At 68.6% G+C, this 57,275-nt stretch carries 52 protein-coding genes and 1 tRNA gene (2 of these 53 cut by a window edge); 36 read left to right on the forward strand and 17 right to left on the reverse strand.

Going from position 1 to position 57,275, the window contains the following annotated elements; translation table 11 throughout:
• The 8 genes from ACJEIK_RS08765 to ACJEIK_RS08800 form a co-directional block, all read left to right on the forward strand.
• Positions 1-10, forward strand: the end of a protein-coding gene (locus tag ACJEIK_RS08765) for a thioesterase II family protein (protein WP_409431344.1). Its footprint begins 749 nt before the window's first position; 10 of the gene's 759 nt are visible here — the last part of the coding sequence; the start codon falls outside the window, past its left edge; its stop codon occupies positions 8-10.
• 4 nt (positions 11-14) lie between these two features.
• The gene (locus tag ACJEIK_RS08770; protein WP_061006551.1) at positions 15-1,319 is read left to right on the forward strand and encodes a polyketide synthase; all 1,305 of its coding nucleotides are present in this window, start codon (positions 15-17) and stop codon (positions 1,317-1,319) included.
• On the forward strand, positions 1,319-4,255 hold the full coding sequence (gene mbtD, locus ACJEIK_RS08775) for a mycobactin polyketide synthase MbtD (protein ID WP_409431345.1): 2,937 nt from the start codon (positions 1,319-1,321) through the stop codon (positions 4,253-4,255). The genes ACJEIK_RS08770 and mbtD overlap by 1 nt, the downstream gene beginning before the upstream one ends.
• A 1-nt stretch (position 4,256) precedes the next feature.
• Positions 4,257-9,338 (forward strand): amino acid adenylation domain-containing protein, encoded by a 5,082-nt coding sequence (locus ACJEIK_RS08780; RefSeq protein WP_409431346.1) that lies wholly within the window; start codon positions 4,257-4,259, stop codon positions 9,336-9,338.
• Complete coding sequence (locus ACJEIK_RS08785; protein WP_409431347.1) at positions 9,335-13,693, forward strand: amino acid adenylation domain-containing protein; 4,359 nt, start codon at positions 9,335-9,337, stop codon at positions 13,691-13,693. Before ACJEIK_RS08780 ends, ACJEIK_RS08785 begins: the two co-directional genes overlap by 4 nt.
• A 31-nt stretch (positions 13,694-13,724) precedes the next feature.
• Positions 13,725-15,017, forward strand: coding sequence for an NADPH-dependent L-lysine N(6)-monooxygenase MbtG (gene mbtG, locus ACJEIK_RS08790; RefSeq protein ID WP_409431348.1), 1,293 nt, complete (start codon positions 13,725-13,727; stop codon positions 15,015-15,017).
• A complete protein-coding gene (locus ACJEIK_RS08795; RefSeq protein ID WP_061009702.1) occupies positions 14,995-15,207 on the forward strand; it encodes an MbtH family protein in 213 nt (70 codons plus the stop codon). The genes mbtG and ACJEIK_RS08795 overlap by 23 nt, the downstream gene beginning before the upstream one ends.
• A gap of 138 nt (positions 15,208-15,345) precedes the next feature.
• Entirely contained in the window at positions 15,346-15,681 is a 336-nt protein-coding gene (locus ACJEIK_RS08800) for a hypothetical protein (RefSeq protein ID WP_133427267.1), read from the forward strand.
• A 7-nt stretch (positions 15,682-15,688) separates the two neighbouring features.
• Here ACJEIK_RS08800 and ACJEIK_RS08805 read toward each other — a convergent pair whose 3' ends face one another.
• Positions 15,689-16,018 (reverse strand): type II toxin-antitoxin system VapB family antitoxin, encoded by a 330-nt coding sequence (locus tag ACJEIK_RS08805; RefSeq protein WP_064860908.1) that lies wholly within the window; start codon positions 16,016-16,018, stop codon positions 15,689-15,691.
• Between the two features lie 190 nt (positions 16,019-16,208).
• Between ACJEIK_RS08805 and hrcA the strand changes: the two genes are divergently transcribed.
• The 3 genes from hrcA to ACJEIK_RS08820 are packed head-to-tail and all read left to right on the forward strand — an operon-like array spanning position 16,209 to position 19,186.
• Positions 16,209-17,240, forward strand: a complete 1,032-nt coding sequence (hrcA, locus tag ACJEIK_RS08810) for a heat-inducible transcriptional repressor HrcA (protein WP_061009708.1) — start codon at positions 16,209-16,211, stop codon at positions 17,238-17,240.
• Positions 17,241-17,281: 41 nt separating this feature from the next.
• Positions 17,282-18,433, forward strand: a complete 1,152-nt coding sequence (dnaJ, locus tag ACJEIK_RS08815; RefSeq protein ID WP_138248453.1) for a molecular chaperone DnaJ — start codon at positions 17,282-17,284, stop codon at positions 18,431-18,433.
• A 15-nt stretch (positions 18,434-18,448) separates the two neighbouring features.
• A complete protein-coding gene (locus ACJEIK_RS08820; protein WP_409431349.1) occupies positions 18,449-19,186 on the forward strand; it encodes a 16S rRNA (uracil(1498)-N(3))-methyltransferase in 738 nt (245 codons plus the stop codon).
• 58 nt (positions 19,187-19,244) lie between these two features.
• Here ACJEIK_RS08820 and ACJEIK_RS08825 read toward each other — a convergent pair whose 3' ends face one another.
• From ACJEIK_RS08825 to ACJEIK_RS08835, 3 genes are read right to left on the reverse strand one after another with little or no spacing between them, the layout of a single operon-like run.
• A complete protein-coding gene (locus ACJEIK_RS08825; protein ID WP_409431350.1) occupies positions 19,245-19,826 on the reverse strand; it encodes a hypothetical protein in 582 nt (193 codons plus the stop codon).
• Between the two features lie 3 nt (positions 19,827-19,829).
• Positions 19,830-20,144, reverse strand: a complete 315-nt coding sequence (locus tag ACJEIK_RS08830; protein ID WP_409431351.1) for an ESX-1 secretion-associated protein — start codon at positions 20,142-20,144, stop codon at positions 19,830-19,832.
• 21 nt (positions 20,145-20,165) lie between these two features.
• The gene (locus tag ACJEIK_RS08835; RefSeq protein ID WP_409431352.1) at positions 20,166-21,827 is read right to left on the reverse strand and encodes an EspA/EspE family type VII secretion system effector; all 1,662 of its coding nucleotides are present in this window, start codon (positions 21,825-21,827) and stop codon (positions 20,166-20,168) included.
• Positions 21,828-22,102: 275 nt separating this feature from the next.
• On the opposite strand from ACJEIK_RS08835, the gene ACJEIK_RS08840 reads away from it, so the two are divergent.
• The 5 genes from ACJEIK_RS08840 (at position 22,103) to era (ending at position 26,324) form a co-directional block, all read left to right on the forward strand.
• Positions 22,103-22,318, forward strand: coding sequence for a hypothetical protein (locus tag ACJEIK_RS08840; protein ID WP_061009718.1), 216 nt, complete (start codon positions 22,103-22,105; stop codon positions 22,316-22,318).
• A gap of 150 nt (positions 22,319-22,468) precedes the next feature.
• Positions 22,469-23,530 carry a PhoH family protein gene (locus ACJEIK_RS08845; protein WP_409431353.1) on the forward strand — a complete coding sequence of 354 codons (1,062 nt, stop codon included), beginning with the start codon at positions 22,469-22,471 and terminating at the stop codon, positions 23,528-23,530.
• A 4-nt stretch (positions 23,531-23,534) separates the two neighbouring features.
• Positions 23,535-24,071, forward strand: coding sequence for an rRNA maturation RNase YbeY (ybeY, locus tag ACJEIK_RS08850; RefSeq protein ID WP_061009722.1), 537 nt, complete (start codon positions 23,535-23,537; stop codon positions 24,069-24,071).
• Positions 24,068-25,417, forward strand: a complete 1,350-nt coding sequence (locus tag ACJEIK_RS08855) for a hemolysin family protein (protein ID WP_409431354.1) — start codon at positions 24,068-24,070, stop codon at positions 25,415-25,417. Before ybeY ends, ACJEIK_RS08855 begins: the two co-directional genes overlap by 4 nt.
• Entirely contained in the window at positions 25,410-26,324 is a 915-nt protein-coding gene (era, locus tag ACJEIK_RS08860) for a GTPase Era (protein WP_061009726.1), read from the forward strand. The genes ACJEIK_RS08855 and era overlap by 8 nt, the downstream gene beginning before the upstream one ends.
• Positions 26,325-26,474: 150 nt before the next feature.
• On the opposite strand, the gene ACJEIK_RS08865 is transcribed toward era, so the two are convergent.
• Positions 26,475-27,911, reverse strand: a complete 1,437-nt coding sequence (locus tag ACJEIK_RS08865) for an amidase (RefSeq protein ID WP_409431355.1) — start codon at positions 27,909-27,911, stop codon at positions 26,475-26,477.
• Between the two features lie 80 nt (positions 27,912-27,991).
• Between ACJEIK_RS08865 and recO the strand changes: the two genes are divergently transcribed.
• The 4 genes from recO to ACJEIK_RS08885 are packed head-to-tail and all read left to right on the forward strand — an operon-like array spanning position 27,992 to position 30,502.
• On the forward strand, positions 27,992-28,837 hold the full coding sequence (gene recO, locus ACJEIK_RS08870; protein ID WP_064860166.1) for a DNA repair protein RecO: 846 nt from the start codon (positions 27,992-27,994) through the stop codon (positions 28,835-28,837).
• Positions 28,782-29,666 (forward strand): decaprenyl diphosphate synthase, encoded by an 885-nt coding sequence (locus tag ACJEIK_RS08875; protein ID WP_409431356.1) that lies wholly within the window; start codon positions 28,782-28,784, stop codon positions 29,664-29,666. The genes recO and ACJEIK_RS08875 overlap by 56 nt, the downstream gene beginning before the upstream one ends.
• A 25-nt stretch (positions 29,667-29,691) precedes the next feature.
• Complete coding sequence (locus ACJEIK_RS08880; RefSeq protein ID WP_061006771.1) at positions 29,692-30,105, forward strand: hypothetical protein; 414 nt, start codon at positions 29,692-29,694, stop codon at positions 30,103-30,105.
• 7 nt (positions 30,106-30,112) lie between these two features.
• The gene (locus ACJEIK_RS08885; protein WP_061006770.1) at positions 30,113-30,502 is read left to right on the forward strand and encodes an NUDIX hydrolase; all 390 of its coding nucleotides are present in this window, start codon (positions 30,113-30,115) and stop codon (positions 30,500-30,502) included.
• On the opposite strand, the gene ACJEIK_RS08890 is transcribed toward ACJEIK_RS08885, so the two are convergent.
• Positions 30,495-30,902: a Fur family transcriptional regulator gene (locus tag ACJEIK_RS08890; protein WP_061006769.1), complete on the reverse strand. Its 408-nt coding sequence runs from the start codon at positions 30,900-30,902 to the stop codon at positions 30,495-30,497. The two genes, ACJEIK_RS08885 and ACJEIK_RS08890, sit on opposite strands and share 8 nt — an antisense overlap.
• On the reverse strand, positions 30,899-31,255 hold the full coding sequence (locus ACJEIK_RS08895; RefSeq protein ID WP_061006768.1) for a metalloregulator ArsR/SmtB family transcription factor: 357 nt from the start codon (positions 31,253-31,255) through the stop codon (positions 30,899-30,901). Before ACJEIK_RS08895 ends, ACJEIK_RS08890 begins: the two co-directional genes overlap by 4 nt.
• A 150-nt stretch (positions 31,256-31,405) precedes the next feature.
• Between ACJEIK_RS08895 and ACJEIK_RS08900 the strand changes: the two genes are divergently transcribed.
• The 4 genes from ACJEIK_RS08900 (at position 31,406) to ACJEIK_RS08915 (ending at position 35,458) form a co-directional block, all read left to right on the forward strand.
• Positions 31,406-32,791, forward strand: a complete 1,386-nt coding sequence (locus tag ACJEIK_RS08900) for a glycine--tRNA ligase (protein ID WP_409431357.1) — start codon at positions 31,406-31,408, stop codon at positions 32,789-32,791.
• A 113-nt stretch (positions 32,792-32,904) separates the two neighbouring features.
• Complete coding sequence (locus tag ACJEIK_RS08905) at positions 32,905-34,116, forward strand: EspA/EspE family type VII secretion system effector (RefSeq protein WP_409431358.1); 1,212 nt, start codon at positions 32,905-32,907, stop codon at positions 34,114-34,116.
• Positions 34,117-34,199: 83 nt separating this feature from the next.
• A complete protein-coding gene (locus ACJEIK_RS08910; protein ID WP_409431359.1) occupies positions 34,200-34,550 on the forward strand; it encodes a hypothetical protein in 351 nt (116 codons plus the stop codon).
• A 68-nt stretch (positions 34,551-34,618) separates the two neighbouring features.
• On the forward strand, positions 34,619-35,458 hold the full coding sequence (locus tag ACJEIK_RS08915) for an SDR family oxidoreductase (protein ID WP_409431360.1): 840 nt from the start codon (positions 34,619-34,621) through the stop codon (positions 35,456-35,458).
• Positions 35,459-35,465: 7 nt separating this feature from the next.
• Here ACJEIK_RS08915 and ACJEIK_RS08920 read toward each other — a convergent pair whose 3' ends face one another.
• On the reverse strand, positions 35,466-37,427 hold the full coding sequence (locus tag ACJEIK_RS08920; RefSeq protein ID WP_409431361.1) for a TPM domain-containing protein: 1,962 nt from the start codon (positions 37,425-37,427) through the stop codon (positions 35,466-35,468).
• 77 nt (positions 37,428-37,504) lie between these two features.
• Here ACJEIK_RS08920 and ACJEIK_RS08925 point away from each other — a divergent pair, with 77 nt between their 5' ends.
• The 3 genes from ACJEIK_RS08925 (at position 37,505) to ACJEIK_RS08935 (ending at position 41,053) form a co-directional block, all read left to right on the forward strand.
• Positions 37,505-38,773: a deoxyguanosinetriphosphate triphosphohydrolase gene (locus ACJEIK_RS08925; RefSeq protein ID WP_135355802.1), complete on the forward strand. Its 1,269-nt coding sequence runs from the start codon at positions 37,505-37,507 to the stop codon at positions 38,771-38,773.
• A 25-nt stretch (positions 38,774-38,798) separates the two neighbouring features.
• A complete protein-coding gene (gene dnaG / locus ACJEIK_RS08930) occupies positions 38,799-40,694 on the forward strand; it encodes a DNA primase (RefSeq protein WP_409431362.1) in 1,896 nt (631 codons plus the stop codon).
• A 77-nt stretch (positions 40,695-40,771) separates the two neighbouring features.
• Entirely contained in the window at positions 40,772-41,053 is a 282-nt protein-coding gene (locus ACJEIK_RS08935) for a hypothetical protein (RefSeq protein ID WP_133427280.1), read from the forward strand.
• A gap of 27 nt (positions 41,054-41,080) precedes the next feature.
• On the opposite strand, the gene ACJEIK_RS08940 is transcribed toward ACJEIK_RS08935, so the two are convergent.
• On the reverse strand, positions 41,081-41,323 hold the full coding sequence (locus tag ACJEIK_RS08940) for a hypothetical protein (protein ID WP_020102071.1): 243 nt from the start codon (positions 41,321-41,323) through the stop codon (positions 41,081-41,083).
• A gap of 158 nt (positions 41,324-41,481) precedes the next feature.
• Between ACJEIK_RS08940 and ACJEIK_RS08945 the strand changes: the two genes are divergently transcribed.
• The 3 genes from ACJEIK_RS08945 (at position 41,482) to ACJEIK_RS08955 (ending at position 42,978) form a co-directional block, all read left to right on the forward strand.
• Positions 41,482-41,554, forward strand: a tRNA-Asn gene (locus ACJEIK_RS08945).
• Between the two features lie 184 nt (positions 41,555-41,738).
• Entirely contained in the window at positions 41,739-41,969 is a 231-nt protein-coding gene (locus tag ACJEIK_RS08950) for a hypothetical protein (protein WP_133427281.1), read from the forward strand.
• A 166-nt stretch (positions 41,970-42,135) separates the two neighbouring features.
• On the forward strand, positions 42,136-42,978 hold the full coding sequence (locus ACJEIK_RS08955) for a PRC and DUF2382 domain-containing protein (RefSeq protein WP_409431363.1): 843 nt from the start codon (positions 42,136-42,138) through the stop codon (positions 42,976-42,978).
• Between the two features lie 6 nt (positions 42,979-42,984).
• On the opposite strand, the gene ACJEIK_RS08960 is transcribed toward ACJEIK_RS08955, so the two are convergent.
• From ACJEIK_RS08960 to ACJEIK_RS08970, 3 genes are all read right to left on the reverse strand, one after another.
• A complete protein-coding gene (locus ACJEIK_RS08960; protein WP_409431364.1) occupies positions 42,985-43,461 on the reverse strand; it encodes a GNAT family N-acetyltransferase in 477 nt (158 codons plus the stop codon).
• A 24-nt stretch (positions 43,462-43,485) separates the two neighbouring features.
• Complete coding sequence (locus ACJEIK_RS08965) at positions 43,486-43,884, reverse strand: hypothetical protein (protein ID WP_138248471.1); 399 nt, start codon at positions 43,882-43,884, stop codon at positions 43,486-43,488.
• Between the two features lie 87 nt (positions 43,885-43,971).
• The gene (locus ACJEIK_RS08970; protein ID WP_237162927.1) at positions 43,972-45,585 is read right to left on the reverse strand and encodes a cellulase family glycosylhydrolase; all 1,614 of its coding nucleotides are present in this window, start codon (positions 45,583-45,585) and stop codon (positions 43,972-43,974) included.
• 257 nt (positions 45,586-45,842) lie between these two features.
• On the opposite strand from ACJEIK_RS08970, the gene ACJEIK_RS08975 reads away from it, so the two are divergent.
• A complete protein-coding gene (locus ACJEIK_RS08975) occupies positions 45,843-46,343 on the forward strand; it encodes an LppP/LprE family lipoprotein (protein ID WP_133427285.1) in 501 nt (166 codons plus the stop codon).
• 3 nt (positions 46,344-46,346) lie between these two features.
• Here ACJEIK_RS08975 and ACJEIK_RS08980 read toward each other — a convergent pair whose 3' ends face one another.
• A complete protein-coding gene (locus ACJEIK_RS08980; RefSeq protein ID WP_133427286.1) occupies positions 46,347-46,790 on the reverse strand; it encodes a MarR family winged helix-turn-helix transcriptional regulator in 444 nt (147 codons plus the stop codon).
• A 100-nt stretch (positions 46,791-46,890) separates the two neighbouring features.
• Between ACJEIK_RS08980 and ACJEIK_RS08985 the strand changes: the two genes are divergently transcribed.
• A complete protein-coding gene (locus tag ACJEIK_RS08985) occupies positions 46,891-48,918 on the forward strand; it encodes an ATP-binding cassette domain-containing protein (RefSeq protein WP_133427287.1) in 2,028 nt (675 codons plus the stop codon).
• Complete coding sequence (locus tag ACJEIK_RS08990) at positions 48,915-49,751, forward strand: energy-coupling factor transporter transmembrane component T family protein (RefSeq protein ID WP_135355793.1); 837 nt, start codon at positions 48,915-48,917, stop codon at positions 49,749-49,751. Before ACJEIK_RS08985 ends, ACJEIK_RS08990 begins: the two co-directional genes overlap by 4 nt.
• Here the strand turns inward: ACJEIK_RS08990 and ACJEIK_RS08995 are convergent.
• From ACJEIK_RS08995 to ACJEIK_RS09005, 3 genes are read right to left on the reverse strand one after another with little or no spacing between them, the layout of a single operon-like run.
• Positions 49,748-51,070 (reverse strand): sugar ABC transporter substrate-binding protein, encoded by a 1,323-nt coding sequence (locus ACJEIK_RS08995; RefSeq protein ID WP_135355792.1) that lies wholly within the window; start codon positions 51,068-51,070, stop codon positions 49,748-49,750. The genes ACJEIK_RS08990 and ACJEIK_RS08995 overlap by 4 nt on opposite strands.
• Positions 51,067-51,879 (reverse strand): carbohydrate ABC transporter permease, encoded by an 813-nt coding sequence (locus ACJEIK_RS09000; protein WP_409431365.1) that lies wholly within the window; start codon positions 51,877-51,879, stop codon positions 51,067-51,069. The genes ACJEIK_RS08995 and ACJEIK_RS09000 overlap by 4 nt, the downstream gene beginning before the upstream one ends.
• Positions 51,866-52,738 (reverse strand): carbohydrate ABC transporter permease, encoded by an 873-nt coding sequence (locus tag ACJEIK_RS09005; protein ID WP_409431366.1) that lies wholly within the window; start codon positions 52,736-52,738, stop codon positions 51,866-51,868. The genes ACJEIK_RS09000 and ACJEIK_RS09005 overlap by 14 nt, the downstream gene beginning before the upstream one ends.
• A gap of 38 nt (positions 52,739-52,776) precedes the next feature.
• On the opposite strand from ACJEIK_RS09005, the gene ACJEIK_RS09010 reads away from it, so the two are divergent.
• Positions 52,777-54,294: a TldD/PmbA family protein gene (locus ACJEIK_RS09010; protein WP_409431367.1), complete on the forward strand. Its 1,518-nt coding sequence runs from the start codon at positions 52,777-52,779 to the stop codon at positions 54,292-54,294.
• The gene (locus tag ACJEIK_RS09015) at positions 54,294-55,694 is read left to right on the forward strand and encodes a metallopeptidase TldD-related protein (protein ID WP_409431368.1); all 1,401 of its coding nucleotides are present in this window, start codon (positions 54,294-54,296) and stop codon (positions 55,692-55,694) included. Before ACJEIK_RS09010 ends, ACJEIK_RS09015 begins: the two co-directional genes overlap by 1 nt.
• On the opposite strand, the gene ACJEIK_RS09020 is transcribed toward ACJEIK_RS09015, so the two are convergent.
• A complete protein-coding gene (locus tag ACJEIK_RS09020; protein ID WP_409431369.1) occupies positions 55,678-56,703 on the reverse strand; it encodes a threonine aldolase family protein in 1,026 nt (341 codons plus the stop codon). The two genes, ACJEIK_RS09015 and ACJEIK_RS09020, sit on opposite strands and share 17 nt — an antisense overlap.
• Positions 56,704-56,717: 14 nt before the next feature.
• Between ACJEIK_RS09020 and ACJEIK_RS09025 the strand changes: the two genes are divergently transcribed.
• Positions 56,718-57,275, forward strand: the 5' portion of a protein-coding gene (locus ACJEIK_RS09025) for a carboxymuconolactone decarboxylase family protein (protein ID WP_409431673.1). Its footprint extends 285 nt past the window's final position; 558 of the gene's 843 nt are visible here — the first part of the coding sequence; its start codon is at positions 56,718-56,720; its stop codon lies off the right edge, out of view.

Consider the following 57,275-nt stretch of genomic DNA (forward strand, 5'->3'; position numbering starts at 1 on the left):
TGCGGGCTGACTCGATGAATGCGGACGATCCGGTGGTCATCGTCGGGATGGCGGTGGAAGCCCCGGGCGATGTGGACAGCGCTGAAAGTTATTGGCAGTTGCTGTCTTCCGGACGTGAGGCGCTGAGCACCTTCCCGGAGGACCGCGGCTGGGCGGTGCGCGACCTGCTCGCGGGCTCGCGCCGCGACGGGTTCAAGCGCATCCACAACCGCGGCGGATTCCTCACCGGCGCCGCCCTTTTCGACCCCTCGTTCTTCGGTATCTCGCCGCGCGAGGCGGTGGCGATGGACCCGCAGCAGCGGGTCGCGCTGCGCGTGACGTGGCGGGCCCTGGAGAACGCCGGCATCAACCCCGATGACCTGGCCGGGCATGACGTCGGCTGCTACATCGGCGCCTCGGGCACCGGGTACGGCCCCGACCTCGCCGAATACTCCGACCTGAGCGGCCATCTCATCACCGGGACGTCGCTGGGGGTGATCTCCGGACGGGTCGGCTACCTGCTGGGCCTCGATGGCCCGGCGCTGACGATCGACACGTCGTGCTCATCGGCGCTGACCGCGTTCCACACCGCCGTACAAGCCCTGCGCACGGGCGACTGCAGCATGGCGCTGGCCGGCGGGGTGTGCGTCATGGGGTCGCCGGGATACTTCGTCGAATTCGCCAAACAGCACGCGCTCTCGGACGACGGGCACTGCCGGCCCTACAGCGCGCAGGCCAGCGGCACCGTGTGGGCCGAGGGCGCCGGCATGTTCGTGCTGGAACGAAAGTCGGTGGCGCAGCGGGGCGGTCACCGCGTGCTCGCGGAAGTCCGGGCCAGCTGCCTCAACCAGGACGGGCACAGCACCGGCCTGACCGCGCCGAGCGGACCGGCGCAGGCGCGGCTGTTCGGCCGCGCGCTCGATCTCGCCGGTGCCCGGCCCGACCAGATCGGCATGATCGAAGGGCACGGCACCGGAACCAAGCTCGGGGACCGGACCGAATTGACCTCGCTGGCCCAGACCTACGGCGCCACCGCACCCGGTCGGGGCGCGGTCCTCGGTTCGGTGAAATCCAACGTCGGGCACAGCCAGGCCGCCGCCGGTGCGCTGGGACTGGCCAAGGTCCTGGTGTCGGCCGAGCATGCCACCATCCCGGCGAGCCTGCACACCGCGCAGGCCAGCGCCGAAATCGAATGGAACGCACAGGGACTGCGGCTCGCCACCGACCACACTCCGTGGCCCGCCGTCGACGGCGAGCGCCTCGCCGCGGTGTCGGCTTTCGGCATGAGCGGCACCAACGCGCACGTCGTCGTCGCGATGCCGGAGGGATTGGTGGCGTGATGAGCCTTTCGCATTTTCCCGACGGCCGCGTGCCCGTCCTGCTCAGCGCACACACCGAAGAGCTCCTGGCTGCCGAGGCGACGGGCATCGCCGATTACCTGGACACGTGTGGTGCCGTGGGCATCGGCTCGGTGGCCGCGATGTTGTTGCGGCTGCGTCGCCGTCGGCGGTTCCGGGCTGTGGTCCGGGCGCATGACGCGGCCGAGTTGGCTGCCGCATTGCGGGCGTTGGCGGCGGGGGAGGAGCACCCCCTGGTCGCGGTCTCCGCACGGACGGCAGCGCCCCGGACGGCCTTCGTCTTCCCTGGCAACGGCGGCCAATGGCCGTCGATGGGCGCCGATGCCTACCGGCAGCTGCCGGTGTACCGCGCCGCGGCCGACCGCTGCGCCGACGCGTTCGTCGCCGCGGGCATCGACTCGCCGCTGGCCTTCCTGGTCGACCCGGCCGGCCGGGACTGGACCCAAATCCACAGTCAGAGTGCACAATTCACGCACGCCGTCGGCCTGGCATCGGTGTGGCAGGCCCTGGGCATCGAGCCCGATGCCACGCTGGGGCACAGCCTCGGTGAGATCGCCGCAGCGTACGTCGCCGGTGCCATGACGCTGGACGAGGCGGTCGCCGTGGTCATCGCCAGGGCCGGGGCACTGGACAGCCTGGCCGGCGATTTCGGCGCCGCGGCCCTGGGCATGAGCGTCGACGAAGCGCAGCAAGAGGTTTCGAACGCTGCCGGGTGGATGGAACTGTCCGTGGTCAACTCGTCGGCATCGGTCGTGGTGTCCGGGGACCGGACCGCCATCGCGGACCTGGTCGCCGACCTGCAGTCCCGCGGCCGCTTCGCCCGCGTCATCGCCATGAGCTTCCCCGCACACACCAGTGCGCTCGATCCGCTACGCGCACAACTGCTGTCCGGTGTGCCGAAGGCACAGTTCGGCGCCGGGGCGGTGCCGTTCATCGGATCGGTCACCGGCGAAACGGTCGGCGCGGGCACCGAATTCGGCGAGTACTGGTACCGGAACCTGCGGAACACCGTGCGATTCGACCGGGCCGCCGCCGCGGCGCGGGACAACGGTGTCGAGGCCTTCGTCGAGATGTCGGCACACCCGGCGTTGCTGCACGCGCTCGCCGATGTCGCTGCGAGCGGTGCGAGCGATCGGATCGGTGAGCCGTTGACGGTCGGCTCTGGACGCCGCGACGAGGCGCTGGCCGACGTGCTCTCCGACAACATCGCCACAGTGGCGGTGTCCGACCCGGATTACGACTGGGCCGGGCACATCGAGCCGAATCAACCGCTGCTGCGGGGATTTCCGCATGCGCCGATGGCGGCGCTGCACCTCTGGGCCGCGCCCGAACCGCTGCCCCCGGTGGCCGGGCTGACGGTCAGTGCCGAGCAGTGGCTGCCACAGTCGGACGAGACGGTGCCGCTGATCATCCGGCGCGCTGCCGTGGTCGACCTGCCGGGACCGCGCGGTGCGCTCGCCGACCATCTCCGTGACGGCGTGCGGGCCAACCTCGGCACCGTGCTCGTCGAGCCGGCGGACGCCGATCTGCTGATCGTCGTCGCACCGATGCTCGATCACCCCGACACCGAGGCGGCGATCACCGACCTCGCCGAGCTGATCGGCGATGGACTGTGCGAATACCCGAATGCCATTGGGCCGCAATGCAACGACGTGTGGCTGGTGACCGTCGGCGGCGAGCACGTGCGCGACGACGAGCCGGTGGCGCTGCCCGCCCAGGCGGCCCTGGCCGCCATGCACCGCAGCATCGGCTTCGACCATCCGGACCAGACGTTCCGCCACCTCGACCTGGCGTCCTGGGACCTCGACGCGCCGTCGGCCACCGCCGTCATCGAGACCATGCTCGGTACGGGAACCGAGGTGGCGCTGCGTGATTCGCAGCAGTACCGGCGCGGTCTGCAGGCCCTTCCCGACGTCGACGCACCGGCGCCCGGGCTTCTCGACAACGTGGTCATCACCGGCGGCAACGGCGCGGTCGGGCTGCACTTCGCGCGGACCCTCGCCGCCGCGGGTGCCCGCCGCATCGTGTTGGTGAGCCGCAGTGGCACCGGCGCGCAGCAACTGGCCGAGTACGACGGCGACACCGACGTATTCTCGGTGCAGTGCGACATCACGTCGCCCGAACAGATTTCGGCGGCCGCGGCGACCTACGGCGGTGACGGTGCGACGCTCGTGGTCCATGCGGCCGGCGCGGCGGCGTTCGGCACGACGGTGGCGGCGGACGAATTCATCGCCACCGCGGCCGCGAAGGTCGGAGGTCTCGCCCGGCTGGCCGAGTACTGGCCGCTGCGTCCGGATGCCCGAATCCTGGTGTGCTCGTCGGTGTCCGGACTGTGGGGCGGGCTCGGTCATGTCGCGTACGCGGCGGTGAACCGCATGCAGGATGTGCTCGCCGGGCAGTTCCGCGCCAAGGGCCTCGACTGTGTGGCCGTGCGATGGGGACTGTGGCCGGGTGCCGGCATCGTCGGGGCCGACGAAGTGGCGCGGATCGAGCGCGCCGGACTGCGGGAAATGGAGCCCGACATCGCCATCGAGGCGGCGCTCGGAACCCGCGCGTCCGCACCGCTGATCTTCAGCGCTGACGCCGAGCGGCTGGCGGCACTGCTCGGTGCGGTCCCGGCCGCGACGGAACCGGCTGGACCGCAGCAGGTTTCGTTCGAACTGGCCGCCGGCGCCGACACCGAAGACGTCGTCCGTCATGAATTGTCGGCGGTGCTCAAACTGGGCGACCCCGCCGACATCGACCTGACCGCGGCCCTGTTCGATCTGGGCCTGGATTCGCTGCTGGCACTGGACCTGCGCAAGCGACTGCGCCGGGGCACCGGCCGGTCCGTGCCGCTGGCCGGGCTGCTCAGCGGCATCACCGGTATCGAACTGGTGGATTTGCTAACCGACAGATCAGAGAAGGTGGAGAGCTAGCGTGACCGAGACCGACATCCGGGCAGAAGACGCGCGCCTGGAGCTGTTGCGGCGCAAGCTCGCCGAGCGCGGCCTGCAGTCCCAGGGGCAGGCACAAGCGGGCGACGGCACGCCCGTCGTACCGGTGCTGTCCGACGGCCAGCGCCGGATGTGGTTCGTGCAGACCGCCGAACCCGAGGGCGCACTGCTCAATGTCTGTGTGTCCTTTGTGATCACCGGCGCGCTGGATCACCAGCGCCTGCAGGATGCGGTGACCGCAGTGGCCCGCCGCCACCCCGTCCTGCGCACCACCTACCGGGCGGATGCGACGGGCGAGCCCGGTCTGACGATCCACGACGAGTTGGCGCCGGGCTGGAGCACGCACGACCTCAGCGACCTGCCGGAGGCGTCGCGCGCCTTGCGGCTCGAGGTGCTGGCGCAGCGGGAGTTCGGCACGCCGTTCCGGCTCGACACCGAATCGCCCTTGCGCATCAGCCTGATCCGCACCGGCGCGGACGAGCACATCATGCTGCTCACCGCGCACCACATCGCCTGGGACGACGCGTCCTGGCAGGTGTTCTTCGGCGATCTCACGCGGGCCTACGAAGGTGAGCAATTGCCCGAGGTGATCCCGGCGCCCGTGCCCGTCGAAGACCACACCGAGGCACTCGAGTACTGGCGCTCCGTGCTCGCCGATCCGCCTGAGCCGCTGGAACTTCCGGGTGCGCACGGCTCTCTTGTGCCGACCGGCCACCGCTCGCAGCGCGTCACCCGGCGTATCGATGCCGCCACCGTGGCCCGGATCGGCGAGCTGGCCCGCCAGACCGCGGCCACGCCGTACACCGTGCTGCTGGCGGCCTTCGGCGCCGTGCTGCACCGCTACACCCACACCGACGACATCCTGATCGCCACCCCGGTCCTCAACCGCGGCGGCGGCACCGAGGACGCGCTGGGGTACTACGGCAACACGGTGGCGCTGCGCCTGCGTCCCGAAGCGCGCCAGAGTTTCGGCGAATTCGTCACTCATGCCAAGGACACGACCCACGGGGCGTTCGCCCATCAGCAGATCAACCTGGACCGCGTGGTGCGTGAGCTCAACCCGGACCGCCGCCACGGTGTCGAGCGACTGGCCCGGGTCTCGTTCGGCGCGCGCGAGGCCGACGGCCGCGGCTTCTGCCCGTCCGGGATCACCTGCCGCCGGGCCGAGTACCGCGGTCACCAGACCCAGCTGCCGCTGGGCTTCATGGTGGAATTCGACGACGACGGGGCGCTGGTCGAGGCGGAGTACCTGACCGAAATCCTCGACGCCGCACTGGCCGACCAGATGCTGCGGCACTACGTGGTGCTGCTGGAATCCGCGCTGGCAGATCCGGGCCGGCCCCTGGCCGAGCTCGCGTTGATGGACGACGCCGACGCCGACTGGCTGCGCCGGATGGCCACCGGCGAGCAGTTCAGCACCCCGGACACCACGCTGGCCGCGTTGATCGAAGCGCAGGCCGAGCGCACCCCGGATTCGGTCGCCGTCGCGTACGAGGGCCGGTACTACACCTACCGCGAACTCAACGCCGAAGCGAACCGGTTGGCGCACTGGCTGATCGGCCAGGGCATCGGTACCGAGGACCGCGTCGCGGTCCTGCTGGAGAAGTCGCCCGAACTGGTGATCACCGCGCTTGCGATCGTCAAGGCCGGCGGTGTGTACCTGCCGGTCGACCCGACCTACCCCGAGGACCGGCTGTCGTTCATCCTGAGCGACGGTGACCCGAAACTCGTGATCCGTGAGCCGATCACCGACCTCGACGGACTGCGGGACGACAACCCGACCGATGCCGACCGGGTTCGGCCGCTGACGGCAGCCAACACCGCCTACCTCATCTACACCTCGGGGTCGACGGGTCTGCCAAAGGGCGTCCCGGTGCCGCACCGGCCGGTCGCCGAGTACTTCGTGTGGTTCGTCGACGAGTACCAGATCGACGCCGACGAGCGGCTGCTGCAGGTGGCCTCGCCGAGCTTCGACGTGTCCATCGCCGAGGTGTTCGGCATGCTGGCCTGCGGTGCGCGCCTGGTGATTCCGCGCCCCGGCGGTCTCAACGACATCGGGTACCTGACCGAGCTGCTGCGCACCGAGGGCATCACCTCGATGCACTTCGTGCCCTCGCTGCTGGGGCTGTTCCTGTCGCTGCCGGGCGTCAACGAGTGGCGCAGCCTCAAGCGGGTGCCGATCGGTGGCGAAGCCCTGCCGGGTGAGGTGGCCGACAAGTTCCACGCCACCTTCGATGCCCTGCTGCACAACTTCTACGGCCCGACCGAGACCGTCATCAACGCCAGCCGGTACCGCGTCGAGGGCAAGCAGGGCACGCGCATCGTGCCGATCGGCAAGCCGAAGATCAACACGCAGATGCACCTGCTCGACGACGCGCTGCGGCCCGTGCCGGTCGGCGTCATCGGCGAGATCTACATCGGCGGAACACATGTCGCGCACGGCTACCATCAGCGGCCCGGTCTGACCGCCGAGCGTTTCGTCGCCGACCCGTTCACCCCGGGCGGCCGGCTCTACCGCTCCGGCGACCTGGCCCGGCTCAACGTCGACGGCGACATCGAGTTCGTCGGTCGCGCCGACGAACAGGTCAAGATCCGCGGCTTCCGTATCGAACTCGGCGAGATCGCCGCCGCCATCGCGGTGGACCCCAGCGTCGGCCAGGCCGTCGTCGTCGCGAGCGACCTCCCCGGGCTGGGCAAGAGCCTCGTCGGCTACCTCACCCCGGCCGAGCGTGGCGATCTGGAATCGGTTGACGTGCAACGGATCAAGGCGCGGGTGGTGGCAGCACTGCCCGAGTACATGGTGCCGGCCGGCTACGTCGTGCTCGACGAAATCCCGATCACCGCACACGGCAAGATCGACCGCCGCGCACTGCCCGATCCGGACATCCAGTCCCGCACCGCATTCCGTGAACTGACCACCGACACCGAGCGGAAGGTCGCCGAGCTGTTCGCCGACCTGCTCGGCGTCGAGCAGGTCGGTGCCGATGACTCCTTCTTCGAACTCGGCGGGCACTCGCTGCTGGCCACGAAGCTGGTCGCGGCGATCCGGGCGCGGTGCAACGCCGACATCGGGGTGCGTGAGGTATTCGAGCTGGGCACGGTCGCCGAGATCGCCGCGCGCGTCGACACCGGGGCACCGCGCAACCGGCCCCCGCTGCTCGCCATCGAGCACTCCGGCCCGCGTCAGATGTCGGCATCGCAACTGCGCCAGTGGTTCCAGTACCGCATCGACGGTCCGGGGCCGGTCAACAACATCCCGTTCGCGGCCCGGATCACCGGCCCGTGCGACGTCGACGCCTTCGTCAGCGCGCTCGGTGATCTGGTCGAACGGCACGAGGTGCTGCGCACCACCTACACCGAAATCGACGGTGTGCCTTACCAGGTCGTGAACGACCCGGCACCGCTGCCGGTGCGCCGCGCGCGCGGCGCCGACGAGGAGTGGCTGCAGGCCGAACTCGACCGGGAGCGGCGCTACGTTTTCGACCTGGAAGCGCAGTGGCCGATCCGCGCCGCGGTGCTGTCCATTCCGGGCCAGCACGTGCTGTCGATCATGGTGCACCACATCGCCGCCGACCACTGGTCGGCCGGCGTGCTGTTCACCGACCTGGTCACCGCCTACCGGGCGCGTCTCGAGCAGCGGGCACCCGAGTTCGCGCCGTTGCCGGTGCAGTACTCGGACTACGCGGCCTGGCAGGCGACGCTGCTGTCCGACGAGTCGGGACTGCTTGCCGCGCAACGGGACTACTGGCGTGTCCAGTTGGCCGAACCGCCCGCCGACCCCGGTCTGCGGCCCGACTTCACCCGGCCGCCGGTGCTCTCGGGTGAGGGTGCGTCGGTGCCGTTCGTCGTCGATCCCGAGGTGCGGACCAAGCTGACCGCGCTGACCCGGGAACTCGGCATCACCGACTTCATGCTGCTGCAGTCCGCCGTGGCGGTGGCACTCGCGAAATCGGGTGAGGGGCTCGACATTCCGCTCGGCACCCCGGTGGCCGGCCGCACCGAGGCCGAACTCGATGCGCTGGTGGGCTTCTTCATCAACATCCTGGTGCTGCGCAACGACCTGAGCGGCGACCCGACGCTGCGCGAGATTCTGGTCCGCTCCCGGGACACCGCGCTGGCGGCATACGCGCACCAGGACCTGCCGTTCGACCACGTCGTCGATGCCGTCAGCCCGGCCCGCTCGCTGTCACGCAACCCGCTGTTCGGTGTCGTCGTGCACGTGCGCGAGGACCTGCCGACCGACCACGTCATCGATTCGCGGACCGACGGCGACACGACGTTCACCGCACTCGAGCCGACCTTCGACGTGGCGCACGCCGACCTGTCGGCGAATTTCTTTGCCACACAAGACGGTTACCGTGGGCATCTGATTTTCCGCACTGACCTCTACACACCGGAGACGGCGGAGCGCCTTGCCGATCGTCTGGTTCGGGTGATCACGGGTATCGCTGAGAATGCTGATCAGCGCCTGCGGGATCTGCGCGTTGATGAGGCTGTTGAAGGATCTGACGGCGTGCTGGTGCTCGACGAGTGGCGTCAGCCCGTGGGTATCGGTGTGGTCGGCGACATCTACAACGTTGCGCAGGATTCGGAGCCGTCTCCCAGTGGCGAACGCGGACGCTGGCGTGCGCCTGGACAACTCGAGCGCATCGAGGCCGTGCAGTTGCGCGCGGCGCGAGCCGGGTCGACGGTGGTGGAGCCCGCACGGACCGACACCGAACGCGCCCTCATCGCCCTGCTGGCCGAGGTGCTCGACGCCGAAACCGAGATCGGCCGGGGCGACGACTACTTCAGCCTCGGTGGCGACAGCATCAAGGCGGTCCAGCTGGCGGCGCGTGGCCGTGACGCGGGTATGAAACTGACCGCCCGCATGGTGTTCGAGTACCCGACGGTGCATGAGCTGGCCGCGGCCATCGACGCCCGGTCCGCGGCGGATACCCAAGGGGCACAAGGTGAGGACCGCGAGCATGCACCGATGACGGTGTCGGGGCTCTCCGCCGAGGAACTCGCCGAACTGACCGCGTCGTTCGCGACATCCTGGACCGCACCGCAGGATCCGCAGTGACCACACTGCAACCGGCGCCGGTCATCGAGGACGTGCTGGCGCTCAGCCCGCTGCAGCAGGGGCTGTACTCGATGGCGCAACTCGATCAGGCGGATGACCCGTATCTGATCGCGATGTCCGCCGACATCGACGGCGACGTCGACGCGGTCCTGCTGCGGGACTGCGCGGCGGCCCTGCTGGTGCGTCACCCCAACCTGCGGGCCAGCTTCGTGCAGGCCGGAGCCCGCACGGTGCAGGTGATTCCGAGTGCGGTCGACCTACCGTGGCGGCAGCTCACCGCGGCCTCGCCCGACGCTGCCGACGACCTCGAAGCGCAGGAACGGCGGCGGTCGTTCAGCCTGGAGCGGGGACCGGCGATCCGGTTCCTGCTCATCGAGATGCCGGAACAGCGTTGGCGTTTCGCGGTCGTCGCGCACCACATCGTCATCGACGGGTGGTCGCTGCCGTTGTTCGTCGGTGAACTGCTCGCGCTGTATGCGGCCGGCGGCGACATCTCCGTGCTGCCTGCGGCGCCGCGCCCGTACCGGGATTACATCGGGTGGCTCGCGGCCCGCGAGCCCGAACTCAGTCGCCGGCTGTGGCAGCAACACCTGGCCGGGCTCGACGGCCCGACGATGCTGGCACCGGCGCTCGGCTCCGGTGAACTCGGCGATGACCTGCCCCACACCACCGAGATCAAGGCATCCGCGGGCGAGACGCACCGTCTGGTCGAGGCCGCCCGGGCCCGTGGCGTCACGGTCAACACCCTCACCCAGATGGCTTGGGCGGCAATCCTGTCGGTGCTCACCGACCGGCGTGACGTCGTCTTCGGCGTCACCGTCTCGGGCCGGCCGGGGGAGCTGGCCGGCGTCGAGTCCATGGTCGGTCTCTTCATCAACACCGTGCCGCTGCGAGTCCGGCTGGACCCGCTGCGCCGCGTCGGCGAGCAGTGCCTGGCCCTGCAGCGCGATGCCGCCGAGCTGCGTGAGCACAGCTACCTGTCGCACACCGAACTGCGCTCGCTCGGCGGTGTCGGTGAACTGTTCGACAGCCTCCTGGTCTATGAGAACTTCCCGCCCGGCGGCTTGGTCGGCAGCGGTGAATTGGACGTTCGTGGCGCCACTTTCCGGCCCCGGGCGCTGCAGAGCCTGGCGCATTTCCCGGTCACGGTCGCCGCGCACCTCACCGGTGGTGAACTGACCGTCCTGGTCGAGACGAAAGACGGTGCCACGGGGCTGATCTCACCCGAGGACCTCGGCCGGCAGGTGCTCGCGGTGATGCAGCGCCTCGTCGACGGCTGGGACCGGCCCTTGCGCGACGTCGGTATTCAACTTGTCGGACCCGAGGTGGCAGTGCCCCCAGCCGCCACCGAAACCGGTGGCATCCACGAGAAGTTCACCGCCACGGCGCGCAACAAGCCGGGTTCGGTGGCACTGTCCTATGACGGCGGCGCACTGACCTTCCGCGGTCTCGACGAGGCGTCCGACCGCGTCGCCGCCGAACTGCGGCGGCGCGGCGTCGAGACCGAGGCGCCGGTGCCGGTGCTGCTGCGCCGGGGGCCCGACTACGTCGTCGCGATGCTCGGCGTGCTCAAGGCCGGTGGGTTGATCGTGCCGCTGGACCCGTCGATGCCCGCCGACCGGGTCGAGGAGATCCTGGGCCAGACCAACGCGTCGGTGATCGTGGACGACGCCCTGCTGGCCGCCGCGGGCACCCATCCCGTCGGCGAATTCACGCCGCTACCAACATATCCCGGCCAGGGTGCCTACATCGTCTTCACGTCGGGTACCACCGGCAAGCCCAAGGGCGTGATCGGCACCCACGCTGCGGTGCTGTCCTATGCCGCCGATCATGCCGCCCGGGTCTTGCACCCGGCGGTGGCGAAAGCCGGTCGGCCACTGCGGGTTGCGCACGCTTGGTCGTTCACCTTCGATGCGGCCTGGCAGCCGCTGGCCGCGCTGCTGGACGGCCACGGTCTGCACATCGTCGGCGACGAGGTGCAGCGTGATGCCGAGGCGCTGGTGGCGACCATCGGGCAGTACGGCATCGACCTGATCGACACCACGCCGTCGATGTTCACGCAGCTGCAAGCCGAAGGACTGCTGACGACGGTGCCGCTGACCGCGCTGGCACTGGGCGGCGAAGCCGTCGACCCGAACGCGTGGGCGGCCATCCGCGGCGAGTGCGACCGCACCGGCATGTCAGCCCACAACTGTTACGGCCCAACCGAGACCACCGTCGAAGCCGTCGTGGCCGCGTTCACCGAGCACGATGCGCCGTCGATCGGACATCCGACCACCGCGACGCGCGCCTATGTGCTGGACGCGTGGCTGCGGCCGGTGCCCGACGGTGTCACCGGTGAGCTCTACCTGTCCGGTGGCCAGCTCACCCGCGGTTATCTGGGCCGCGCCGGCGAGACGGCCGCGCGATTCGTCGCCGACCCGTTCGTCGCCGGCGCGCGGATGTACCGCACCGGCGACGTGGTGCGCCGCGATCCCGCCACCGGCGGACTGCAATTCCAGGGTCGTTCCGACGACCAGGTGAAAATCCGTGGTTTCCGGGTGGAACCCGGCGAGGTCGCCGCGGTGTTGCACGCGCATCCCGGGGTGCGGCACGCGCACGTCACCGTCCGGCGGCACGGCAGTGGCCCGCGGCTCGTCGCATACGTCGCGGGGGCGGCCGGTGTCGCCGAGCTGCGACGCATGCTGGCGTCCCGGCTGCCGAGATACCTGGTGCCGCACCACATCATCGCCGTGGACGAGATTCCGCTGACGGTCAACGGCAAGGTGGACGACGCGGCGCTGGCCGCGATCGACGCCGCCGCCGGGGCCGGGCAGGCGGCCGCTCCGGCCACGGCGACCGAACTGGCCGTGGCCGAGTTGTTCGCCGACGTCCTGGAGGTGGCCGATCCCGCCGGGCTCGACGTCACCGCCGACTTCCTCGATCTGGGGCTCGACAGCATCGTCGCACTGTCGGTGGTTCAGGCCGCGCGCCGCCGCGGTCTGGCGGTGCGAGCCCGGATGATGCTGGATTGCAGCAGCATTCGCGAACTGGCCGACGAACTGGATGCCGAGAACGAGTTGGCCGCGGCGGCGGTCGAGGAGTCCGGCCCGGTGCCGGTGCTGCCCAACGCGCATTGGCTGTACCAATACGGCGACGGCCGGCGCCTGGCCCAGACCCAGGCCGCGCGGCTGCCGGACGCGATCACCGCCGAGCAACTGACCACGTTGCTGCACAGCGTCATTGCCGCACACCCTGCCCTGCGCAGCCGGCTGGACCGGGCCACCATGACCCTGGTCGACCATCCGGTGGACAACGTCCTGTCCGAGGTCACCGTCGACGGTGACCTCGTGGCCGCGGTGGCCGCGCAGACCGATCTCGCGGTCGAGCGGTTGGACCCGGAGCAGGGTCGCCTGCTGCAGGCGGTGCTGCTGCACACTCGAACCGAGGGCAAGGTGCTGGTGCTCAGTGCCCACGTGCTGGCCATCGACCCGGCATCCTGGCGAATTGTGCTCGGCGAGTTGGAGAATGGCTGGCACGCGCTGGAGTCCGGCGCCGAACCCGCCGCCATCCGCGAGCACACCAGCTACCGGGCCTGGTCCAGGCTGGTCGCCGAACGCGCGCAGGACCTCGACACCGCGGACTTCTGGGCAGCCCAGGTCGCCGGCCCGGATCCCGCGCTCGGTAGCCGTCGGGTGAAACCCGAGACCGACTGTGCCGCAGACGTGGTGATGTCGATGGCGGTCATCGACCCCGATCTGACCGCACGGCTGCTCGCGGCCAGCCAGCCGGTCACCGATCTGCTGGCGGCTGCGACAGCCCGCACCATCACCCGGTGGCGGCAGCGCCGCGGCCAGGACACTCCGGCTCCGCTGGTGGCGCTGGAGTCCCATGGCCGCGCAGACACCGTCGTCTCCGGTGACGTCGACACCGGCGACACCGTCGGCCTGTTCAGTGCAATCTACCCCGTGCGGATCAATTCCGAAGCGCCGCACCAGGTCAGCGCCGAGATCGCCGCGGTCCCGGGGCATGGCATCGACTTCGGGCTGCTGCGGTATCTGCGTGCGGACACCGCCGAGCGGTTGTCGGCGTACCCGGAGCCGCAGGTGCTGCTGAACTACCTGGGCCGGGTACATCTCGGGGCGAGCGGAGCGGCGCTGCGACTCGACGGTGCGCTGCTGGCCGGCGCGTCACCGGTACCCGAACCGAACTACGCGGTGCACCACGAGCTGACGCTGCTGGCGGGCGTCATCGATCACGACGGCACCGCGGCGCTCGGTGTCCAATGGCGCACGGTGCCGGACATTCTCAGCGCAGACGACATTGCCGAATTGCAACAGCTGTGGGAATCGCAGCTCAGGGAAGTGGTGAAATGACCATCAGCGAAGAGCCGGAGGCGGATCGCGCATGACCGAGACCCGAAATACCTTGGCCGTCATCGGCGCCGGCGCCAAAGCGGTCGCAGTGGCCGCCAAGGCCGCCGAACTGCGGGCCATGGGCGTGGACGCGCCCGATGTCGTCGCGGTGGAACGCCTCGGCGTCGGCGCCAACTGGCAGGCCGCCGGCGGCTGGACCGACGGCCGGCACCGGCTGGGCACCGGACCGGAAAAGGACGTCGGCTTCCCGTACCGGTCGGCGCTCGTGCCGCGCCGCAACGTCGAACTCGACGAACGGATGATGCGGCACAGCTGGCAGTCGTACCTGATCTCGACGGGACAGTTCGCCGAGTGGATCGACCGCGGCCGGCCCGCACCCACGCACCGGCGCTGGAGCCAGTACCTGGCGTGGGTGGCGGAAAGCGTTGCCATGCAGGTGGTCACGGGTGAAGTCACCCAGCTGTCGGTGGACGGCGACCAGTGGGTGCTGCACTGCCGCGATCAGCAGGTGCGCGCCGACGGCGTGATGATCACCGGGCCGGGGCAGGCCGAGCGCTCCATCCTGCCGGGGCATCCGCGGGTGCTGTCGATCGCCCAGTTCTGGCATCGCGTCGCGCAGGACGGGCGCATCAACGCCGAGCGGGTCGCCGTCATCGGTGGTGGCGAAACCGCCGCCACCATGCTCGATGAGCTGTTCTCGCACCGGGTTTCGACCATCACGGTGATCTCCCCGGGCGTCACCCTGTTCACCCGCGGCGAGGGTTATTTCGAGAACACCCTGTTCTCCGACCCGACGGGCTGGGCCGGTCTCAGCGTCTCCGAGCGTCGAGATGCCATGGCGCGCACGGACCGTGGCGTGTTTTCCGCCCGCGTCCAGGACTCGCTGTTGGCCGACGACCGCATCCGGCACCTGCGCGGCCGCGTCGCCCATGCCGTGCCCCGCGAAGACCGAATCCGGTTGACCCTGCAGACCGAGCGCGACTCCGGCTGCCTGGAGACCGTGCACGGCTTCGACCTGGTGATCGACGGCTCCGGCGCCGATTCCATGTGGTTCGCGCCGCTACTGAGCCAGGACGCGCTGGACGTGTTGGAGCTCGGTATCGGTGCGCCGCTGTCGGCCGACTCGCTGCAGCGGGCCATCGGCTACGACCTCGCGGTCAGCGGTGTCACGCCGAAGTTGTTCCTGCCCAGCCTGTCCTGGCTCACACAGGGGCCCGGATTCCCCAACCTCAGCTGCCTCGGTCTGCTCAGCGACCGCGTGCTGGGTGCCGAATATGCCACACCATCCGTGAGGAGAAGCGATGAGCAGCAATCCGTTCGATGACGAGAACGGCGCGTTCTACGTCCTGATCAACGACGAAGAGCAGCACAGCCTGTGGCCGGCGTTCGCCGATGTGCCCGCCGGCTGGCGGGTCGTTTTCGGTGAGAGCACGCGCGCCGACTGCCTGGCGTACGTCGAGGAGACCTGGACCGACATCCGGCCCAAGACGTTGCGGGACACCCTGGCCGGCTGACGCAGTCCGGCGGGCCGGACGTTGGCCCTGCGGCCAGGGTCTTCGCTACTCGAACTCTGTGTGCGTCACCGCAGGGTCAACGGACTCAACAGCCGAGTAGAGTCGCGGGGGCCAGAGCTGACCAGGGGGAGTGCAGCAATGACGTATCCGGATCCGCGGTATCCGCAGCAGCAACCGCCGGCGGGGTCGTATCCGCAGGGTCATCCCGCCCCGCAGGGCTACGGATATCCGCCGGCCGGCTACCCGTACCCCCAGCAGCCCTACGTCCAGCAGCCGTACCCGCAGCCACAGCCGAACACCAACGGCAACTCCGCGGGCTGGCACGCCGCGAGCATCGCGATGGCCACGTTGTTCCGTGGCACCTACCGGCTGGGTGGCGACGCCCGCAGCCGGGTCGTCACGGCGCTGATGTGCGGGGGTATCGGGCTCGTCGCGCTGGTGCTCGTCGTGCTGGCCGGCATGTACCTGCGCTAGCGCGCGGTCATTCGCCGGCGGGCGAAAGCTGCTGCGACAGTGGCACATCCATGTCGTACACCCGGGCATGGAGCACCACCCGGTTCCGCAGCGCGGACCGCACCGCACGATGCAGGCCGTCTTCCAGATAGATGGTGCCCTGCCAGCGCACGGCATGCGGGAACAGATCGCCGTAGAACGTCGAATCCTCGGACAGCAGCCGGTCCAGGGCGAGCACCGTCGTGGTGGTGACGATTTCGTCGAGACGCAGCTGGCGCGGCGGAATCTGGGCCCACTCGCGGTAGCTCAGCCCATGCTCCGGGTAGGGCTTTCCGTCGCGCACCCCTTTGAAAATCATGAGTAGATCACTCCGCAAGCTCCCCGTGCGCCGAGCGGGTCCGCGGTGACAGCGTCGGCATACAGGTGACCCTAGCGGGTCGACTGGAGGTTTGCCGAGGCATCCGGCCATCAAGATCGCCCCGAATGGCGTCTGTCAACCGCCCGAATCCATCGTCACCGTAAAATGGCGGTGAAACCGGAGGTGACGAATGGGTAGTGCCGACGACCGTCGCTTTGAAGTGCTGCGTGCCATCGTTGCGGACTTCGTCTCCACCAAGGAGCCCATCGGCTCCAAGACGCTCGTCGAGCGCCACAACCTCGGCGTTTCGAGCGCCACGGTGCGCAACGACATGGCCGTTCTGGAGGCCGAGGGCTACATCACTCAGCCACACACCAGCTCGGGCCGGGTGCCCACCGAAAAGGGGTACCGCGAGTTCGTCGACCGGATCGACGACGTCAAGCCGCTGTCGTCCAGCGAGCGCCGCGCCATCCTGAGCTTCCTCGAATCCGGTGTCGATCTCGACGACGTGTTGCGCCGCGCGGTACGCCTTCTGGCGCAGCTGACCCGGCAGGTCGCCATCGTGCAGTACCCCACCCTGTCGCGCTCCACGGTGCGCCACCTCGAGGTCGTGGCGCTGACGCCGGCCCGGCTGTTGCTGGTGGTCATCACCGATACCGGACGCGTTGACCAGCGCGTGGTGGAGCTCGGCGACGCCATCGGTGAGCACGAGCTGTCGCAGCTGCGGGAGCGGCTCGGCGCAGCACTGGAAGGCAAGCTGCTGTCGGCCGCGTCGATCGCGGTGGCCGACCTGGCCTCGCAGATGGACGGCCACGGCGGCCTGGGCGACGCGGTGGGCCGCGCGGCGACGGTGCTGGTCGAGACGCTGGTCGAACACCAGGAGGAGCGGCTGTTGCTCGGCGGCACCGCCAACCTGACACGCAACACGGCTGATTTCGGTGGGTCCCTGCGGTCGGTGCTGGAAGCGCTGGAGGAGCAGGTCGTGGTCCTGCGGTTGCTGGCTGCCCAGCAGGAGGCAGGTAAAGTCACGGTACGCATCGGCCACGAAACCGAGGCCGAGCAGATGGCTGGGACATCCGTCGTGAGCACCGCCTACGGCAGTTTGGGCAAGGTTTACGGCGGCATGGGCGTGGTGGGCCCCACCCGGATGGACTATCCGGGCACCATCGCCAACGTCGCGGCTGTCGCCCGGTACATAGGCGAGGTTCTGGGCACCCGGTGAGGGTGCCCAGCAGTTCGAGAGATTAGGCAAGGTTCTTAGGCGTGGCACGCGATTACTACGGCCTGCTCGGCGTGAGCAAGGGCGCCAGCGACTCGGAGATCAAGAAGGCCTACCGCAGGCTGGCCCGGGAGCTGCACCCCGACGTCAATCCCGACGAGGGCGCTCAGCAGCGGTTCGCTGAGATCAGCACCGCCTACGAGGTCCTCAGCGACCCGGAGAAGCGGCGCATCGTCGACCTCGGCGGCGACCCCATGGAGAGCGGCGGAGGCGGCGGCGGAGCCGGGGGCTTCGCCGGCTTCGGGGGACTCGGCGACGTGTTCGAGGCGTTCTTCGGCGGCGGCGCGTCCTCACGCGGTCCGATCGGCCGGGTGCGCCCGGGCTCGGACTCGCTGCTGCGCCTGCGGCTGAACCTCGAGGAGTGCGCGACGGGCGTCACCAAGCAGGTCACCGTCGACACCGCCGTGCTGTGCGACCTGTGCCAGGGCAAGGGCACGCACGGCAATTCCCAGCCCGCCCGCTGTGATACCTGCCACGGCCAGGGTGAGGTCCAGACGGTCCAGCGCTCGCTGCTCGGCAACGTCATGACCTCGCGCCCCTGCCCCGTGTGTGGCGGTGTCGGCGAGGTCATTCCCGACCCCTGTCATCGCTGCGGCGGCGACGGCCGCGTACGCGCACGGCGCGACGTGAGTGTGAAGATTCCGGCAGGCGTCGGTGAGGGCATGCGGGTGCGCCTGGCGGCCCAGGGCGAGGTCGGCCCGGGCGGTGGACCCGCCGGCGACCTGTACGTCGAGGTGCACGAACAGGCGCACGAGCTGTTCCTGCGCGACGGCGACGACCTGCACTGCACCGTCTCGGTCCCGATGGTCGACGCCGCGCTGGGCACCACGGTCACCGTCGAGGCCATCCTCGACGGGCCCACCGAGATCACCATCGCGCCAGGGACCCAGCCTGGTTCGATCACCACCCTGCGCGGCCACGGCATGCCGCACCTGCGGTCCGGGGTCCGCGGCAACCTGCACGCGCACATCGACGTGGTGGTGCCGTCCCGGCTCGACAATCGTGACCTGGAGCTGCTGCGCAAGTTCAAGGAGCAGCGGTCCCGGGACGTCACCGAGGTGCGGTCCACGCAGGCCGTGGCCGGCGGCGGTGGCGGGCTGTTCAGCCGCCTGCGCGAAACCTTCAGCGGCCGTTAGCCTTCGGGGCTTCTGGTGAGCCGGGCGCTGTTCTACGTCGACGCGGTGCCGGCGGTCGGCGGTATCGCCGTCGTCGACGGTGACGAGGGATTCCACGCGGCGACGGTGCGACGCATCCGTCCGGGTGAGGAACTCGACCTGTCCGACGGCGCAGGCACATTGGCGCACTGCGTGATCGAAGACGCCGTGAAGGGCCGGCTGACGGCACGGGTGCTCTCGGTCACCGACGTCCCGGCCGCGGTGCCGACGGTGACGGTGGTGCAGGCCCTGCCCAAATCCGAACGTTCCGAGCTGGCCATCGAATTGGCCACCGAGGCCGGCGCCGACGCGTTCGTGGCATGGCAGTCGGAGCGGTGCGTCGCGCGCTGGGACGGCGCGGCCAAGGTGGAGAAGGGGTTACGACGCTGGAGTGCCGTGGCCCGGTCGGCGGCGCGGCAGTCCCGCCGCCCCTACGTGCCGGCCGTCAGTGGCCCGGTGTCCACTGCAGAGCTGGTCGCGTCGATCGGCGCAGGTGTCACGCTCGTCCTGCACGAATCGGCGGAAGTGGCACTGCGCGATGTGATTTCGGAGTCCACCGAGGCGGTGACGCTCATCGTGGGGCCCGAAGGCGGTATCACCGACGGTGAGGTGGCGGCGTTGGTTGCCGCCGGCGCCGTCGCTGTCCGGCTGGGACCGTCGGTGCTGCGGACGTCGACCGCGGCCGCGGTCGCACTGGGCGCCCTGGGCGTGCTGACGCCGCGCTGGCAGGTCTAGCACTCAGGCCGGCCGACGAACCTCATACTCGCCCAACCATGTTGGGGCATGGACTCGGCTAGCGGTGCTCACCGCGGAGGTATGCCGCCTCTGCCTCGGCCACTGCGTCGTCGGCCTGTCGCGGTGTCGGCAGGTCGGGTGCGTTCATCTCGATGATGGCCTCGACCCGTTCGTCGTCCAGACCTTCGGCCGCGAGGACGCCCTCGATGAGCGCCCGTTGCACCGCGCGCCCCTTCATGTTCGCGAGCTTCGCGGTTGCCAGGATGCTGCGGGAGAGCTCGGTCTCCGTCATCGAGGTGGCCTTGGGAGCCAGCTTGATGCGCTGGATGGATCCGGCGATGGACGCCTCGGCAGTGACGTTCCCGGCGGGATCGGACACGGCGAACACCACCACCCGCGGCGCGTCGTCGTCCGGCGTTTCGTCGGCATCCGAGGCGCCACCGGTTTCCGGCTCCATCGCGTCCGCGTAGGAACCCGCCGTCTCGTCGTCGTACGTCTCGTTATCCGACGTCACCAGGTGGTCGAGACCCGAATCGTCCGGGTCAGCGTCAGAGCCGCTGTCCGTGGCGAAGTAGTCGAGTGCGCCCTCGGGTTCGGCGAGATGGTCGTCGTCGTGATCGTCCCAGGAATGGTCTGACATCGATCAGATCTGCATCTGCTTGCTGAGGTGGGCGCCTTCCTGCGCATCCGTCTGATCGTATTGCGACGCGGCCTTCGTCAGATTGTCGGCGAGGTTGCGCGACTTGTTCATCATCTGCTCGCAGGCGGCCTTGCGCGCGTTGTTGGCGGCGCTCAGTGCCGATTGCGTCGACATGCACAGCGGGCCGTGGGTCGCGAGCACCTTGACCTCGACGTAGGACGTCGTGTCGCCGGCAGCGCTGAAGGTGGCGGCGGCATCGTCTTGTTTGGTGGAGAGCGCCTGCAACTCCGAGGTCTCGACAGTGAGTCTGCTGCTCATGTGGTGCTCCTTTCGGAAGAGCTAGATTTCGGTCGTGATGCGCGGGGGCGCAGTGGGATTCGACGGATCGAGGCTCACGTGCACCGGGCCCTTGGCGGTGTCGGGATCGACGGCCACCTCGACGTGGTGGGCGCCGTCGTCGAACGACACCTGGATGGGCGCGCGTCCCGCCGGGGATTCGGCCCCGGCCGCCGCGCCCGGCGGATCGTCCTGCGCGGGTTGGGTATTGGGATCGGCGGCCGGGCCGTCCGGCTTACCGTCGCCGTCCTTGTCTTCGCCGGGTGCGTTGGGATCCTGGGCGTTCGGATCCTGCTTGCCCTGCTGTGCGGCCTGAGCTGCCTGCGTCGCGGTTTGTGCCGCCTGGCCGGCCAGGCCGGCGAGGGTGCCGAGCAGGCCACCGCCCCCGCTGCCGGAGCCGCCGCCCATCTGCGGCAGCGACGGCATACCGCCCATGCCGGCGCCTGCGCCGGTGCCCGCACCCGATGCTGCTGGGGTCGAGGGCATTTCGGGCATCTCGGGCATCTTCGGCATGCTCGGTGCGCCGCCGCCGGAGCCGGAACCACCGCCGGAACCCGAACCACCGCCGGAGCCCGAACCGCCACCGGAACCGCCGCCGGTGCCCGTCGGGCTGCCGGTACCGGGCGGGTTGCTCGTCGGCGGACCGGACGGCGTGCCCGTTCCCGGCTGCCCCGGCTGATTGGGGTTGCCGGGTGCGTTGGGGTCGGCGTTGCCGAAATCTGGCCCGTCGCCCGGCTTTTTCGCGGGCGGCGGCATGGTGCTCAGCGGGGGAGCGTGCGAGGCGGTCTGATACATGCTCGTCGCCTGGCTCAATTGCGCAGCGTTGCTCGACGATTGGGCCATCATGTTGTTCATCGCCACGGCGGAGGCCGCGGCGGCGACGGCGACGGATGCGGCCTGCAGCGCGAGCGACTCGGGGGCGCCGATGACCGTGGCCTCCAGTGCCAGGCAGACGGGGATCATCGCACCGAGGCAGGTGGCGATGTTGTCCATCTGCTGGCGTCCCGCATCCACCTGCTCGGCTTCGGCGCTGAGGATTTGTACGACCAGATTGTCGGCCTGCAGCAGCTGTTCGGCGCTGCCGATCTGCTCGGCGTTCCGGTTGGAGTAGGCCGTGGAGGCGGTGCCTTTCCACACGGTCGGGTAGGCGCTGCTGAGACCGTCGCCGGCGGCCTGAAAGAGCCCGGCGCCCTCGGAGAACGATTCGCCGGTGTCCGGATCGCCGATGCCGAAACCGAGCCCCGCGAGGTCCAGGGCCCACAAACCACCCTCGATGATGGGTGTCCCCGCGGCCGCGGGCATCAGCATCTTGGCGATGTCGCCGGCGTCGCTGAGCAGGCCGACGGCGCCCATCGGGTCGCCCTCCATCAGCTTCTTGACGTTGTCGGCGATGTCCGAGGCGGTGTCCAGGACGTCGTTGGCCTTGTCGAGGATGTCGTTGATCTTCTCGCCGAGGCTCGGGCTGTCACCGCCGTCGTGGTCACGCCGGTGCGAGTTGCCGTCGTGATCGTCGTGGCGGCGCGGATTGTGGTTGTTGTGGTCGTCGTGGCGCGGCCGCGGGATACGGACGGTGGGCTCGTCATCGTGGCGCGGGTGGCGGCTACTCGGCGAATTATGCGATCCGCCGTGGTGACCGCCGCCGTGAGTACCGCGACCCCTACCCATGCAGAACCCTCCCCGATTCCTCATCGCCCCGGCGGACCCTCGCCGGTGAATTCGAGCCTAACAGCGGCGAACACCCCTCCATTGCGCTAATTCGGAACTCCGTGGGGTGGTCTGAAAGGGCGAACCCTGTGGCCTGGGTTACAGCAATTCCTGCCAGTAAACACTAATTTCCTGCCAGCGGAATTAATCCTTTGACCTGCCTGTTTACATGGATGTCACAGCGGCTCGGGCCGCCAGGGGACAAAGACGGACAGAAGACGCGAAGGGAACACTCCATGAAGAATTTCGGAATTGCAGCAGTTATCGCCGGTGGCCTGGCCGCCGGTGCCATGGGGTTCGCCGTTCCCGCCGTAGCCGCCACCGGGCCGGCCCCGACAGGGGTGCAGGCAACAGTGGTGCCGACGGGAGTTGATCACCTGAACTGGCTGGACGACGTGCACCAGGGCGCCAAGTCGCCCAAGGTCGACACCAACGTCCACCAGAGCCGGTAACCGGCGACCCAACTACTACGCAACCCGCGGGCGGTACCGAAAGGTGCCGCCCGCGGCTTGCGTGACCAGCCAACTCGTTGGGCGTCCCCTCGGCCCGGCGGTAGAATGTGCTCCTCAGCTCGACACCAGAAAGCAGGCATCGAAAACCACGTGACGCCCCGCGATACGAACGCCGCCGCGTCGCGCTCCCCGGAGCTCGACCCGTCGGTTCGAAGCAGCATCACTGTTCCGCCTGATCTTGTCGTGGGCCTGCTCGGCTCGGCCGACGAGAATCTGCGAGCGCTGGAGAACCTCCTGACGGCCGACATCCACGTCCGCGGCAACTCGCTGTCGATATCGGGCTCGCCCGCCGACGTGGCCAAGGCCGAGCGCGTGGTCAGTGAGCTGATCACAATCGCGGCCGGTGGCCAGACGCTGACCCCGGACGTCGTCCGCCGCAGTGTCGGCATGCTCGACGGCGCCGACGCCGAGTCGCCGGCGCAGGTGCTGACGCTCGACATCCTGTCGCGGCGCGGCAAGACGATCCGGCCCAAGACGCTCAACCAGAAGCGCTACGTCGACGCCATCGATGCCCACACGATCGTGTTCGGCATCGGTCCCGCCGGTACCGGCAAGACCTATCTGGCAATGGCCAAGGCCGTCAGCGCATTGCAGACCAAACAGGTCAGCCGGATCATCCTGACGCGTCCCGCCGTCGAGGCGGGGGAGCGGCTCGGCTTCCTGCCGGGCACGCTCAACGAGAAGATCGACCCGTATCTGCGGCCGCTGTACGACGCGCTGCACGACATGATGGACGCCGAGATGATCCCGAAGCTCATGGCAGCCGGAGTGATCGAGGTTGCGCCACTGGCCTTCATGCGGGGTCGGACCCTCAATGATGCGTTCGTCATCCTCGACGAGGCGCAGAACACCACCGCCGAACAGATGAAGATGTTCCTGACCCGCTTGGGTTTCGGTTCGAAGATCGTGGTCACCGGCGACGTCACGCAGATCGACCTGCCGGGCGGCATGCGCTCGGGTCTGCGGTCGGCCATCGAGGTGCTGGACGGTATCGACGACATCCACATCGCCGAGCTCACGAGTGCAGATGTGGTGCGCCACAAGCTGGTTTCGGAGATCGTCGACGCGTACGAAGCGGCGGAAGCCAAAGTGAGCGAGCACGGTCTGGCCAACCGCGCGCACCGTAGAGCCACCGGCCGGACGAGGCGGTGACGCAGTGACGGTCGAGGTTTCCAACGAGTCGGGGGTCGACGTATCCGAAGACGAGCTGATCAGCGTGGCGCGGTTCGTCATCTCCAAGATGGACGTGAACCCCGCCGCTGAACTCTCGATGGTGCTGGTCGACCAGTCGGCCATGGCCGATCTGCACATGCGTTGGATGGACCTGCCGGGCCCCACGGATGTGATGAGCTTCCCGATGGACGAGCTCGAGCCCGGCGGCCGGCCGGATGCGCCCGAGCCGGGGCCCTCGATGCTCGGCGACATCGTGCTGTGTCCCGAGTTCGCCGCGAATCAGGCTGAGGCCGCGGGACATTCGCTGGGCCACGAGCTGGCGCTGCTGACCGTGCACGGTGTCCTGCACCTACTCGGCTACGACCACGCCGAGCCCGACGAAGAAAAAGAGATGTTCGACCTGCAGCGTCAGCTGCTCGAAGAGTGGGTCGCCGACCAGGTGCACGCTTACCACAAGGATCGGCAGACCGAGAAAGACCGCCGGCTGCTGGACAAGTCGCGGTACTTCGACGAACCGTGACCGGGTTGACGCCGTTGATCGGCGCCATAGTGCTCGTCGTGATCGGCGGGCTGTTCGCGGCGATCGATGCCGCCATCAACACCGTCTCCATCGCGCGCGTCGACGAGCTGATCCGGGATGAGCGGCCCGGTGCGGTACGGCTGGCGAAGATCGTCCGGAATCGGCCGCAGTACGTCAACCTCGTTGTGCTGCTGCGGGTTGTGTGCGAGGCGTCGGCGACCGTCATGCTCGTCGACTATCTCGATGAACAGCTGAGCCGGGGCTGGGCACTGGTGTCCGCGGCGGCCATCATGGTCGTTGTCAGCTTCGTCGCCATCGGCGTCGGTCCCCGCACCGTCGGGCGGCAGAACGCCTACTCCATCTCACTGCTGTCGGCGCTCCCGCTGCAGGTGATCGCGGTGCTGCTGACCCCGATCAGCCGGCTGCTGGTGCTCATCGGTAACGCCCTCACCCCGGGCCGGGGTTTCCGCAATGGACCCTTCGCCTCGGAAATCGAGTTGCTCGAGGTCGTCGACCTCGCCCAGCAGCGTGGCGTCGTGGCCGCCGAAGAGCGGCGAATGATCAAGTCCGTCTTCGAACTCGGCGACACCCCCGCCCGCGAGGTCATGGTGCCCCGCACCGAGATGGTGTGGATCGAGAGCGACAAGTCGGCCGGGCAGGCGACCTCGCTCGCGGTGCGCAGCGGACACTCCCGCATCCCGGTGATCGGGGAGAACGTCGACGATGTCGTCGGCGTCGTCTATCTCAAAGACCTTGTGGAGCAGACCTACAACTCCACCAACGGCGGCCGCGAGACCAAGGTGGCCGACGTGATGCGTCCCGCGGTGTTCATGCCGGACTCCAAACCACTCGACGCCCTGCTCAACGAGATGCAGCGCACCCGCAACCACATGGCGCTGCTGGTCGACGAGTACGGCGCGATCGCCGGCCTGGTGTCGATCGAGGACGTGCTGGAGGAGATCGTCGGTGAGATCGCCGACGAATACGACACCGACGAGGTGTTGCCGGTGGAAGAACTGGGCGACAACCGGTTTCGGGTGTCGGCCCGGCTGCCGCTGGAGGATCTCGCCGAACTGTGCGGGTTCGAGGTCGACGGCGATCTGGACGTGGACACCGTCGGCGGGCTCCTGGCGCACGAACTGGGACGCGTGCCGCTGCCGGGCGCCGAGGTCCGGGTGTCGTTCCCGTCGCATCGATCGCAGCACCCGGCAACCCTCCAGCTGCGGGCCGAGGGCGGCCGGGATCACCGCGGCCGGGTCCGGATCGGCACCGTGCTGGTGATCCCGGTCGAGCCGCAACGCACTGAGGCTGCGGACGCCGCAGCAGAAGGAGAACCCGATGAGTGACGAATTCCGTTCCGGCTTCGTCTGTCTGGTCGGCCGGCCGAACACCGGCAAGTCGACGCTGACCAACGCGCTCGTCGGCACCAAGGTCGCGATCACGTCGAATCGGCCGCAGACCACCCGGCACACCATCCGTGGCATCGTGCACCGCGAGGACTTCCAGATCATCCTGGTGGACACGCCCGGCCTGCACCGGCCGCGGACACTGCTCGGCCAGCGCCTCAACGAACTGGTCAAGGACACGTACTCCGAGGTCGACGTCATCTGCCTGTGCATCCCGGCGGACGAGGCCATCGGACCCGGCGACCGCTGGATCTATCAGCAGATCCGTACCGTCGCACCGCGAACCACGCTGCTGGTGGTGGTCACCAAGACCGACAAGGTGCCGCGCGACAAGGTGGCCGCGCAGCTGCTGGCGGTCAGCGAGCTCACCGAGGGCAAGGCCGAGATCGTGCCGGTGTCGGCGGTGGCGGGCGAACAGGTCGACGTCCTGATCGATGTGCTGGCCAGCAAGCTGCCGCCGGGGCCGGCGTTCTACCCCGATGGCGAGCTCACCGACGAACCCGAGGAAGTGCTCATCGCCGAGCTCATCCGCGAAGCTGCGCTGGAAGGCGTGCGCGACGAGCTGCCGCACTCGCTGGCGGTGGTCATCGAGGAGTTCACCGAGCGCGACGGCCGCACCCCGGAGCAGGGCGAGATGTGCGACATCCACGCCATCATCTACGTCGAGCGCGACAGCCAGAAGGGCATCGTCATCGGCAAGGGCGGCTCCCGGTTGCGTGAGGTCGGCACGGCGGCGCGCACGCAGATCGAGAAGCTGCTCGGTACCAAGGTGTATCTGAACCTGCGCGTGAAGATCGCCAAGAATTGGCAGCGCGACCCGAAACAGCTTGGAAAGCTCGGCTTTTAGAATTCCCCCACTCCCGCGAGCGTGCGTGTCTGCAGGCAACACGCGGGGCTTGGTGCGCCGTCCGGGCACGCTCGCGGCCCGCGAGCGCGACGATAGTGCTCGGTTCGCGCGGCGTGTCGCGGGCAAACACGCACGCTCGCGGGAGATGAGCTAGGGCTGGGACCACCAGTCAGTGGGCTGCTTGGTGGCCCAACCGGTGATCGCCTCCAGGCTGGCGGCCAGGGAGATCAGGAGCGGCTCGCTGCCCTCGGGACCCATGAGCTGCACGCCGATGGGCAGCCCGTCGGCGGTGAAGCCGGCCGGGATGTTGATCGACGGCCAGCCGAGCGCGTTCCACGGCCAGCACACCGGGCAGGCCGCGATGATGGCGCGGTCGGTGGCAGTGCTGCCGAGCCGGTCGAAGGCATCGATCAGCGGCGGGGGCTGCGCGGTGGTTGGCGCCAACACCACGTCGTACAGGTTGAAAATCCAGCCGATCCGGCGCTGGAGGGACTTTTCGCGCTGCCGTGCCTGCCGGAGGGCGTGCTCCGACAACAGCCACCCGGTCCGGATGTTGCTGCGGGTACGACGGTCCAGCGCCACGCCGGGGCCGACACGGTGGCGCCACTCGGCCAGTCCCGATGTCGAGCGGGCCAGGAAGTCCACGGACAGTTGCAGTCCGTACTCCGGGTCGTCGGGCCGGACCGTGTGTCCGAGCTCTTCCAGTTGGCCCGCAACGGTGTTCAGCGCGGCCCTGATCTCCGGATGCAGCCGGGCTGGGAAGCCGGTGAACGGGAACTTCGTCGACAACGCGACGCGCAGAGGGCCCGGCGCCCGGCCGACGGCCTCGGCGGCCGCGATGGGTGCCGGTTTGTGGAGGTCACCGTCGACGTTGCCGGACGCCGCGTCGAGCACCAGTGCGGCGTCGGCGACCGTGCGGGCCAGCACCCCGTTGACCGTGATGCCGTTGAACGCCTCGGGCAGCGGCCAGGTGGAGATCCGTCCGCGCTGCGGTTTGATGCCGACCAGATGCGTCCACGCGGCGGGGATGCGGACGCTGCCCGCACCGTCGGATCCGATTGCGGCGGTGACCAATCCGGCCGCGACGGCCGCGGCGCTACCGCCCGACGAGCCGCCCGGGGTGTGCCCGCGCGACCAGGGGTTGCGGGTGTGCCCGAAACCGGGTCCGCTGGTGAACGGCCACTGGCCGAGTTCGCAGGTGTTGGTCTTGCCGACGATCACCGCACCGGCCGCCTTGAGCCGGCGCACCACCTCGGCGTCCGCGGTGGCCGGGGGCACGTCGCCGTCGGTGCCGAACCGGGTGGGCACGCCCGCGACGTCGACGTCGTCCTTGATCGCGATGGGTACCCCCAGGAGCGGAAGGTGTTGTCCGGCAGCGCGTTTGCGATCGGCTTCGGCGGCGTCGGCCAGCGCCTGCTCGGTGAAGATCACCCGGAAGGCGTTCAGCTCGAGTTGACTGGCCGCGATGGCATCCAGCGACTGCCGCACGATCTGCTGGGACGTCACCGCGCCGCTCGCGAGCCGGTACAGCTGCTGGGCCAGAGTCGGGAATCGGGACGGAGCGGATGGTTCGGGAAGGCTGGCCATGTCGATTTCGAGGATAGATTGACGACATCGCCCGGCGCTGCCTAACCCGAGTTGTCGGTGCGCGATGGGACAATCTCCCGATGCGGTTGTACCGGGATCGAGCGGTCGTGCTGCGCCAGCACAAGCTCGGCGAGGCCGACCGGATCGTCACGCTGCTCACCCGCGACCACGGACTGGTCCGCGCGGTGGCCAAGGGCGTGCGGCGGACCCGCAGCAAGTTCGGCTCGCGGCTGGAGCCGTTCGCCCACATCGACGTGCAGCTGCATCCCGGCCGCAACCTCGACATCGTCACCCAGGTGGTGTCGCTCGACGCGTTCGCCGCCGACATCGTCAACGACTACGGCCGCTACACCTGCGGCTGCGCCATCCTGGAGACCGCCGAGCGGCTGGCCGGTGAGGAACGCAACCCGATGCCGGCGCTGCAGCGGCTCACCGTCGGTGCGCTGCGGGCCGTCGCGGACGGCAGCCGGTCCCGTGAGCTGGTGCTCGACGCCTATCTGCTGCGGGCCATGGGGATCGCCGGCTGGGCGCCGGCCATCACCGAGTGCGCGCGCTGCGCCGCACCCGGTCCGCATCGGGCGTTCCATGTCGCGGCGGGCGGCAGCGTGTGCGTGCACTGCCGGCCGTCGGGGTCGGTCACCCCGCCGCAGGGTGTGCTGGATCTGATGGCCGCGCTGCACGACGGTGACTGGGAGTTTGCGAACAGCTCCCCGACGGGCCATCGCAGCCAGGCCAGCGGTCTGGTGGCCGCGCACCTGCAGTGGCATCTGGAGCGCAAGCTGCGGACATTGCCGCTCGTGGAGCGAGCGTATAGACCCGATAGCGCACTCATCGAGCAGCGCGTAACCACGTTCAGGCAGGATATGGCCCATGGCACTCAACCGGGCGCGCAAGACCAGCTATCCGCAGCTGCCTCAGGCGCCTGACGACTATCCGGTTTTCCCGGACGTTTCGACCTGGCCGGTGGTCTTTCCCGAGCTCCCACCGAACTCCAACGGCCGCTTCGCGCGGCCGCCGCAGCATCCGTCCAAGGCCGTGGCGCCGCAGATTCCCGCCGACCAGGTGCCCAACCACGTCGCCGTCGTCATGGACGGCAACGGCCGGTGGGCCACCCAGCGCGGGCTCGGACGTACCGAAGGCCACAAGATGGGTGAGGCGGTGCTGATCGACATCACCTGCGGAGCAATCGAACTCGGCATCAAACACCTGTCGGTGTACGCGTTCTCCACCGAGAACTGGAAGCGCAGCACCGAAGAGGTGCGGTTCCTGATGGGCTTCAACCGCGAGGTGGTGCGCCGCCGCCGGGAGAACCTGAACGCGATGGGCGTCAACATGCGGTGGGTCGGGTCCCGGCCGCGCATGTGGAGCAGCGTCATCAAGGAGTTCGACATCGCCGAGCAGATGACGGTCGGCAACGACGTCATCACCGTCAACTACTGCGTGAACTACGGCGGCCGCACCGAGATCGTCGAAGCTGCGCGTGAGCTCGCCGAGCAGGCGGTCGCGGGCAAGATCAATCCGAGCCGCATCTCCGAGGCGTCGGTGGCCAAGCACCTGCACCGCCCCGACATTCCCGACGTGGACCTGTTCATCCGCACCTCGGGCGAACAGCGCGCCAGCAACTTCATGCTGTGGCAGGCGGCGTACGCCGAGTACGTCTTCCAGGACAAACTCTGGCCGGACTACGACCGCCGCGACCTGTGGGCCGCGTGCGAGGAATACGTCAACCGCAACCGTCGATTTGGCAGAGCCTAATAATGTGCCTGAGTGGGAGGGTCTGATGTCGGACTTGCTGCAGCGGTTGGCAGCCGTGCTCGCCGATTCGGTGACCATTGTCGAAGAGAACGACGGCGCTCTCACCGTCGCGCACGACGGCACGGTGGCGTCACTGCGGGTGGTGAACATCGGTGAGGGCCTCGACCTGGTCTCGCTGACCCAGCCGCTGGCGTGGGATATCAAGCTGGACAACAAGGTTCGTGACCGCGTGGCCGATCACGCGGGTCGCACCATGCTCGGCTCGGTGGTGCTGGTGGAGCGGGCCGGCGATCCACGGTCCAACGGCGCCAAGAAAGTGGGCGACGTGATGCTGCGCTACAACTTCCCGGCCGCCGGACTCACCGATGACGCCTTGTCCACACTGGTCATGCTGGTGCTCTCCACGGGTGTCGACGTGCGGGCCGACCTGACGTCGTGAAGCCGAAGTGACCGTCATCCGGATCGTCGCCGCGGTGGTGACCGACGAGCGCGGGCGGCTGCTGGTGGTCCGTAAGCGCGGGACGACGGCGTTCATGCAGCCCGGCGGCAAGCTCGAACCGGGGGAGACGCCCGTCGATGCGCTGGTCCGTGAGATCCGTGAGGAACTCGGGGTCAGCGTGACCGAGGTGCGGGAGTTGGGTCACCACACCGCGATTGCGGCCAACGAACCCGGGCACACGGTCGACGCCGAGCTGTTTTTCGTGACGCTCGACGGCGTGCCGCAGATCGCGGCCGAGATCGAGGAGATGGCCTGGATCGATCCGCACCATCCCGGCGACATCGAATTGGCGCCGCTGACCCGCGACACCGTGCTGGAGTTCGCCCGGGTCAGTTGACCGGAGCCGAGCCCGTGCAGGCCGCGCACACCCCGAAAATCTCGATGGTGTGACTGACATCGGAAAAGCCATGGGCGGCAGCGGTTTCGGTGGCCCAGGCCTCGACCTCGGTACCGGCCACCTCGACCGTCGCGCCGCACTGCCGGCACACGAGGTGATGGTGATGGTGGGCCTGCGAGCAGCGCCGGTAGAGCGCCTCGCCGCTGTCGTTGCGCAGGCTGTCGACCTGTCCCGCCGCGGCCATCGACTGCAGGGTGCGGTAGACCGTCGTCAGGCCGATGCCCTCGCCGCGGCGGCGCAGTTCGTCGTGCAGCTCCTGCGCGGACCGGAACTCTTCGACATTGGTGAGCAGCGCCGCGATCGCGGTCCGCTGCTTGGTGGAGCGGGTGGGGGCGCTCACGGCCGTTCCTCTTCGACGTGGGCGATGGCGTCGACCACGATGTGCGCGAGGTGATGGTCGACCAGGCGGTACATCACCTCACGGCCGGCGCGTTCACCGGCCACGACCCCGGCTGATTTGAGGATGCGCAGGTGCTGGCTGACCAGCGGCTGCGGAACGCCGAGGGCGTCGACGAGTTCGTGCACGCAGCGCTGCGACTCGCGCAGCTGCATCACGATGGCGATGCGGATGGGTGCGGCGAGGGCGCGCAGCAGGTCGCCGGCGGCGTCGAGCGTCTCCCGCGGCGGGGACGACGGAAACGGCGCACCGCTGTGCTGGTGGTCGAGCTCGTCATGCGTAGTGGTGGGTGGCACCCCGGCAACTCCCGGCTATTGGAAATAGTTTTCATTTAGCTTTCCATGCGCGCATACGCATGTCAAAGGTGGGTGCGACATCGGCCGGTGAACGGGGCCTTTAGGCTGGACGGGTTGCATCCCAGCTGACTCGAGGAGTGCTCGAACATCGTGGCGTCCATCATCGACACCGTTGCCAACCTGGCCAAACGCCGTGGTCTGGTCTTCCAGTCCGGCGAAATCTACGGCGGCACAAAGTCTGCGTGGGATTACGGGCCAATGGGTGTCGAGCTCAAGGAGAACATCAAGCGTCAGTGGTGGAAGTCCGTCGTCACGTCGCGCGACGACGTCGTCGGCCTGGACAGCGCGATCATCCTGCCGCGCCAGGTGTGGGTGGCCTCGGGCCACGTCGCGGTGTTCAACGACCCGCTGGTCGAGTGCCTGAACTGCCACAAGCGGCACCGGCAGGACCACATGCAGGAGGCCTACGCCCTGAAGAAGGGTCTGGACGACCCTGATGCCGTACCGATGGACGAGATCGTCTGCCCGGACTGTGGCACCAAGGGACAGTGGACCGAGCCGCGTGACTTCAACATGATGCTCAAGACCTACCTCGGCCCGATCGAGTCCGAGGAGGGCATGCACTACCTGCGCCCCGAGACCGCGCAGGGCATCTTCGTGAACTTCGCGAACGTGGTGACCACCGCGCGCAAGAAGCCGCCGTTCGGCATCGGCCAGATCGGCAAGAGCTTCCGCAACGAGATCACGCCGGGCAACTTCATCTTCCGCACCCGCGAGTTCGAGCAGATGGAGATGGAGTTCTTCGTCGAGCCGTCGACCGCTCCGGAGTGGCACAAGTACTGGATCGAGACGCGCTTCCAGTGGTACGTCGACCTCGGTATCAACCCCGAGAACCTGCGGCTCTACGAGCACCCGCTGGAGAAGCTGTCGCACTACAGCGCCGGCACCACCGACATCGAGTACAAGTTCGGCTTCGCCGGCAACCCGTGGGGTGAGCTGGAAGGCATCGCCAACCGCACCAACTTCGACCTCAGCACGCACGGCGAGCACTCGGGCGTCGACCTCTCGTTCTACGACCAGGCCACCGACACCCGCTTCGTGCCGTACGTCATCGAGCCGGCGGCCGGCCTGACCCGGTCGCTGATGGCGTTCCTGGTCGACTCGTATCACGAGGACGAGGCCCCCAACGCCAAGGGCGGTGTCGACAAGCGGACCGTGCTCAAGCTCGACCCGCGCCTCGCTCCGGTCAAGGCCGCGGTGCTGCCGCTGTCGCGTAATGCGGACCTGTCACCGAAGGCCCGCGACCTGGCCGCCGAGTTGCGCAAGAACTGGAACGTCGAGTTCGACGACGCCGGAGCCATCGGCCGCCGCTACCGGCGCCAGGACGAGATCGGTACGCCGTACTGCATCACCGTCGACTTCGACTCGCTCGAGGACCACGCCGTGACCATCCGCGAGCGGGACGCCATGACGCAGGAACGCGTGGCCATCGATGCCGTCAGCGACTACCTCGCGGTGCGCCTCAAGGGCTGCTGACGGCCGACTGCCAACCGTTGTATGCGCCACCGGTGAGAAATTGCCGCCGGGGACCCGCCCAGGGCTCGAATAGGCTTGTGAGCCAGGGGTAAGGGACGCCGGAGGGGGCGACAGTGACGGTTCTCGGCGCATTTCTTTCGACGTGGGACGACGCGCGCGCGACGTTCGGGTCCGGTACGCCGGTCGGCGGCGCCGAATTCGACATGAGCGACCAGTTCCACGATTTGCGCAGCACAGTGCTGTCGGCGGCGACCGGCGGGGAGTGGTCGGGCACCGCGGCCGAGGCATACGACGATCGCAATCGCGCGCATGCCGGGACCATCGGCAGGCTCGCCGAACTCGACCGGCGCCTCGGCGTCGAGGTCGACCGGTCGGCCGCCGTGGTGACGGCGGGCCGCCGCGACCTCGACTCCGTCAAGCAATGGGTGGTCGACGCGGCCGCCAGCGTGCCGCCCACCGCCGCGGGCGACCGTGCACTGCTTCCCGTGGTGGTGAAGGGGACGGCCGAGATCGCCGACATCATCAGTCGGTCGAACGCCGATATGGATGCCATCGCGGCGCGCATCCGCGAGATCGGTTCGGGCTATGAGGAAATCGCCGGGCGGGACGGACGCGATCCCGACGATCCGAACGGAAAACCGGATGACCCGCCGGCCGACAAACACCCGGGCGACACCATTCCGGCGCCGCCGCCATGGGCGAAACACGATGGCGGGGCGGGGGATTGGGGCTCGCAGCCGTGGTACGCGCGGGGCGACGACGCCGCCTTCAAGGCGGCCATCGAGGCCGGGCTGCCGGTGATCGGCCTGAAATGGCCCCACGCGGCCGACCTCATGGACCATTACCTGGACAACACCGGGACGCCCTACAAGCTCGACGTGAACTCGATGATGAACGACATCCCGCAGATGCGGGCGCGCGCCGACGCCAAGGTCAACGACGAGGTCAACCGGATCGCTGCGGAGGCTGCGGCGACGGGACAGTACGGCCAACCGGTGGCGTTCCGGACCGGCTGGGACGGCTACTACATGGATGCCGAGGCCAATCCCGACTGGTACCACGCTGTCGGCGGCGTCGACATGTCGGTCGGTGGGGTGGTCACCGTCTACCCGCCGGATACTCCGGGCGGGCCGCCGCGCGTACACGTCGAATCGCAGGTGAACGTGGCGGATCAGTACAACTGGGACGAGGGCAAGGAGACCAAGGTGGGACCGATCACCATCACCGACAAGGACATGGGCGGCCTCCAGACCGCAGGCATGGCAAGGGAATTCGAGATCGCGGGGGCGTCGTCGGTCGCAACGTACGACGGGGTGCCGCGGTGATGCGGTACCTCGGTGTACTGGCCGCCGTCCTGGTGGTGTGTGCATTCTCCGCGTGTTCGACCGAGAAAAGAGGAGGCCAGAAGGTGTCTGCCGAGACGGCCGCGGCGTTCGGCGATGTGACGCTGCCGCAGGGCGCGCAGGTCCTTGCCACCGCCACCGATTCGGGCCGCGACACCCGCTACCGACTCTCCCTGCGGATGACCGACAGCCAGCTTCACAACTTCCTGGCCCAGTTCCCGGGGCAGCCGCGGCCGTCCGAGATTCCGAAGACCATCACGGTGCTTGCCGGGCCGGCGCCGGCCACCGCGCCCAAGCCGCTGTTCCTGCAGGACAAGGTCACCACCAAGGACCACAAGCTGGTCAACCGCGAGATCGTCGTCGACGAACGCGGGCCCGACGAGGTGTACGTCCACCTGTCGCTGTACACCACGTAGCCCGCTGCTGAGCAGTCTCTCAGCACCCGTCGGTGATCCCGTTGCGCTCTCGTATAGCGTGCAGAGGCATGACGCGAGTTGCGGTGATCACCGGCGGTGCCGGTGGGATGGGCCTGGCGACGGCCAAGATCGTCGGGCGGGACCATACGGTGGTGTTGGCCGACGTGCGTCAGGATCGTCTCGACGCCGCGGTGGCGGAATTGGCCGGTCTCGGGATCGCCGCCTTACCGGTCCACACCGATGTCACCGACCGTGTCGCAGTGGACCAATTGTTCGCCACCGCAACAGAGTTCGGCCCGATCGTGTCGGTGATCCACGCGGCCGGCGTCAGTCCGAGCATGGGGCCGGCAGATTACGTGGCACGCACCAATGCGGTCGGCACCGTGAACGTCAACGAGTCCTTCTACCGCGTCGCGGACGCGGGCGCGGCGATCGTCAACGTGGCGTCGATGGCGGCGCATCTGCTGCCCGAGGAGATCATCCCGACGGCCAAGTTCCCGCTGGCACTCACCGACGAGGCGGCGTTCCTGGCCGGGATCGAAGCGGCCTGCGGGTTCGCGCCCGAGGACCTGCGCTCGGGCATGGCCTACGGGGTGAGCAAGAACTTCGTCAAGTGGTACAGCAGTTCGCAGGCCGAACGCTTCAACGCCAAGGGGCTGCGCATCGTGTCGGTGTCACCGGGTTCGGTCGACACCGAGATGGGGCTACTCGAGGCAGACGCGGGCGCCGGCGCGATGGTCATGAACGCCGCCGTGCCGCGCTGGGGCAAAGCCGAGGAGATGGCCGAGCTGTTCGCGTTCTGCGTCAGCGACAAGGCCGGGTACCTCACGGGGACCGACATCCTGAACGACGGTGGGGTGGTGGCGTCGATGCGGGAACGCGCCCGCGCCGCGGCCGCCCAAGGTTAGAGCCGGCCTAGAACCGGCCGCCACCGCCGGAGAACCCGCCGCCGGAGCCGCCGAAACTCGTTGAACTCCAACCACCCCCGTGGCTGCCACCGCCACTGCCGCCGCCGCGGATCATGCCCGACAAGATGCCGCCGATGATGATGCCGCCGATGTCGCCGGCGGTGCTCGTGCCGGTCCCGGCGTAGGCCTGGCGGGCGGCGCGGACGTCGTTGTCGGCCAGGTTCTGGGCCTGGGCGGCCAGGGCGTCTGCGGCGTTGGCCTGTTCGATGGCCGCCGGCAGGTCGGTGGACTGCGCCGCCTGTGCGGCTTCGAGGCGGCGCTGCGCCTCGGCCAGCCGGGTGCGGGCTTCGGAGCCGACGCTGCCGCGGCGGGTGTCGATGAAATCGGAGACGCCGCGCACGCGGGACTGCGCCGCCAGCAGTGCCTGACCGAACGACTGCCGCAGCCGGTTCATTGCGGCGGTTTCTTCGGAGATGGTCGCGAGGAGCTTGTCCAGCTGCGAATCGGCGGCGGTCAGTTGGGTGAATGCGCTCAGCGGATCGGCCGTGCCCGACGCCTGGGCGTTCGAAACCGCTTGCACCGCAGCGGTACGCGCGGCCGTCAGCTCGGGGTAGTGCGTGCCGGGCGGTACCGCTTCCGCGGCCTTGATGCCGTTCTGGATATCGGAGATCGCGGCGGGCAGGGCGCTGATGGCGTGGGCGATATCGGTCGCGGCACTGTCGACCGAATCGAGCAGCCGTTGTGCCTGACCCAACGCCGATTCAGCGGCGCGGATGGCATTGACCAGGGCAGCCTGGCTGTCGCCCGGCTTGCTGACCAACGCGCGCGCGGTGGTGATGTTCTGGTCGGCGAACGTCAGCCGTTCTCTGGCGCCGTCCACGTTGCCGGCCACCGACGCCAGCGCGGATTCCGTGAACTGGCCGTGCAGCCCGTTGAGGGTCTGCTGGGCCGGCTCGATGCGCGCTGTCAGGGCCACCATCTGTTGCGTGAGGGCCTCGAGCCTGCTCGGGGCGTTGATCACCAGGTCGCGAAGCTGATGGAAGGCGGTGCGTCGGTCCTCGAGTTCTCGGTCGGCGCGGGCCGCCGCGAGGACCACCTGGGTCAGCAGTTCCCGGCGCTGTTGCGGCGTCTCGGGCACTGCGTCGTCGAGCCGCTGGCGCACGCTGAACGCTTGCGCCATGGCGGCTTTCGCGTTCTGCACAGCGGTGGTGAACGGCGCGGTGTCGCGCTCGCCGAATTCGCCGACGGCCAGCGCCAGCTCGTTGTCGCTGGTGCGCACGGCGTTGTCGACCTCGACCAGGAGCGACTTGGACAGGTCCTCCAGCGTCTCCGGCGACATCTTCGCCAGGACGGCGGGGTCGGTGGCGTCGGCCTGCTGCGCGGCGTTGAGGTCGGCCTGCCGACGCTGCCGGCGACGCTGCCGGGCCCACCAGATGAGCCCGCCGAGCGCGATACCGATCACGGTCAGCGCAATCACCAGGCCGATCCAGTTGAACGAACTGCCGGACGGCGCACGTGCCCGCAATCCGTCGGCGGCGACGATCGCCGCGTCGGCCCAATTGCCGTCGTGCAGCGCTGGTTCGATCGCGTTCCGGCGCAGCGAATTCACGACCGAGGCATTGGCCGCGGCGGATCCGGCCAGAAACGCGTAGGCGCGATCCTCCGTCGCGACCGCGAGCAGCGCGTCGTTCGACCCCAGGCTGCTGGCGCGCAGAGTGGCTTGTGCCCACGGCTCGGGCTCTTGTCCGAAGGTGTCGACGTACACCACCCACAGCCGCACGTGCCGGTCCGCATACAGCTTGTCGATGGCCTGGGTGACGTGGTTCATGTCCTGGCCGCTGAGAGCATGTGCCGCATCGACGATCTGGCTGGGTAGCCGGAAGGGCGGCCTGCCCGCGGCCGTAGGCGCGAGGAGCAGCCCCACCGACAACACGGCGACGATCAGACTGAGAAGGCGAGCCAGGCGCATGCCGTCAATCTAGTTAAGGTGCCCCGACCTTGAGGGTGTCTGGCCATTGGGCGCGCCCGGGCTGGCAGACTTCGGCCGTGGGCATTGCAAGCGACGGATACACCGACTTCGACCGGCAGCGGCTGGTCGGGGAGGGCGTCAAGAGCGCCACGCTGCCCGGAACCGATGCCGGACACCGCACCGATTTCGCGCGGGACCGGGCCCGCGTGCTGCACAGCGCCGCGCTGCGCCGGCTCGCCGACAAGACACAGGTGGTCGGGCCCCGGCAGGGTGAGACCCCGCGGACCAGGCTCACCCACTCTCTCGAAGTGGCCCAGATCGGCCGCCACATGGCCGTCGGGCTGGGCTGTGATCCCGACCTGGTCGACCTCGCCGGTCTGGCCCACGACATCGGCCATCCGCCCTACGGCCACAACGGTGAACGGGCGCTCGACGAGATCGCCAAGCCGTTCGGCGGCTTCGAGGGCAATGCCCAGAATTTCCGCATCCTGACCCGGCTCGAACCGAAAACGCTTGACAGCGAGGGACGTTCGGCGGGCCTGAATCTGACCCGGGCGGCGCTGGACGCCGTGATCAAGTACCCGTGGTTCCGGGAGGACCGCGTGAAGTTCGGCTTCTACGACGACGACGCGGCCGCCGCGGCCTGGGTGCGCGAGGGTGCGCCGGCCGAGCGGCTGTGCCTGGAGGCCCAGGTCATGGACTGGGCCGACGATGTCGCGTATTCCGTGCACGATGTCGAGGACGGCATCATCTCCGGCCGCATCGACCTGCGCGTCCTCGCCGACGCCGACGCGGCCGACACTCTGGCCAAGCTCGGCGCCCGGTCGCATCCGACGGTGACGCACGACGACATGCTGGCGGCCGCCGCGCGGTTGTCGCAGCTCCCCGTGGTCACCGCTGTCGGCAAGTACGACGGTTCAGTCGCGACGTCCGTCGCGCTCAAGCGGCTCACCAGTGAGTTGGTCGGCCGGTTCGCCAACGCCGCCGTCACCGAGACCAAGAAGCAGGCGGGCCGCGCGACGATGCGCCGGTTCGACGCCGAGCTCGCGGTGCCGGCCCTGGTCCGGGCCGAGGTGGCGGTGCTCAAGATGCTGGCGCTGCAATTCATCATGTCGGACCACCAGCACCTGCAGATTCAGGCCGACCAGCGCACCATGGTCCGCGAGGTCGCGCTGTCGCTGTGGGGCCAGGCCCCGGCGAGTCTCGACCCGCAGTTCGCCGCCGAGTTCGCCCTCGCCGACGACGACGGCGCCCGCCTTCGGGTGGTCGTCGACCAGATCGCGTCGTACACCGAGACCCGGCTGGAACGCGTCCACGAAGCCCGCTCGCCGCGGCCGCTGGACTGAATCAAGCTCCGCCTACACTGGGCGCGTGGCCGGCCGGATTCCTGATCGCGATATCGCGGCCATTCGTGAACGCACCCGCATCGAGGACATCGTCGGCGAGCACGTGCAGCTGCGGCGCGCGGGCGCCGACTCGCTCAAGGGGCTGTGCCCGTTCCACGACGAGAAGTCGCCGTCGTTCCATGTGCGGCCCAACCATGGGCTGTTCCACTGCTTCGGCTGCGCCGAGGGCGGCGACGTCTACGCCTTCGTGCAGAAGATCGAGCACGTCACCTTCGTCGAAGCTGTGGAGTTGCTCGCCGACCGGCTGAACTACACCATCAGCTACGAGGGTTCGTCGACCACCAATGTGCAGCGGGACAAGGGCAGCCGTAGCCGGCTGCTGGCCGCCAACGCCGCCGCGCAGGAGTTCTACGCCGAGGCGTTGCAGTCGGCCGAGGCCGCTGCCGCCCGCCAGTACCTGATCGACCGGAACTTCGACGCCGACGCGGCCAAGCGCTTCGGCTGCGGATTCGCACCGTCGGGCTGGGACACCCTGACAAAACACCTGCTGCGCAAGGGATTCACGTTCAAGGAGCTGGAGGCCGCCGGGTTGTCCCGCGAGGGCCGCCGCGGCCCGATGGACCGGTTCCACCGCAGGCTGCTCTGGCCCATCCGGGGCGCGACGGGTGAGGTGATCGGGTTCGGCGCTCGCCGCCTGTTCGACGACGACCACATGGAAGCCAAGTACGTCAACACCCCGGAAACGGTGTTGTACAAGAAGTCCCACGTGCTGTTCGGTCTCGACCTGGCCAAGCGCGACATCGCCAAGGGCCATCAGGCCGTCGTCGTCGAGGGCTACACCGACGTCATGGCCATGCACCTGTCCGGCGTGACCACCGCGGTCGCTTCGTGTGGGACGGCGTTCGGCGACGAGCACCTGTCGATGCTGCGGCGACTGATGATGGACGACAACTTCTTTCGCGGCGAGCTGATCTACGTGTTCGACGGTGACGCCGCCGGACGTGCCGCCGCGGTGAAAGCCTTTGAGGGCGAACAGAATCTGACCGGCCAGTCGTTCGTCGCCGTGGCCTCCGACGGCATGGACCCATGCGATCTGCGCCTGGCGGCCGGCGACGGCGCGCTGCGGGATCTGGTGGCGCGCCGAACACCGTTGTTCGAGTTCGTGATTCGCACGGCACTCGAAGAGCACGACCTGGACAGCGCGGAGGGCCGCGTCGCGGCACTCCGGCGGTGTGTGCCGTTGACGGCCCGGATCAAGGACCCTACCCTCCGTGACGAGTACGCCCGTCAGCTCGCCGGCTGGGTCGGTTGGGACGATGTGGCGCAGGTGATCGCGCGGGTGCGCGAGACCGCCAAGTCGGGCCCTGCGACGTCGAAGCGGGATGCCCGGCGCCCGTCGGCGCCGGCCGCTCCGGCCGCGGCAGCGGCAGTGGGGCGTCCGAACCCGAAAGACCCGACGTTGTGGCCGCAGCGCGAGGCACTCAAGTCGGCGCTGCAGTACCCGGCGATGGCCGGCCCGGTGTTCGACGGGCTGCCCGTCGACAGCTTCACCCATCCCGGTTATGCCACCGTCCGGCAGGCGATCACCACGGCAGGCGGGACGGCGTCCGGCCTGGGCGGTGCGGAATGGATCGAGGCGGTCCGGGCGGCAGACCCGGCGGCGGCGAACCTGATCAACGAACTGTCGGTCGAGGCGTTCCAGGCCGAAGAGGACAAGCTGCCGCGCTACATCGCGAGCGTGCTGGCCCGCCTGCAGGAGGTCTGGGTGGGCCGCGAGATCGCCGAGTTGAAGTCGAAACTGCAGCGCATGTCGCCCGTCGAGCAGAGCGACGAGTACCACGCGTTGTTCGGGGACCTCGTCGCCATGGAGCAGTACCGGCGCAGCCTGCTGCAGCAGGCCAGCGGCGACGACCTCAGCTGAGGCTTTTGTCGGTGTAACGCGGAGAACCACGGTCCGCGATATGGTGGGGCAGAACCGACCCAGGGGAGAGGCCCAGCATGACCATCGGAGCAACCCGGCTTTTCGCCGCAGCAGCGCTCGTGGCCACCGCGGTGGCTGCCCCGGTCATCGTGGCGCTGAGCAGCACCCCGTCGTCGCAGACGACGGCCGACGGCGGCTGCCTCGCCTGGTTCGGCAACAAGGAAGACGGCTACTGCATGGGCCGGTCCAACGGCCAGCCGGTCAACGTCGGCACGCCGTGGGGCGTCTGGGGGCCCAGCGGCGGCATCAGCAGCGGCCCGCTGCTGCCGGGCCAGACCTGGAACCAGCCGCTCGGCTGAGACGTACGCGCCCCCGGCGGGCGCGGGTCAGTCGTGAATCGACTCCGGATGCAGGACCGCGGTCTGTGAGTCGATCGCCGTCAACCGCACCATGTTCGGGTCCGGGGACACCTTGTCGGCCAGCTTGCGCCGGCCCGCATCCAGCACGGCCTTGGTCTTCGGGCTCTCGGTGATGGCGCGGTATGTGCCGGCGATCTGCTCGTAACGGCGACGGCCTGCCTTGGCTCCCAGAACATAGCCAACGGCCATGACGGCGACGGCTCGGATCACTGGACCCCTCCCTGATGACGGTGCTTGGCTCCATCCTGCCTCACGATCGCCGATGCGTCTGGCCCGACCGGCAGCTACCAGCCGATTCAAAGATCCGCGCAGTCATGCGCTAGAGTCATGCCTCGGTTCAGGGACACGCGCCCAGGGCCTGAGCACAATCCCCTGTAGCTCAATTGGCAGAGCTCCCGACTGTTAATCGGGCGGTTATTGGTTCGAGTCCAATCGGGGGAGCAACGGTGACCAGCACGGAAGTGCTGGTCATTTTGCATTCTGGGGTGGCTTCGCAGTTTTCGGCCTCCGGCGCTGCGCCGAGCGTGCGGCGCGATGCGATTTCTGCGGCGCGTCGCCTCGAAATGACCCACGCTCGATACGCGCCCTGAGTTTTGGTGCCCAGGCTCACGGGTACCCGCAAGGCATGAACGAATCGCGTACCTCGGTCGGCGCCATGGTGCCGGGCCTGGTGACCATTGCCACGAGCTTCGTGGCCCTGGTCGTCGGTGCCGTCGCGATGGTGGCCGGATATCTGACGTTCGGCGCAGTGGCGATGATTGTCTCGCTGGCCGCTGCGACCTTCGGTGCCGTGTGGTTGCTGTCGGGCATGTTGCTCAGCGAGCACCACCCGCACCTGCACGGCCGGCACGTCTAGCCGCCGCCTGACCCCAAAAGCATTCGAGAAAAAGGCATTTGAGTGCCTTTTCGGCGTGGTGTTGCCGCGCTTCGGCAACCGAGAGCGTCGTCAACACACCCGCGCGGGCCTGATCGGGCCTGCGGCGTAATGGGAAATACGAGTAACGGACGAAAGGAGCGAATTTATGACGAACGTGCTGGAACAAATCAAGGGTGCGACCGCGTACGACCCGTCCGGGGAGAAGATCGGCAAGATTCACGAGCTGTATCTGGACGGCCAGAGCAGGGAGCCCAAGTGGGCTTCGGTGCACACGGGCCTCTTCGGCATGACGGAGTCGCTGGTCCCGTTGGCAGGTGCCCGGCCCGACGGTGAGGATTCGGTACGCGTGGCCGTGGCGAAGAGCGCGGTGAAGGACGCCCCGCACGTGGACATCGGTGAGCGGATCAGCCCGGCTGACGAAGCCACCCTGACGCAGTATTACGGCCTGCGGTCCACCGGGCCGACGCCGCCGCCCTCCCCGCAGCCCGGTCCCGACTCGACACCCTCCAACGGCGGCAAGCACCTGCGGGGAGCGGCGCCGGCCCTTGGCGGCATCGGCGGTACCTCGGCGAACACGTCGGCACATACCGCGGAGCCGGCGACGTCTGCCACCACCCATACCGGGCCGGAGATGATCCGCTCGGAGGAGCGTCTCCAGGTGGGCACCGAGCGCACGACGTCAGGCACAGCCCGCCTCAACAAGCATGTGGTGACCGAGCAACGGACCGTACAGGTGCCCGTCACGCACGAGGAGGTGCGCGTGGAGCGCGCCGCCATCAGCGATCCGGCTCACGTCCGTGACACCCGACTCGCCGACGACCAACGCGAGGTGACGCTGCACGAGGACCAGGTCGTCGTCAGCAAGGAATCGGTTCCCGTCGAACGGGTTCGACTGGCGGTCGATGAGGTCACCGAGAACCAGCAGGTCACCGAGGACGTTCGCCGCGAAGAGATCAACGCCGACGGCGTGGAGCGTCGCCGCCGCTGACCCTTTTCAGCGCAGCGGAGCCGACGGCGCCGGGCCCAGATGCAGGATCGGAAACGGTCGCCCGTCGCCGTCGGTCTCCGACCGGCTGAGGGTGACGAACCCGTGGCGCTGATAAAAACCCACGGCTTGCGGGTTCTGCTCGTTCACGTCGACCAACAGGCCCGGCTCCTTGGCCCGCGCGTCGGCCAGCAGGACCGAGCCCGCGCCACGACCCCGATGCTGGTGGTCGACGAACAGCATCTCGAGATTGCCGCCCGCGACACCCGAGAAGCCGACGGGCACGCCGTCGAAGTCCGCGATGGTGAGGTCGACCATCCCCAGGTACTCCTCGGCCAGTCGCCGCTCGTAGAAGTCGATGTCGTCGGCGGTCAGGAAGTGATGCGTCGCTTCGACGGCGCTACGCCAGATGCGTACCAGCTCCGGCCATTCCGTGGGTCCATGGCACGGACGGAGTGAGAAGTTCTGCGTCGTGGTCACATTCACAGAGTAGAGACGGGCTCGGGAGGCTCACCAAGCGACGACGTGGTCCGGGCCTGAGCCCTGCTCCATATCGGAATCGTCCGGGGGAGTGAGCAAGTCGCCCCAATGCTTGAGGGCGGTTCGCATCGCATCGGGACGGGACCCGCCGGCCAGCCGCAGGGAATGGCCACCGGAGAGCTCGACCAGCGCCTCCGCCAGTACGTAAGGCGACATGTCGGCGTCGTGGGCGACCCCGATCAATTCGACGGCCGCGTCCTGCCAACGTCGCCGCTGCAGTCCGACGAGGACGCCGACGGCAAGGGCCAGCACGCGGCGTTGTGCCTTGTTGCCCGCGGTCGGCCACGCGCCGCCGCCATACAGTCCGGCGACGCCTCCGGGCAAATCACCGTCGTAGTCCGGTGGTCTACCACCGACCGTGATCGACATGGACATTACTTACCCACGCGTCGATGTCGCGAAACGCACAGCTATCCGGAGCGGTGCAGGCGCACCGCTCCGGATGAGTCGATGAAGTTACTTCTTCTTGGCGTTCTTCGGCCCGGTGTTCTTCGGGCTGGAGTTCGACGGCGCGGACTTCGCCTTCGTGTCCTGCTTCGGTGCCGTTGACTTCGTGGACCCAGCCGGTGCCGCGGTGTCGGCCTTGGTCGCCGAGGCCTTGGGCGCCAACGCCTTTGGCGTGCCCGGGGTGGCCGGGGTCGCGGGTATTGCCCGCGCTGCCGGGGTGGCCGGTGTTGCCGGGACGGCAGGGGTGCCCGGAGTCGCCTGGGTTGCCGGTGTGGCCGGAGTCGCCGGTGTTGCCGGTGTTGCGGCAGTCGCCGGGGTGGCGGGCGTTGCCCGGACGGCCGTGACGGGCACGCCGGCCGCGATGGTGCGGCCGGCCAGGAGGGGCACCGCCGCCGGATCGGTCGCCGGGTCGGCCGCTGTTGCGGTCGTGTCCGTCGTCTTCGTCGCTGCCGCGGTCTCCCCGGAGGCAACGCGCATCGTCGAAACCGTCGGGTCGGCAAGCGTTTCGGTGGTGGCGCTGAGCGTCGAAACCGTCGGGTCGGCAAGGGTTCTGGTGGCGCTCAGCGTCGTGAGGGCCAGCATCGGGCTCGGGTCCGGCGTGCCGATCGCCTGCTGCGGATGCGTCGCGGTCCATTGCGCGATGACGTTCGCGGCGGGCTTCGGCGTCCAATCCGTCTGGAACACACCAAGAGTGTCCTGATCGCTGGTGCTGCCCGTGTTGCGGTCGCGGGTGGTGTAGATGAACATCGGCCCGGTGTAGTCGAAGCTGCTCCACGAGTTCAGGAAGTTGGAGATGAACGCCGCCTGCGTGTTGTTGTCGACGACGGAGGTGGGCTCGCCGTATTCGGTCGCCCAAATCTGCTTGGTGCCGTCACCGGCCGCGACCATCTCCTGATGGATCGTGGCCAGCTGGTTGATCGGGGCAATCGGCCCGTACGGAGTGCCGTTGCCGAACGGCACCTGGTACTGGTACGGGTGGAACGACAGCGCGTCGAAATAGCCCTGGGCGCCGTTGTCGTACATGCCCTGGACGTATGAGGCCGCGTTGATGGCCAGGCCGGGCGTATCGGTGACCCAGCCGACCACGCCGCCGATCACGGTCGCGTCGGGGTCGGCGGCCTTGATCGCCGGATACGCCGCCTGCAGCAGCCTGGTGTACGCCGCGGGATCGGGTGTCGGGTACCAGGACGGCGCCGCGTTGGGCTCGTTCCACACCTCGTAAGCCGATACCTTGCCGGCGTAGCGCTCCGCGACTGCGCTGACGAATTGCGCGTACTGGGTGTTGTCCGCCGGCGGCGAGGCCACGGCTGGAGCGCCTGTTGGTACCGCCCACGCCGGCGTGGCGTTGAGCACGCCGAGAATGCCCATGTTGCGGTCGGCCGCGGCGTTCACCAGGGTGTCGACGGTGCTCCAGTTCCAATAGCCCGGTGCCGGTTCGATGTTGTTCCACGGGAGCAGGATCCGGACGTTCTGCACGCCGAGGGACTGCATCTCGTCGAGCGTCTTGTTGATGTCGGCCGTCGACATGCCGATGATGTCCGAATCGGCGAATCCCACTGTCGTGTTCGACTCCGTGATGGCCGCAGACAGCAAATAGGGCACCGGTCCCGGACCGGTGCCCACGCTCGCAAAAATCAAACCTGCAACCCCGACGGGCAATGCCGCCGAGATTGCCACTGTCACACCGGTCTTGACCACCGGCCTTTGATGCTGACCTCGCTTCGTTCTATGCCACATCGAATTTCCCCTAGTCACAATTGATTTCGCGCCCGGCTAACCCCTGCCGGGCGTCAAAGACAAGGTTTGGGTGCCCCGTGCAAACTGCGGGCAAACCAGGTTGCTGTCAAAAAGCTTGGTGCGCTTGGCCGTAGTCTGGCCGCATGCGGTCCATCGGCTACTCCTCGGCAATCGTCCTGCTCTCGGCATCTGCCCTGCTCACCGCCGGATGCGGCTGGAGCCCGAAAGGTCCGGACCCGGAGCCTCAGGCCGACAAGTGCACACCCGCCGACGGGCCGGCGCAGAACGTCGTGACCGCGTCCATCTACGCGCTGCCGGCGCCGCCGTCGGGCAAGTGGACTCAGATGGGCAGCGGCCACACCGCGAACTGTGCGTTGTACTGGGTGCAGGTCGGGCAGAACAATTCGACGCCGGACAGCCTGCAGCAGGTGGTGTTCTTCAACAAGAACACGATGATCGGCACGCCGACGCCCACCGCGCGGCCGTACATCACCGTGACCGCGAGCGCACCGGACAGCGTGACGGTGCAGTACCAGTGGCAGCAGCCCAACGATCAGCCGGGAATGCCGACCGGCATCGGCACTGTGCGGTTCACCGTCGACGGCGGCGCACTCAAGGCGCTGGACCCGATCCCCGGGCCGTGAGCGTCAGTGCGCGGCGAGCAGGCCGCGCATGATCTCGACGGCGGCCGCCAGGGTGTCCCGATCGGTGCTGTCGAGTTCCTCCAGGAACGGGTCGATGGCGTTGCCGCGGTCGGCGCGGACCTGCGCCAGCGTGGCGACGCCCTGCGGCGTGATGCTGATGAGGACGGCGCGGGCGTCGTCGGGGTCGACGGTGCGGGAGACCAATCCGGCCTCCTCGAGGCGACGGACCTGCGTCGTCATCGTCGGCTGTGAGCAGTGGTCGAGCGCGGCGAGATCGGAGATGCGGGCGCGTCCCTCGGCTTCGATGGTGGAGAGCAGCCGGGCCTGGGCGAAGGGCAGCGGCAGCCGGACGCGCTGATTGGCCAGACGGTTGATGCGTGCGACGACGGTGAGCAGATCCGATGCGAGGGTCGTTTCGGTCGCCGGTGCAACTGTCATGTTCAACATGGTTCCATAGATTCTCTATGTAGTCGAACCTGCCGCCGGGAGTGGTGACGGTCACAACACCGTCGAGTTTACTCGTCTGCGCAGCTGGCAGAATTGTGCAATGACTGCTGCCGGCACCAGAGATAAGGCCGGTCCCCTCGATCCGGGCGAGTACGCCCAGGCCGCCGTGATGGCGGCGCTGAGCGCGGCCACCGCCATCATCGCCGTCGTGGTGCCGTTCGCCGCGGGCCTCGGCATGCTGGGCACGGTCCCGATGGGACTGCTGGCCTACCGCTACCGACTCCGGGTGTTGGTGGCCGCGACCGTCGCCGGCGGCACCATCGCGTTCCTGATTGCCGGCATGGGCGGGCTGATGACCGTGGTGTTCTGTGCTTACATCGGTGGCCTGACGGGCATCGTCAAGCGCACGGGCCGCGGCATCGTCACCGTCCTGTGCGCATCGGTGGTTGCGGGGGCCGCGTTCGGGGCCTACGTCATCGGCATCCTGCTGTTGGTGCGGCGGCTGCGGGAGTTGATCTTCGCGTCGATGACCTCGAACATCCACGGCATCGCCAACGTCATCGCTGCGGTGCCGGGCGGGGAGCGGGCGGCCGAGGATCTGCGCACCGGGTTCGCGGCATTTCTGCACTACTGGCCGGTGCCGATCATGATCTCGGTGATCATGCACATCATCGTCGTCACGCTGCTGGGCTGGTGGGCGCTGTCGCGGGTTTTGAAGCGGCTCTACGGGATTCCCGACGTGCACAAGCTCGACACCGTCGAATCCTCCGGTCTGGTGGCACCGGTCCCGGCGCGCCTGCGCGATGTCCGATTCCGGTACCCGGGTACCAATCGAGACGCGCTCGGCCCGGTGAGCATGGACATCAACGAGGGCGAGCACGTCGCCGTCACCGGCGCCAATGGATCGGGCAAGACGACACTGATGCTCACGCTCGCGGGCCGCGCACCGACGGCGGGCACCATCGACCGGCCGGGCGCGGTCGGTCTCGGTCGGACCGGTGGCACCGCGGTCGTCATGCAGCATCCCGAGAGCCAGGTGCTCGGCACCCGCGTGGCCGACGACGTGGTCTGGGGTCTGCCGTCGGGGACGACGATCGACGTCGAACGGCTGCTGGGTGAGGTCGGTTTGAGCGGCATGGCCGACCGGGACACCGGCGGGCTGTCGGGCGGCGAGCTGCAGCGGCTGGCCGTGGCGGCTGCCCTGGCCCGTGAACCGGCGCTGCTGATCGCCGACGAGGTCACGAGCATGGTCGACCAGGAGGGCCGCGATGTCCTGCTCTCGGTGCTGTCCGACCTGACCCGGCACCACCGGACCTCGCTCGTGCACATCACGCACTACAACGACGAAGCCGACTCGGCCGACCGGGTCGTCCGGCTGGACGGCGCCAGCGACAACATCGAGATGGTCGCGACCGCACCGGTGCCGATGGTGTCCGACGGTGTCGAACCCGGCGGCCCGGCCGTGCTCGAGGTTCAGGGCGTGGGGCACCAGTACGGCAGTGGGACGCCATGGGAATCAACGGCATTGCGCGACATCAGCTTCACCGTCCATGAGGGCGAGGGCGTGCTGATCCACGGGCTCAACGGCTCCGGCAAGTCCACACTGGCCTGGATCCTGGCTGGTCTCACCGTGCCCACCGCCGGCAGCTGTCTGCTCGACGGCAAGCCGGTGTCCGATCAGGTTGGTGCCGTGGCCATCTCGTTCCAGGCGGCGCGGCTGCAGTTGATGCGGTCTCGCGTCGGCGCCGAAATCGCCTCGGCAGCCGGCTTTTCCAAGCGTGACACCGCGCGCATCGTCGAAGCTCTCGCGATGGTCGGGCTCGATCCCGAACTGGCCGATCGGCGCATCGACCAGCTCAGCGGCGGCCAGATGCGCCGCGTGGTGTTGGCCGGATTGCTTTCTCGTCGCCCGCGGGCCCTGATTCTGGACGAGCCGCTGGCCGGGCTGGACGCCGCGAGCCAGCGTGGTCTGGTGACACTGCTCGCCGAACTGCGCCGCACCACCGGGCTGACGGTCGTCGTCATCTCGCACGACTTCGCCGGGCTCGACGAACTCTGTCCGCGCATCCTGCGGCTGCACCGCGGTGAACTCGTTGAGGCTCCGATCACCGCGGGAGGACGATCATGACGGCACCCGCGACGCAGCGCCGGTCGATGGTGCTGCTGCGTCCCGTGCCGGGGACCTCGGCCATTCACGAACTGTGGGCCGGTACGAAACTCATCGTGGTGGCGCTGATCGGCATCGTCCTGACGATGTACCCCGGCTGGGTGCCGATCGGCCTGGTCGCGCTGTTGGTGCTGCTCACGGCGTGGCTGGCACACATCCCACGCAGTGTGCTGCCTTCGGTGCCGCGCCTGGTGTGGGTGCTGCTGTTGCTCGGTGGTGGAACGGCCGCCCTGGCGGGCGGCGAGCCGTTCCTCGACGTCGGGTCTGTGCATCTGGGAATGGGTGGTCTGCTGAACTTTCTGCGGATCACGGTGCTGTCGATCGTGCTGCTGGGACTGGGCGGGCTGGTCTCGTGGACCACCAATGTCGCTGAAATCGCGCCCGCGGTGGCCACTTTGGGGCGGCCGCTCAAGTGGCTGCGCATCCCTGTCGACGAGTGGGCGGTCACGCTGGCCTTGGCGCTGCGAGCCTTCCCGATGTTGATCGATGAATACCGAGTGCTGTTTGCGGCTCGCCGGTTGCGGCCAAAGGTGCGGCCGGAGACGCGACGCGAGCGCAGTCGGCAACGTCGCAGAGAAATCGTCGACCTGCTGGCGGCCGCGATCACGGTGGCGCTACGCCGCGGCGATGAGATGGGCGATGCCATCACGGCGCGCGGTGGCGTGGGCCAGATTGTCGCCAGTCCGGCACGACCGGGACGGGCCGATACGGTGGCGCTGCTGATGGTCGTCGCGATGTGCGCGTTGTCGCTGTGGGTCGAGGTGGCCACGCCGCTGGCCACGCACCGGCTCTAGCGATCGGCGGCGGCGTTGGCCGCGCGCTGGGCATCGGCCAGGGTTGATGCGACCGGCGCGCGGCCCAGGAACATCTCATCGAAAAACGGTCTGATGGCCAGGAATCCGGCCGGGAAGCCCGCACCGCCGGGGGCCGGGAGCCGGGGGCCGTCCAGCACCGTGAAGAACGGTCGCACGTCGACACCGCGCTGTGCCCAGTAGTCGAAGTAGACCGGTTGGGCAGCCAGCACCGCCGGCACGGCCGCCCCTTTGGTGCCCAGGAACGCGTTTCCGTCGGCGCTGCCCATCCACTGCAGTACTGCCCGCACCGCATCAGGATGGCGGGTGGCCGAATTGGCCGCGGCGGCAATCCCGTTGGTGACGCTGACGCGGCCATCCGGTCCGCTGGGCAGCATTGCCACGCCCCATCGGAAGCGCGCCTGATCGGCGATGGCAGCCAGGTTGTAGGTGCCCGACTGGAACAGCGCCATACGGCCCTGCAGAAACTGGTTGCGGGAGAAGTCGCCGTTGCCGTTGGTGTCGGCGGCCGAAGGGGAGACGTGGTCGGTGTTGATCAAGTTGACCAGATACACGAAAGCCTCTCGCGCGCCGGGATTGTCGAACGCGAACCGGTCACCATCGCTGAAGGAGCCACCGGCCGAGCCGATGTAGTTCAGGTAGATGCCCTGCAGATCGTTGGCGGCGTTGTAACCCCACTGCCGCACCTGCCCGGCGTCGAATCCCGGTGTCCCGGCCTGGTTCCCGTGCCGGTCGAGGGTCAGCCGGGCCAGCAACGGACGCAGCGTGTCATCGGCGTCGGGGGACCAGCGCAGCGCGTCCAGGTCGGCGGGCTCGACACCGGCCGCCGCGAGCAGGTCGGCGTTGTAGTACAGCGCGATGCCACCGTCGGTCAGTTGCGGCACCGCCCACAGCGTCCCGTCGCGGGTGAACTGCTGGTTCACCGACCGGTCCCACGCGTCGGAGGTGCCCTCGCCCAACAGCTTTCCGATGTCGAGCAGCCGACCGGTGTCCGCGTAGGCGGCCAGGTAGGCGTTCGACAGCCAGAAGATGTCGTCGGCGCCGCCGCCGGCGACATCGGTGCGCAGCGAATCGAAGTACGAGGCATAGGCCACGACATCGACCCGGACCTCGATGTCCGGATGCCGCCGGGCGAACTCGGCGAACGACGACCGGTACGCGGCAGCGACCTGCGCGTCCCACAGTCGCACCGTGACAACGGTTTTCCCGGTGTCCTGCGTCCGGCCCATCAGCACGGCGGCCACAAGGAGCACCGCCATGGTGGCGGCCAGGGCGATCACGAAGCGGGTCGAGAACTTCATTTCAAGCCGGTGACGACGATGGAGCGGACGATGTGCCGGCCCAGCAAGCTGAACAGCAGGATCAGCGGCACGATGGCGACGGTCGTTGCCGCCAGCACCACGGTCCACTGTGCGTCGAACTGGGACTGCAGGCCAGCGGTGGCGACGGTCAGCACCCGCCACGATGAGCCGCTGGTGATGACCAGCGGCCACATGAAGCTGTTCCATTGCGAGACAACGGTGATCAGTCCCAGGGTGACCAGGATCGACCGGCTGGCCGGCAGCACCACGTGCACGATGACGTCGAGCGTGCTGGCGCCGTCGATGCGGGCGGCGCGGATGAGGTCGGCCGGGATGGAGCGGAAGTACTCGCGCAGCAGGAAAATCGCGTAGGGCGAGCCGAACATGAACGGCAGCACCAACGCCCAGAAGGTGTTACGCAGCCCGGCCTCGGCCATCATGAGGTACAGCGGCACGACGGTCACCGTCGCGGGCACCATCAGCGTCGCCAGATAGAGCCAGAACAGGGTGTCGCGCCCCGGAAATTCGAGCCGGGCGAAGGCATAGGCGGCGGTCACCGAGAAGGCCAGCTGGCCCACCAGGATCACGGCGGTCATCAGGGCGGTCACCAGTGCGGCCCGGCCGAAGCCGGCGTCGGACAGGGCGGTGTAGTTGGCGAGCGTCGGCGGATTCGGCAGGGACAGCGGCGATTCGGTGTTGAACTGGCGGGCCGAGGTGAACGACGTCAGCAGGCCCAGACCGAACGGCACCAGGGTGATCGCGGCGCCGAGCACCAGCACCGTGTAGATGAGCGCGTTACGTGAGGTCATAGCTGACCCGCCGGCGGAAGTAGATGTGCTGAACCAGGGTGATGCCGAGCAACAGCACGAACAGGATCAAGGCCATCACGGCTGCGCGGCCCACGGCTGCCGAGCCGAACGCCTCGGCGTAGATGCGGTGGGCGATCAGGTCGGTGCGGCCCTCGGGGCCGCCGCCCGTCAGCGCGTAGACGGTGTCGAAAACCTGTGCCGCACTGACGACGCCCGTCACCAGCACGAAGAAGAATGTCGGCCGCAGCATCGGCAAGGTGATGCGACAAAACCGTTGCCAGGCGCTCGCCCCGTCGATGCGGGCGGCGTCGTGAACGTCGCCCGGGATGGCCAGGATCCCGGCGAGGAAGAACAGCGTCACGTAGCCGACGTTGGTCCACACCGTGACAGCCGAAACCAGTGGCAGCGCCAGTGTGGGATCCGTCAGCCATTCGATGCGGTGCCCGAGCACGGTGCTCACCGCACCATCGGTGGGGCTGAGAATCCAGCGCCACAGCACCGCGATTGCCAAGGGTGAGCAGATCCACGGCAGGACATACAGCGTTCGGAAGAACCCGGTGCCCGGCAGGCCGCGGGCCAGCAGCGTGGCGGCGACCAGACCGAGAATCGTTTGGACGGGGACCACCAGCGCGACGAAGCCGAAGGTCACGGCCATCGAGCGGCCGAATGTGGGGTCGGTCAGCACGGTGTGCCAGTTGTCGAGCCCGACGAACCGGATGGGCCCCAGGAGATCCCACCGCTGCAGGCTCAGCCAGGCCACGACCAGCATGGGGAGCAGCAGGAACATCACCACGCCGAACAGGCTGGGGGCGAGCAGCGCGTAGCCGGTCAAGGTGTCCCGGAACCCGCGGCGTGCCACCGGATCATTAAAGCCTGTGGTGCTACTACGGTGTAGCCGTGACTGCGCTGCGACGGGTTGACGCCGACTTCCTGGCCTTGCCGCGCCATTTGCTGGCCGACGCCGCGGTGTCGGCCGCGCTGGCTGCCGGTGCGAGCTACGCCGACCTCCGGATTCACCGGATCACCACCGAACACATCCAGCTGCGCGACGGCGAGCTGGAATCCTCGGTGGTCACCCGCGAGATCGGGCTGGCGGTCCGGGTGATCGTCGACGGCACCTGGGGTTTCGCGTCGCACGCCGAGCTGACGCCCGAGGTCGCGGCCGAGACCGCCCGTCGGGCCGTGCAGGTCGCCGTTGCGCTGGCGCCGCTCAATGCCGAGCGCATCGAGCTGGCTCCCGAGCCGGTCTATGCCGACGTGTCCTGGGTGTCGCCGTACCGCATCGACCCGTTCGAGATCACCGCCGCCGACAAGATCGCGCTGCTGGGCGAGTACACCGGCCGGTTGCTCGCGGCCGACGGGGTGGACCACGTATCGGCGGGTCTGCAGGCCGTCAAGGAGCAGGTGTTCTACGCCGACGCGTTCGGTTCGTCGATCACGCAACAGCGGGTGCGGGTGCAGCCGACGCTCGAGGCCGTCGCCGTGGATGCCGCGGCCGTTGCCTTCGAAACGATGCGGACGCTGGCGCCGCCGACTGCCCGCGGCTGGGAGGCCGTCGCCGGTGACGAGGTCTGGGACTGGACAACCGAATTGGCGGAGCTGCCGACGCTGTTGGCCGAGAAGGTCAAGGCGCCCAGCGTGACGGCCGGTCCCACCGATCTGGTGATCGACCCGACCAACCTGTGGCTGACCATCCACGAATCCATCGGCCACGCCACCGAATACGACCGGGCCATCGGCTACGAAGCGGCCTACGCCGGTACGTCGTTCGCCACCCCGGACAAGCTGGGGACCATGCAGTACGGGTCGCCGATCATGAACGTCACCGCGGACCGCACCGTCGAACACGGTTTGGCGACCATCGGATTCGACGACGAAGGTGTCCGCGCGCAGAGTTGGGACCTGGTGCGAGACGGCGTCTTCGTCGGGTACCAACTGGACAGGGTGTTCGCGCCGAAGCTCGGGGTCAGCCGGTCCAACGGCTGCTCGTACGCGGATTCGCCGCATCACGTGCCGATCCAGCGGATGGCCAACGTTTCGCTGCAGCCGGGTACCGACGATCTCAGCACCGACGACCTGATCAGCCGGGTCGAGAACGGCATCTACATCGTCGGCGACAAGTCGTGGTCAATCGACATGCAGCGGTACAACTTCCAGTTCACCGGGCAGCGGTTCTTCAAGATCCGCAACGGCAAGCTGGACGGCCAGGTGCGCGACGTCGCCTACCAGGCCACCACCACCGACTTCTGGGGATCGATGGAAGCCGTTGGCGGAGAGTCGACCTGGCGCCTCGGTGGCGCGTTCAACTGCGGCAAGGCGCAGCCCGGCCAGGTGGCCGCCGTCAGCCACGGCTGCCCGTCCGCGCTGTTCCGCGGAATCAATGTGCTCAACACGCGAACTGAATCGGGGCGTTGATGCTGAATAATTCTCCCGGTCGCTACGCTCGCCCTGCTGCACCACAGGTTGTCGACCTGGTGCTGGCCGAGGCCACCCGCCGCGGCCGCGCCGACGAGACCATCGTCCTGGTGACCGACAGGTCCACCGCGTCACTGCGCTGGGCCCGCAACACCATGACCACCAACGGCGAGTCGGTGAGCCGCGAGACCACGGTCATTTCGATTGTCCGCCAAGGGGATAAGGCCCGGGTCGGCGTCGTGAAGTCCAGTGAGGTCGATCCGTCGACCATCGCGGGCCTGGTGGCGGCGTCGCAGGACGCCGCGGAGGCGGCGCCCGAGGCGCGTGACAGCGCGCCGCCGCTGGCCGGCGTGGAGACCTCCGACGACTGGGAGGCACCGTCGCCGCTGACGGGTGCCGCGGTGTTCGGCAACGTGGCCACCCGCCTCGTCGACGGCTTCCACCGCAGTGACGCGCTGTACGGGTTCGCGCGGCACGAACTCGACACCACCTATCTGGCGACCTCGGGTGGTATCCGGCGGCGGTTCACCCAGCCGACCGGTTCGGTGGAGATCAACGCCAAGCGGGATGGCGCCAGCGCCTGGGCCGGGGTCAGCACCGCCGATTTCGTCGATGTTCCAGTCGATTCCATGCTCGACGACCTGGGCCTGCGTCTCGGCTGGGCGTCCCGGACCGTGGAGTTGCCCGCCGGTCGCTACGAGACGCTGATGCCGCCGTCGACCGTCGCGGACATGATGATCTACCTGGGCTGGAGCATGGACGGCCGCGGCGCCCAGGAGGGCCGTACCGCGCTGTCGGCGCCGGGCGGCACCCGGGTGGGGGAGAAGCTCACCGACCTCGGGCTGACCCTGTACTCGGATCCCGTTGCGCCCGGGCTGGATTGCCTGCCGTTCGTGGCGACGTCGAGTTCGTCGGAGCGGGTGTCGGTGTTCGACAACGGCCTGGACATCGGACGCGTCGACTGGATTCGCGACGGTGTCGTGAATGCGCTGGCGTATCCACGTTCTGCCGCAGCGGAATTCGACGCACCCGTGGCCGTACCTGCCGACAACCTCCTGATGACCGGCGGCTCGGTGAGCCTGTCCGACATGATCGCCGGCACCGAACGCGGCCTGCTGCTGACGACGCTGTGGTACATGCGTGAAGTCGATCCGACGGTGCTGCTGCTGACCGGCCTGACGCGCGACGGCGTCTACCTCATCGAGGATGGCGAGGTGACGGCCGCGGTCAACAACTTCCGGTTCAACGAGAGCCCGCTGGACCTGCTGCGGCGCGCCACCGAGGCCGGCGTCAGCGAGACCACGCTGCCCCGCGAGTGGGGTGACTGGGCCACCCGGGCGCAGATGCCGTCACTGCGCATTCCGGACTTCCACATGTCGTCGGTCAGTCAGGCGCAATAGCTTTCAGTGCGCCGGCGACGTCGTCGTCGGTGGTGGCCCAGGAGCAGACGAACCGGACGATCGGTCGCAGCGGGTCCGGGGCGTGGACGGCGAAGTGCTCCCGCACGCGTGCGGTGGTCGTCGCGTCGAGGATGACGAACACCTCGTTGGCTTCGGTCGGCGTGGCCAGGTCGAGGCCTGCCGCTGTCATCCCGGCGCTCAAGGCGGCGGCCATGCGGTTGGCGTGGGCAGCGGTCTGTAGCCAGAGATCTTCATGCAGCATGGCTTCGAACTGCGCCGAGATGAAGCGGTGCTTGCTGGCGAGGTGACCGATCTGCTTCTGTACGAAGCGAATTCCCTGGAAGTGTTCGGGACGGCGGATCAGTACCGCGTCACCGAAGAGCATGCCGTTCTTGGTGCCGCCGACGGTGACGATATCGGCGTCGCCGACGGCATCCCGTGGAGACACATCAAGGGCAGCAATGGCATTGGCGATGCGTGAGCCATCCACGTGGACCAACAGGTCGTGCTGGTGGGCGTAGCCGATAAACTCGGCCAGGGCGGCGGGCGACCAGACGCGGCCGTTCTCGGTGGACTGGGTGATCGTGACGATGCGCGGCTGGGAGTGGTGCACCTCGCCGCGGCGGGCGATGTGCCGATCCAGCTCCTTCGGTGAGATCAGCCCGTCATCGCTGGGTAGGCGAGTCAGCTGCGCGCCGGAGAGCCGCACGGGCCCACCGGCTTCGTCGAGCAGTGAGTGCGCGATATCGCTGCACAGGATTTCCTGCCAGGGCCGCACTGCCGAAGCCAGCGCGATGATGTTGGCGGCCGTGCCGGTCAGTGCGAACAGCACGTCGGCGTCGGGGGACTCGAAGGCCTCTTTGAGCCTCTGAGCCGCACGCTCGGTGCTGGGGTCGGTACCGTACGAGCTCACGCTGTCGTGGTTGGCCCTGACGATCGCTTCGATCACCCGTGGGTGGGCACCAGCAGCGTTGTCGGAAGCGAATGCGGCCGAGACGGTCGAAGCCATGCGTCGATGGTCTCATCGCGGCAATAATCCGAAGTGTGGAGGATCTACTGACTGCCCTGATCGCGTTGTCGCCGCCGGCTGATCGGCGGCTCAACGCGGTGATGCGGCAGACGTGTGCCGAGACCCTGGGACTTGCGCCGTTGCCCTATGAAGAGGTGTACGGGCCCGTGTCCGACGCCGAGCCGCTGGTGGCCGAATTCGCCGAGCAGTTCAGTACCGACGTGTCGGTGATCTCTGAGGCTCAGCGGAAACAGCTCACTGCCGCGCTGGGCGGCAACAGTTTTCGCATCGTGGCCCTGATGTTCATTGCAGATTTCGTGCCGCGCGTGCGGGCTGGATTCGCGGCACTGGGGCTACCGCCGATCGCAGATCCCGATGGCTGGGACCACTCCACTGACCCGGTGGACCTGCTGTTGAACCGCTTCGCAAGTGCGGTAGGGGCGCGTCGGGAGCTAGACCCAGTCATGACCGAGGTCGTCCGGCTGCGGGGCGCGGCCGCGCACAACTGCCGGCTGTGCAAGTCACTGCGCGAGGGCACGGCGCTGGATGCCGGCGGCAATGAGTCGCTGTAT

It is taken from the genome of Mycobacterium sp. SMC-16 (genome assembly GCF_046250085.1).
Classification (GTDB): Bacteria; Actinomycetota; Actinomycetes; order Mycobacteriales; family Mycobacteriaceae; genus Mycobacterium; species Mycobacterium phocaicum.

Excerpts from the sequence above, each read along its gene's own strand:
- ACJEIK_RS08935 (WP_133427280.1), top strand. The coding sequence starts at position 40,772 with ATGACCATCGGAGCAACCCGGCTTTTCGCCGCAGCAGCGCTCGTGGCC.
- ACJEIK_RS08795 (WP_061009702.1), top strand. The coding sequence starts at position 14,995 with ATGAGCAGCAATCCGTTCGATGACGAGAACGGCGCGTTCTACGTCCTG.
- ACJEIK_RS08880 (WP_061006771.1), top strand. The coding sequence starts at position 29,692 with ATGTCGGACTTGCTGCAGCGGTTGGCAGCCGTGCTCGCCGATTCGGTG.
- mbtG (WP_409431348.1), top strand. The coding sequence starts at position 13,725 with ATGACCGAGACCCGAAATACCTTGGCCGTCATCGGCGCCGGCGCCAAA.
- ACJEIK_RS08865 (WP_409431355.1), bottom strand. The coding sequence starts at position 27,911 with ATGGCCAGCCTTCCCGAACCATCCGCTCCGTCCCGATTCCCGACTCTG.
- ACJEIK_RS09000 (WP_409431365.1), bottom strand. The coding sequence starts at position 51,879 with ATGACCTCACGTAACGCGCTCATCTACACGGTGCTGGTGCTCGGCGCC.
- ACJEIK_RS08965 (WP_138248471.1), bottom strand. The coding sequence starts at position 43,884 with ATGTCGATCACGGTCGGTGGTAGACCACCGGACTACGACGGTGATTTG.
- ACJEIK_RS08950 (WP_133427281.1), top strand. The coding sequence starts at position 41,739 with ATGAACGAATCGCGTACCTCGGTCGGCGCCATGGTGCCGGGCCTGGTG.
- ACJEIK_RS08800 (WP_133427267.1), top strand. The coding sequence starts at position 15,346 with ATGACGTATCCGGATCCGCGGTATCCGCAGCAGCAACCGCCGGCGGGG.
- ACJEIK_RS09020 (WP_409431369.1), bottom strand. The coding sequence starts at position 56,703 with ATGGCTTCGACCGTCTCGGCCGCATTCGCTTCCGACAACGCTGCTGGT.
- ACJEIK_RS08920 (WP_409431361.1), bottom strand. The coding sequence starts at position 37,427 with ATGCGCCTGGCTCGCCTTCTCAGTCTGATCGTCGCCGTGTTGTCGGTG.
- ACJEIK_RS08830 (WP_409431351.1), bottom strand. The coding sequence starts at position 20,144 with ATGAGCAGCAGACTCACTGTCGAGACCTCGGAGTTGCAGGCGCTCTCC.
- ACJEIK_RS09015 (WP_409431368.1), top strand. The coding sequence starts at position 54,294 with ATGCTGAATAATTCTCCCGGTCGCTACGCTCGCCCTGCTGCACCACAG.
- recO (WP_064860166.1), top strand. The coding sequence starts at position 27,992 with ATGCGGTTGTACCGGGATCGAGCGGTCGTGCTGCGCCAGCACAAGCTC.
- ACJEIK_RS08835 (WP_409431352.1), bottom strand. The coding sequence starts at position 21,827 with ATGGGTAGGGGTCGCGGTACTCACGGCGGCGGTCACCACGGCGGATCG.
- ACJEIK_RS08770 (WP_061006551.1), top strand. The coding sequence starts at position 15 with ATGAATGCGGACGATCCGGTGGTCATCGTCGGGATGGCGGTGGAAGCC.
- ACJEIK_RS08805 (WP_064860908.1), bottom strand. The coding sequence starts at position 16,018 with ATGATTTTCAAAGGGGTGCGCGACGGAAAGCCCTACCCGGAGCATGGG.
- ACJEIK_RS08875 (WP_409431356.1), top strand. The coding sequence starts at position 28,782 with ATGGCACTCAACCGGGCGCGCAAGACCAGCTATCCGCAGCTGCCTCAG.
- ACJEIK_RS08825 (WP_409431350.1), bottom strand. The coding sequence starts at position 19,826 with ATGTCAGACCATTCCTGGGACGATCACGACGACGACCATCTCGCCGAA.
- ACJEIK_RS08840 (WP_061009718.1), top strand. The coding sequence starts at position 22,103 with ATGAAGAATTTCGGAATTGCAGCAGTTATCGCCGGTGGCCTGGCCGCC.
- ACJEIK_RS08975 (WP_133427285.1), top strand. The coding sequence starts at position 45,843 with ATGCGGTCCATCGGCTACTCCTCGGCAATCGTCCTGCTCTCGGCATCT.
- era (WP_061009726.1), top strand. The coding sequence starts at position 25,410 with ATGAGTGACGAATTCCGTTCCGGCTTCGTCTGTCTGGTCGGCCGGCCG.
- ACJEIK_RS08990 (WP_135355793.1), top strand. The coding sequence starts at position 48,915 with ATGACGGCACCCGCGACGCAGCGCCGGTCGATGGTGCTGCTGCGTCCC.
- ACJEIK_RS08985 (WP_133427287.1), top strand. The coding sequence starts at position 46,891 with ATGACTGCTGCCGGCACCAGAGATAAGGCCGGTCCCCTCGATCCGGGC.
- hrcA (WP_061009708.1), top strand. The coding sequence starts at position 16,209 with ATGGGTAGTGCCGACGACCGTCGCTTTGAAGTGCTGCGTGCCATCGTT.
- mbtD (WP_409431345.1), top strand. The coding sequence starts at position 1,319 with ATGAGCCTTTCGCATTTTCCCGACGGCCGCGTGCCCGTCCTGCTCAGC.
- ACJEIK_RS08980 (WP_133427286.1), bottom strand. The coding sequence starts at position 46,790 with ATGTTGAACATGACAGTTGCACCGGCGACCGAAACGACCCTCGCATCG.
- ACJEIK_RS08955 (WP_409431363.1), top strand. The coding sequence starts at position 42,136 with ATGACGAACGTGCTGGAACAAATCAAGGGTGCGACCGCGTACGACCCG.
- ACJEIK_RS08995 (WP_135355792.1), bottom strand. The coding sequence starts at position 51,070 with ATGAAGTTCTCGACCCGCTTCGTGATCGCCCTGGCCGCCACCATGGCG.
- ACJEIK_RS08915 (WP_409431360.1), top strand. The coding sequence starts at position 34,619 with ATGACGCGAGTTGCGGTGATCACCGGCGGTGCCGGTGGGATGGGCCTG.